The sequence below is a fragment of the Amycolatopsis sp. NPDC057786 genome, assembly GCF_042797905.1.
Classification (GTDB): Bacteria; Actinomycetota; Actinomycetes; order Mycobacteriales; family Pseudonocardiaceae; genus Amycolatopsis.
In genome coordinates this window covers 1-53405 of record NZ_JBHVKW010000041.1, presented here as the reverse complement: position 1 = coordinate 53405, position 53405 = coordinate 1, and the positions used below count along the sequence as shown (strand labels likewise).

Sequence of the window (53405 nt, the reverse complement as noted above, 5' to 3'; positions counted from 1 at the left end):
TCATCGACGGCAACCTCGAGAAGTTCCGCCAGCACGCCGAAGAGCGCGAGTTCCTGCTTTCCACGGGCGACAAGGTGATCGTCGAGGCGTCCAGGATGGACCTGGTCTGGGGCAGCGGCCTCGCCCGCGAAGACAAGAACGCCACCCGCCCCGACTACTGGCGCGGGCAGAACCTCCTGGGCTTCGCGCTCATGGAGGTCCGCGAACAGCTGCGCGGCTAGAACTCGTGAGTTACGCCTCTGATCACGCGAGTTACGCCTTCGATCACGCGAGTTACGAGTCGACGCCCAGGGTTTTCTGCAGTGCCTTGTTCGCCTTGCGCGCCATGTCGGCGACGGCTTCGCGGCGGGCGGCGTCGGCGGCGTAGTCGTCCTGCCGGTTCCGCACCACGCGCGCCGGCGAACCGACGGCGATCGAGTAGTCCGGGATCTCGCCCCGCACCACGGCGTGCGCGCCGAGGACGCAGCCGCGGCCGACCCTGGTGCCCTTGAGCACGGAGACCTTGGTGCCGATCCAGGTGTCCGGCCCGATCCGCACCGGCGATTTCACGATGCCCTGGTCCTTGATCGGGACGGTGATGTCGGTGGTGACGTGGTCGAAGTCGCAGATGTACACCCAGTCCGCGACGAGCGTGGCCGCGCCGAGTTCGATGTCGAGGTAGCCGTTGAGGACGTTCTGCCGCCCGAACACCGCCTTGTCGCCGATGCGCAGCGAACCCTCGTGGCAACGGATCGCGTTGCCGTCGCCGATATGCACCCAGCGGCCGATCTCCAGCCGACCGTAGCCGGGGCGGCAGTGGATCTCGACGTCCTTGCCGAGGAACACCATCCCCCGCAGGATGATGTGCGGGTTCGCGATCCGGAACTTCAGCAGCCGCCAGTAGCGGACCAGGTACCAAGGCGTGTACGCGCGGTTTCGCAGCACCCACCGCAGCGAATCCTTGGTCAGGAACTTCGCCTGACGCGGATCACGACGGGCCTGGCCCCAAGCGCGGAGCCGCGACAGCGCGGGCGCACCCCACATGGACGTCATACCGGTGACCGTAACCTGTGTTCAGGCCGTCGACCGCAAAGGGGAGCACGCGCATGGGCACCAAGCTGATCATCGACACCGACCCGGGGGTCGACGACGCCTTCGCGCTGGCACTGGCCACGCAATCGGAGGACGTCGAACTCCTCGGCGTGACCACGGTGTTCGGCAATGTCCCGCTGAGCCACACCACCGCCAACGCCCGCCGTCTGCTGCGGCTTTTCGGCCGCGACGACGTGCCGGTCGCCGCCGGCGCCGCGCGGCCGCTGGTGTACGACAACGCCAAGCCCGCCGGGTACGTCCACGGCCAGGACGGCCTGTCCGGCCACGCCGGGACGCTGCCGGAAGCGAAGCGCCCGCTCGACGAACGCGGCGCCGTCCGGCTGCTGGTGGATCTGCTGGAAGCCGCCGACGAGCCGGTGACCATCGCCCCGATCGGCCCGCTGACGAATATCGCGCTGCTGCTGGCGGCCCATCCGGACATCCGCGAAAAGATCGGGCGGATCGTCGTCATGGGCGGCGGGGTGACCAAGGGGAACTCCACCACCGCGGCCGAGTTCAACATCTGGAGCGACCCCGAGGCCGCTCGCCGGGTGCTGGTCGACGAGGACATCCCGACGGTGCTGGTCCCGCTGGACATCACGCACCAGTGTTCGGTCGACACGGATTGGCTCGGCAAACTCGCCGCGTCCGGCCCGCTCGGCGCGGCGCTCGAAGCGCTGACCCCGACGTACGTGAAGCACTACACCCCGATCCTCGGTATGCCGGGGATGGTCATGCACGACGCGGTCGCGGTGGCCGAAGCGATCCAGCCGGGCATCCTCGACCTCGAGTCGTACCCCGTGGACGTCGAGTGCGGCTTCGGCCCCGCGCGCGGCGCGACACTGGTAGACCGGCGAAGGCTGCGAAGCACCGATCCGCAGGCCGTCCCGGGCCGCACCATCGACGTCGCGCTGACCACCGACGTCGACGCCTTCCGCGAGTTCGTCCTCGGCCGGATCATCGGTGGCCGGTGATGGAACAGGAAACCTCGCGCCGCCGCAGACTTCCGGTGATCATCGCCGCCGTCGTCGTCGCGGGCGCCGCCCTGGTCGCCGCCATCACCTTCGCGCCGAAGGAACAGCCGAAGACCGAGGCCGCCGCCGTTCAGTCCTCGGCCCCGCCCGCGCCGCCGTCGTCGTCCGCCCCGGCGGAAATGCCGAAGGAACAGCCGAAGGTCCCGCAGCGGATGGGGCAGGAGTTCGACGCCTGGGTGTCGAAGACCAGCGGCTGGCTCGACATCCCGCTGCGCGCGATGACCGGCTACGCGAAGACCACCGTCGCGCTGAGCAAGGAAACGCCGGGGTGCCGTCTTTCCTGGGTGACGCTGGCCGCGCTCGGGAAGATCGCCTCCGATCACGGCCGCGCCGCCGGTTCCGGCCTGAACGCCGACGGCGTGATGACCAAGCCGCTCGGCGCGGTCGAGGTCCGCGACTTCTACAACAAGGTCGTCTCGTCCGCGAACGCCAGCGGCCCGCTGCAGCTGACGCCGTCGGTATGGGACCGGTTCCAGGCCTCGGCCACCGGCGGGAAACCCGACCCGCAGAACATCGACGACGCCACGCTCACCGCCGGACGGGCGCTGTGCGCGGGCGGCCGCGACCTCGGCCAGGGCCAGACGTGGTGGAACGCGGTGAGCACGTTGCAGCCCGCGCCGTTGCTGATGCACCGCACGCTCGCGACGGTGAACGTCTACGGCACGGTCGGCCAGAGCCCGCAGCCGCCGAACGCGGCGGCCTTGAGCGCGGTCAACTTCGCCATCGACAAGATCGGGCTGCCCTACGTCTGGGGCGGCAACGGCACCGGTGGCAGCGACCCTGGTTTCGACTGCTCCGGCCTCACGACGGCCGCGTACGCGAGTGCCGGCGTCAAGCTCATGCGCACCGCCCACACGCAGTACCACAGCGTGAACAAGGTGACCGATCCCCAGCTTGGCGACTTGATCTTCTACGGCGAGCCGAACACGAAGATCCACCACGTCGGGCTGTACATCGGGAACCAGCAGATGATCGACGCCCCGCAGACCGGACAGGCGGTGCAGGTGCACACCTACCGGAAACAGGGCGACGACTACGCCGGAGCGGGCCGTCCGACGGCTTAGGCCCTAACGCCAGGGCATGTGCTGGAGGCACCAGGTATTGCCGTCGGGGTCGGCGAAGTACGCGTAGAACACTCCGCCGAGGTCCTCGACCTCGCTGACCTCGACGCCGCGTTCGACGAGTTCGGCGCGGGACGCCTCGATGTCGGCGACCACCAGGTGCAGACCGCGCAGGGTTCCCGGAGGCATGTCGAGGGTGGGGAGACCTTCGGCGAGGGTGATCGAACATGCCGAACCGGGTGGGGTGAGCTGGACGATGCGGACACCGGGCTTCGGGTTGACGTCGACGTCGAGGCGGAACCCGAGCTGGTCCCGGTAGAAGGTTTTGGCCCGTTCGATGTCGGTGACCGGCACCGGCACCAGTTCCAGCAACAGCTTGCCGGGCGGCACGGGTGGGTTGCCGGAATTCTCGGTCATGGATGGCGCCTTTCGTGGATGAGAGTGGCGAGAAGGGCGGCAAGACGGTCGTATCCTTCGCCGGCGCCGCGTTCCATCGGGCTGCGCACGACCGCGTCGCGGATCTCGGACGAGGCATATCGCGCGGTGACGGTCATGGTGGTGCGTCCGTCCGTCTCGTCCAGAACGGTGCTGACCAGTGCCTCACCGTCGGCCCAGTCACGGTGTAGCTCGGTCTGCACCAGGCGCACCGGCGGCACGACTTCGCGGAACAGCCCGTGGAGTTCCATCTCGGCGCCCGCCGGGCCGGTGGAGACGAACCGCCAGGCACCGCCGGGGCGCGGGTCGACCTCACAGACGGTGAGCCGCCAGCCGCGGGCGCCGTGCCAGCGCCGGAGCAGTTCCGGTTGGGTGAGCGCGGCGAAGACCAGCCGCGCGGGAGCGGCGAAGGTGCGGGTGAGGACGAGATCGGTGGTCCCGGAAGCGACGACCCGCAGCCCGAGGCCGGGGTGTGGGGAGGTCACGTTTCGCCGTCCTGCAGGTCGTCCAGCAGGGCGTCCAGTCGCTGGTAGCTCGTTTCCCAGTAGTCGCGGTAGTCGGCCAGCCAGTCCGTGGCCGTCTTGAGCGGTTCGGCCACCAGCCGGCACGGACGGCGTTGCGCGTCGCGACCGCGGCTGACCAAGCCGGCCCGTTCAAGGACCCGCAGGTGTTTGGAGACGGCCGGCTGGCTCATCGCGAAGGGCGCGGCCAGCTCGGTGACCGTGGCATCACCGGTCGCGAGCCGGGCAAGGATCGCGCGCCGGGTGGGGTCGGCCAAGGCCGCGAACGTCGCGTCCAGCGTGTCGCTTGCAACCATTTAGATAACCTCTCGGTTCGATAACCTAGAGGTTTTATAAGGCCGGAGTCCGGGTTCTGTCAAGATCGCGAACGCTGGGACCCGGCCGTGTGGTCATTGCTCGCCCCAAAGCATGAACGGCACCTCGCGAGCCTGTCGTGCGTATCCGCTCTCTTCCGACGTCTCCGCGATCCGCTCCAGAACCAGCCGGAACTCCGCCCGGTCGGCCTGGCTCAAGGCGTCCAGCTCATGACTGATCACCTCGAGACCGCGCACGGCCGTGTCCGGGTCGATCTCGTCGTCCTCGGCGTGTTCGAGGAACATCAGGGCCTCGACGATCGCCCGAACGAGCGGCGTGTTGTCCATACCGGGATTAAACCTCCGCCATCCTCGCGCGGAACCACTGACATAGGGTGACCGCGTGTATTCACCGATCCCGGTCCTGAACGAACTCAAGGACCTCTACGACTCGGCCGGCGACTACCTCGCCGACGGTTTCGAGCTGTCCGGCTACGACGACAAAGGCCGGTTCCCCCACGAACTGGACGACCCCGCGTTCCTCTCGCGGCTGATTCCCTTCGCCCAGGCGAACGGGAGCGGCTCGACGTACGCGATCTGGCGAGCCGATGACGAGACGGACCTCGCCCAGTCGCCCGTCGTGGTCTTCGGCGACGAGGGCGGCGAGCACGTCGTCGCGCGAGACTTCACGGATTTCCTGCGGCTGCTGGGTTTCGACGCCGAGATCACGGTCGACCACGACTCGGCGTACTTCTACCGCGAGGAAGACGACGACCACAGCGGCGCGCACGAACGGTTCGTCGAGTGGCTCCGTGAGCGCGACCTGACGCCGGCCGATGATCCGGACGGCGTCGTGGCCGCTGCTCAGGAGGCTCACGGACAGCGGTTCAAGGCGTGGATCAAACCGTTCTACGAAAAGATCGGCTGGGCCTGAAAAGCCGCCGCGTTGTCGCGCGCCCAATCGGCGAACGTGAGCGCCGGACGGCCGAGGAGTTCTTCCACCGTGGTGGTCGTCGGGCCAGGGCGCTCGCTGTAGTCGGCCAGTGAGCCGAGCAGGCGCGCGGGGACTTCCTCGGGGAGTCCCTGCGCGAGCATCCCCTGCCGTACCCGCTCGGGCGGAAGCTCCTGAAAGGACAGTGGCCGGTCGATGGCCGCGCCGATGAGCCGCACCTTTTCGTACTGGTCCACCGATCCCGGACCGGTCAGCGTGCACACCGACTCCGCCGGGACTCCGCCGAGAAGGGCGCGCACGGCGACCCCGGCGATGTCGGTTTCGTGGATCGGAGACGTGGCGGCCCGGCCGTACGCGCCGCGCACCACGTCACCCGCCTTGATCTGCGGCGCCCATGCCAGCGCGTTGGCGGCGAAATCCGCCGGGCGCAGCACCGTCCACTCCAGACCCGAGCGCGCGACAAGGTCTTCGGCGTGCTGGAACTGTGCGGCGAAACGGGCTTCCCCGGCCGGGTACCCCACGGTGATGGCCGACAGGAGCACCACTCGCCGTACACCTCGATCGGCCGCGAGCTTCAGCAGTTCTTCGAGGCCAGGGCCGGTGGCACGCGGGCTGATCTGGATCGCTTCGACACCTTCCAGTGCCGTCTCGATCCAGCCGGGGCGGAACAGGTCCCCCGCGACGACTTCCGCGCCACCGGGCAGCCCGGCACCGTCGCCCCGAGTGACCGCGCCGACGGAGGCGCCCTGGTCCAGTAGCAGTTTCGTCACCTGGCGTCCCACGACGCCGTTCGCTCCGGTGATCAGGATCATGATCGTTCCCTTGCTCGTCGGGATGTTCGCTCCCTGAACCGGACAGTGGCGCGAAACCTGACAGCGGCGGGCTGTGATCCGGGTCACCAGCCGGTGACGAGTTGCTCCCCGTGCCCGGACTCGGCCCACCGGCGCGTCGCGCGCTCGAGTTTGGCGGGGTTCGCCTGGGTGTGGACGCCCGCGATGCCGTCGGCGGTCACGTCGAAGGAGACGACCCCGACGACCCGGTCCTCGCCCATCAGCACCAGCGCGGGAGCGCCGTTGGCGACGGTCGCGAACAGCTCTGGTTTGCCGCCGATCAACGACCATTTCTCCGCGCTCGGCTTGAAAAGCCCGCTCACGAACCTCGCCACCCGCAGCGCCCCGGTGACCGGCCGCGGCAGCGCGAAGAGCGCGCCACCACTTTCGCCGTCACTGATCACGTCGTCGGCCAGCATCCGCACCAGCTTGTCGGTCCGGCCGCTGAGCGCCGCGGCGAGGAACTCCTCGACGATCTTGCGGGCCGCGGCCGCGTCGACCTCCACCCGGCGGCGGTCGGCGGCGAGATGTCCCTTGGCACGCCGGTAGATCTGCTGACAGTTCGACTCGCTGACGTCGAGCACCTCGGCGATCTCGGCATGCGGGTACCCGAACGCCTCGCGCAGCACGTACACGACGCGCTCCTTGGCCGAGAGCCGCTCCATCAGCGTGAGCATCGCGATGGAGACCGATTCCCGTTGCTCGACGGTGTCGGACGGCCCGAGCATCCGGTCCCCCGCGAAGACCGGCTCGGGAAGCCATTGGCCCACAAAGGTTTCCCGCCGGGCCCGCGCCGAGGTGAGCCGGTTGAGACAGAGGTTGGTGAGTACCTTCGTCAACCACGCCTCGGGCGTCTCGACGGACCCGTGCTCGGCGGACCGCCAGCGCAGGAACGTGTCCTGCACCGCGTCCTCGGCATCGCTCGCCGACCCCAGCAAGCGATACGCGATCGCCTCCAACCGGCCACGGGCCGCCTCGAACACCTCGACCTCGCGCCCACCGGTCAGCATCGCCCCAGATTAGCCATCGCGATGCCTCAGGCGGCGGGGATCCAGCTGCCGTGCAGTCCCAGCGGGACACGGGCGGGCAGGTGGATCTTCGCCAGTGGATCGCCGGTGAAGTCCTGTGCCGCGAGGATCACCAGGTCCGCCGCGCCCCGATCGCGGTCGTGGACGTAGACCAGGTTGTAGCCGTCGTCCTCCGCCGCGGCACCGGCCGACGGGACGAACACGGTCTCCCCCGCGCTCGCGTCACGGCCGAACTCGTGGGCCTCGGTGATCCCGGTCAGGAGATCGTGTTTGAGGAGAGCACTGCTGAAGCCCTCGTCCGGCCGGTCCGGTTCGGTGACGCTCGGGGTGGCGTACAGCTCGGCCGCCGCCGAATAGCCGTAGCGGTAAGGTTTTCCGCCGAACCGGCCGTTCAGGCGCGGGAAGTCCTGCGGGCGGTCGTGCAGCACCGCGCGCGTGATCCGGCCGGCCGTGAGCTCCACGGTCCAGCGTTCGAGCACGGGCTTCGAGGCGCCGACGTCGCCGAAGTCCACCGGACGGGGATGCACGACCACGTCGACCACCAGGTTTCCGTTGTCTTCGAAGGCGTTCAGGGTGTGGCCGACCATGACCGGCGCGGTCTCGAACCACCGCACCGTCCCGCCCGCTCTCGGCAGCAGGCCCAGCCGTGACGGCAGGTCCCGGTTCCAGTGGAACGGCACCCCGGTCGCGAGGCGCTCGGGCGCGAAGACCATCGGGGACTCGTAGAGCACCACATAACGCTCGGTGAGCGCGAAGTCGTGCATGTACGGCAGGGTCGGCGCCTTGATGTCGGTGACGCTCCGGTTGCGCCCGTCGGGACCGATCACGATGTGCTGCACGAAGTCCGCGCCGTAGCGGAAGGCCAGCGAGTGCAGCTCGCCGGTGGCGTGGTCGTACTTGCTGTGCGCGTTGGCGGAGAAGCCCTGTTCCGTGACACCGAGGGAAGCCGGTCCGACGGTGTCGAGCTCGTCGGTCAGCTCGTACGGGGCGAGCCCTCCTTCGATGAGCGCGTACAGGCGACCTCCGTGGCCCGCGACCTGGACGTTCGGCGCGAAGTCCATGCGCTCGTCGGCGACCTGCCCGCGTCGCGGTTCCCCGAGCCGATCGGCAACGGAGGCCGAACGGACCCAGCGGTTGCGGTACCACTCGGCGCGGCCGTCGCGCAGGCGCACGCCGTGGACCATGCCCTCCCCGAGGGTCCAGATCCGCGCCGACGCGTCTTCCAGACCCAGTGGGTTCGGGCCGATGCGCAGGTAGCGGCCGTCGAGGTCGTCGGGGATCTTGCCGCTGACGGGCAGGTCGAAGGCGGTGATCTCTTCGGTGACCGGGGCGAAGTTGCCGAGGACGTAGCGATTCATCGTCGTTACCTTTGCGCTGCGAGGTCTTGAACATTTGTATAATACATTTGTATAAGACACTTGTCACAGCACGCCGCTAGGATCGCGGTATGGGACAACGAGAGGACCTCCTCGACGGGGCCAAGCGCTGCCTGGTCGAACGCGGCTACGCGCACACCACCGCGCGGGACATCACCGCCGCGTCCGGCGCGAACCTCGGCTCCATCGGGTACCACTTCGGGTCCAAAGAGGCCCTCATGAACGAGGCCATGATCGAGCTGTCCACCGAAGCGGTGGAGCGACTGCGGGAACCGGAGGGTGTTTCGCCCCTCGCCACCTGGCAGAACCTTGTCGGCTCCTTCGCCGAGCAGCGCGACCTGTGGACCGCGGTCCTGGAAAGCGCGACGCAGGCCATCCGCTTCCCGGACCTCCGTGAACGGCTCGCCGATGCCCAGGACGAAGCCCGCAAGGTCCTCGGGGAACGGCTGTCCCCCACCGACGCCGACGCGGCGGGAGCCGTCCAGCTCGCCCTCATCGTCGGCGTGATGATGCAGCACCTCGTCGCGCCGGATCGGGCCCCCGGCGCGGAAAAGATCGTCCGCGGACTGGAGGCCCTCGCCGGCGGCAAGGACTGACTCAGGCCTTCCGTTCCTCGATCCCGAACAGGTTCAGCAGCCGTTCGGGGATGTCGTCGCCGAAGAGGCTTTCGAGCAGGAAGTCCTCCTCCATGGGCGTTTCACAGCGGACGAACATGGCCTGCTCGTACTCGGCGATGGCGGTCTCGACGTCGCCGGGACGCGCCGCGAGGGCTTTGGCGAGTTCGGCGCCGTCGAGCATCGCCAGGTTGGCGCCTTCCCCGTTCGCCAGCGCGAGATGCGCGGCGTCGCCGAGCAACGTCACGCCGGGAACGCGTTCCCAGCGCAGCCCGGACGGCAAGGCGAAGGCGGGGCGATGGATCGGCGCGACGTCGCTTTCGGTGATCAGCGCGGTGAGGTCCGGCGACCAGCCGTCGAACTCCGCCGCGATCCGCGCCTTGGCGGCCTCGGCGTCGGTGAGGTCGATGGCGTCGAACCACTCCAGCGGTTTGGTGAGCTCCACGTAGGCGTGCAGCGTGTCGCCGCTTTCCCGGTGGGCGTTGATCCCCATGCCCGCCGTGGGCCCGGTCCCGAACATCGATCCGCCGCCGACCGTCTTGGCCGCGGCGACGTGCCGGGTTTCGGAGTCGTACAGATAGGTCTCGACGAACGACATGCCGGAGTACTCGGGAGCGGCGTCGGTGAGCAGCGGCCGGATCCGCGACCACGCGCCGTCCGCGCCGACCAGGAGCCCCGCGACGACGGTGGTGCCATCGTCGAAGGTCACCTCGTGACGGCCGTCGCCGAGCGTCCGGGCGCCGACGGCCTTGCGCCCCCACCGGACGGTGCCCGCGGGGAGTGAGTCGAGCAGCATCCGCCGCAGATCCCCGCGTTGCGCCTCGGGGCGCCCGCCCGTGCCGTCGTCGCCCCGCTGGAACAGGACGGTCCCGTCCGACTCCAGGACCCGCAGTGCCTGACGGCCTTCCAGGACGATGCCGCGGAACTCGTCCATCAGCCCGGCCGCCTCGATGGCGAGCTGGCCGTTGTAGTCGTGGATGTCGAGCATCCCGCCCTGCAGACGCGAAGTCGGAGAAGCTTCCGCTTCGTAGACCTCGGACGGGATGCCGTGGACGTGCAGGACCCTCGCCAGGGTGAGCCCGCCGAGCCCGGCGCCGATGATCGTGACAGGTGTGTTCATGGTGACCCCTCGAATCGCTTCTGGAATGACATTCCAGAGCGTGCTCCGAGCCGCTGGCAGGCGGCGCACACGACACTGGCACCGGGCTGGCAGGCGCTGTCAGCCGAAAAATTCGACGGTGTCCGCGGACCAGCCGGGGTCACCGCTCCTCGCGAAGGCGACCCACGCGCCGTGCATCCTGGCCGCGAGACCTTCCGGAGCCGGATCGGGCCCGAGCAGACCCGCTTCCCCGTGCAGCCACGGCTCGCCGGCGACGTCGAAGACGAACGGCAACTCGACGGTGTGGGCGGCGCCGAGCCGTCCGCCCAACGCCGTCGAGCGATGACCGAACGAGTACCGGTGGGTGCGGCCGCCCGAGATCCGCGAATGTGCCGTTGCCAGCCGCTCGGTACCGGCGCCGAACAGGGTGCGCCCGAGATCCGGTCGGCCGTAAAGGTTTCCTTCCTCGGTGTTGGTGCCGATGAGGAGCGCGACGTCGCCGTCGAGAGGACCGTCGGCGGGCTGGACCGGCGACACGAGGCTGAACGGGCTCAGCCCGGCCAACGGGTCCTCGGCGATTTCGGTCCGCAGATCGAGACCGGCCAGTGCGGGCAGGATCTCCACGAACCGCTCGTCCGGGATCTCGCCGAACGCTCGCGCGGTGGGCTCGGCTCCGAGCGCCGAAGCGGCCGCCGCGGTGACCCTGGCGGCCTGCTCCGGCGTGAAGGCGCCGGTTCCGCTGCCGCTCTGGACGATCGCCCGGCGGAACGTTCCCTTGGCCTCCGGCGTCGCGAGCAGCGCGCCGGTGAGCGTCGCCCCCGCGGATTGCCCGAAGACGGTGACGTTGTCCGGATCGCCGCCGAACACCGCGACCGTGTCCCGCACCCAGGCGAGCGCCGCGAGCACGTCGAGCAGCCCCCGGTTGGGCGGAGCGCCCTCCAGAGCGAGGAAACCGGGGACGCCGAGGCGGTAGTTCACCGTCACCAGTACGACGCCGTCACGCGCGAACGGTCTTCCGTCGTACAGCGCGGCGCGCGCCGAACCGGTGACGAAACCACCGCCGTGCACGAACACCATGACCGGACGACGGCCACCGTCCGCCGCGGGCGTCCGGACGTCGACGGTGAGGTACTCGTCGCCGCGCACCCAGCCGGGTCCGAAATACGGGGTCATGTCGAGCCCGCCGAAGTCGCGCACCGGCTGCGGAGCCGTCGGCCCTGGCCGCGTGCCGTCGCGGACGCCGGACCAGCCCGGATGTGGCGTCGGCGGGAGGAAGCGGCCAGGTCCGATCGGCGCCGCCGCGTACGGGATGGCGCGGTAGATCTCTCCGGAGGAGTCGCGTCGGCCGCGCACGACACCGGACGGGGTTTCTGTTTGCACGTACACGAAAGACTCCTCAGGAGAGGGCGGAGAACCCGGCCCACCGCGCGATCGCGAACTTCGATCCTCGGCGCTCGACCCGCAGAGCGCCCTGAGCACCGAAATGCGCGGGGAAGACGAGAGCGTTGTCGTCGGCGGCCTGGCCGAGCAGTTTGTGCCGGGTGGCACGGGATCCGGCCGGGTCTTCGCAATAGGGCGAATTGGTGTCCGGCTCCACGATCTGCAGCGCGGTGTGCACGAGGTCGCCCACGAACAACGCCCGCTCCCCACCCGATTCCAGGGTGAGCACGGACGAGCCGGGGGTGTGGCCGGGCGCGAGGTCCAGCCGCAGATTCCGGTCGATGCGATGCGTGCCGTCCCACAGCCGGGTCAGCCCCGCCTCGTGCACCGGCGCGACACTGTCCTCGAAGACGTTCTGATTTCCGCGTCCCAGCACGGAATCGTGCGCTTCGGCCGGATTCCAGAAGTCGAAGTCGGGCCGCGGCATCAGATACTCGGCGTTCGGGAAGGTCGGCACCCAGGTGCGGCCGTCGAGCCGTGTGTTCCAGCCGACGTGGTCGATGTGCAGATGCGTGTTGATCACGACGTCGACGTCCTCCGGCCGCACCCCGGCGGCCGCGAGGTTGTCGAGGTAGGCGGTGTCGAGGCGGTTCCACACCGCCGCGTAGGGCCGGTCCTTGTGGTTGCCGACCCCGGTGTCGACGAGGATCGTGCGTCCTTCGCTGCGGATCAGCCAGGACTGCAGCGCCGTGCGGCACTCGTTCGTCTCGGGGTTCCAGAAGTCGGGCGCCAGCCAGTCGCGGTGTTCGTCCCACGCGCCGCCGGGGCTGTCCGGCATGAACTCGGCAGGCGTCATGCCGAGCGAACCGTAGAATTCCTTGACCCGGGTGACCGTGACATCTCCGATGGTGATCTCGTCCATGTCACCGAGCCTGGAGGCCGGTGGGCGCCCGGGCCACGCCCCGCTTTTCCTCCCACCGGGAGGGTGTGGCTGACGGTGGCCACGCCACGGATACTCGGGTTCATGGACGGACCTGGCCCGCTCGGCGACTTCCTGCAGGCGAGACGGGCTCAGCTGCGCCCGGAAGACGTCGGCCTGCGCGACTTCGGGGCGCGCCGCCGGGTGGCGGGGCTGCGGCGTGAGGAACTGGCCCAGCTCGCGGGAGTCAGCGTCTCCTACTACGCGCGGCTGGAGCAGGGCATGTCACGCGGCGCCTCGGCCGAGGTGCTCGACGCCATCGCCCGCGCGCTCCGGCTCGACGGCCACGAACGCGAACACCTCGAGAGGCTCGCCACCGCCGCCCGCCGGACCCCGCGGGCACGCCGTCCCCGGCCCGAGAAACTCCACGACGAGACACGGGATCTCCTGGGCACCGTCGACGCTCCCGCCTTGGTGCTCGGCCGCCGCTCGGACGTCCTGGCGTGGAACGCCCTCGGCCACGCCCTGCTGGGCGGGCATCTGGACTTCCACGCGCCGGACGACCCGGCGCGACGGCCGAACATGAGCCGGATGGTGTTCCTGGACCCGCACTGCCGGGACCTGTACGCCGACTGGAAGCGGAAGATCCGCGCGGTGGTCGGCAACCTGCGGATCGCCGTCGGCAAGCATCCCGAAGACCCGCTGCTCGCGGAACTGATCGGCGAGCTGACGATGAAGAGCCCCGAGTTCGTCGCGCTCTGGGGCGACCATCGCGTGCGGCCCTGTGACGCCGAGAGCTACGAACTGCGGCATCCGATCGTCGGTTCGGTCACGGTGACCCAGCAGACCCTGTCGATCGCCCGTTCACCGGATCAGCTGCTGATCGTGTGCACGACCCCCGCCGGCTCGTCCGACGCGCAGGCCCTCGCGCTGCTGCGGCAGGCGGCTCAGGCCTTGTCGTGCACGGTGATCGCGTAGCCGTCCGGGTCCGCGAAGGCGAAGGTGCGGCCGAAGGGCCCGTCGAACGGCTCCGTGAGGATGGTGACGCCGGCGTCGGCCAGCCGGTCGTGCAGTCCCTGCGCGTCGTCGGCGTGCAGCCATATCGCCACCCCTGATCCCGGCCGCGGGGAGATGGCGTCGAGATCCGTGCCCGGCACGGGTTCCCGCACCGCGAACGGGATCGTCTTCGTGCCGAACACCACCGCGTGCGGCGGTGCGACGGGCAGCCTGCTCAGCCCGAGATGGGTTTCGTAGAACGCGGCGGCACGGTCGAGGTCGCGCACCTGCAGTGAGAAGAAATCGGGTCCGGTCACGGTCATGTCGTCCTCCATGTCAGGGTGTTGACATAAGGAACGTATGTCATGATGCTGACATGAGTCAAGGCGAGCAGGTCGGGCCACTGGACCAAGCGGTGGGGTACATGCTGAAACGAGCGGCGACGGCGCTCCGGACGGCGATGGACACCGCGTTGCGCCCTCTCGACCTGACCGTGCCGCAGTACTCCTGTCTCGAAGTGCTGTCACAGCGGCCGGGGCTGTCCAACGCGGAACTGGCCAGGGCCGTGTTCGTCACGCGGCAGTCGATGAACCTGGTCCTGCGCGGATTGCAGGACCGCGACCTCATCACCCGCCCGGCGACGGCACCTCAGGGCCGGGCCCTGCCCAGCACGCTCACCCCCGCCGGGCGCGAACGGCTCCGCGCCGCCAGTGGTGTCGTGCGCGCGGTCCAGGACCGGATGCTCACGCCGTTTTCGGCGGACGAGCGGGACCGGCTGCTGCGCGACCTCGCCGCCTGCGCCGACGCGCTCGCGTCCGGCGAATGACTCAGGACCTCTTGCTCACCAGCGTTTCCGGCTTGAACGCGTACACGTCGGCGCCCTGGACCAGCACATGCCATTCACCGCAGACCTTGTCGGTCCGGCTCTCCTGCCCCTGCGGCCACCACTGGGCGGAGAGCGTGGCCGGCCGTGTCGCGGCGGCCCCCGGCACGCAGACGGCGGGCAGCGTCCCGCCGGTGAATTTCAGGAGCCGCTCCGAACCCGTGGTCCGGATGACCTCCGTGATCGACATCGCCCCGTCCGGCACCCACTCCGGCAGACGGGCGTCCGCGTCCCGCTTGCCCTCCGCGCCGGTCGCGTAGCCGACCGTCTTGACGTGCCCGTTCGCCTTTTCGGTCAGCCCTTCCTTGAGACCGCAACCGGACAGGGTGACCATGGCCGTCGCGGCGGCGAGGACCGCCGCGGTGATCTTCGTGTTCATACGATCGAGTCAACCTCGCGGAACCGTCCACGGGATCGGACTTTCGGCCCGCCCGCGCCGCCATCCGGCCGATCTCCACGGCGGAAAACCGCCAGCGATCGGCGACGCCGCGCGCCACAGTGATCGTCGTGACAACGACAACAGACACCCTTTCCGTCCTCAAGGGCATGTACGCGGCGGAAGCCGAGTACCTCGCCGCGGGCGGCGCCACCTTCGCGCCGCTCGCCCCGTTCTTCTCCTCCGCCGTGGTGCTGCACCAGGCGGATTCCCTGCCCTACGGCGGAATCTGGCGCGGTCACGAGGGCATGGAGCGGTTCTTCGCCGCGATGAGCGACACCTGGGACGTCTTCGACATGGTGGAGCAGAGCTTCCTGAGCGAGAGCAGCCCGCTGGTCGTCCTGACCCACGTGCACGCCCGAGCCAAGGCCACCGGCCGGGAGCTGGATTTCCCGATCCTGCAGACGATCACCGTCGAGGACGGGCGCATCACCGAGGTGCGGCCGTTCTACTGGGACACCGCGGCGATCGCGGCGGCCTGCACGAACTACCATTCCGCTGATGACCGCCTACCAAGATCTTGAGCTGTTCGAGGAAGCCGCTTCCCTGCCGGAACGGCAACAGAAGATCCTGCTGACCATCCGCGAATGGGTGATGGAGTACGGATACTCGCCGAGCACGCGGGAGATCGGTGAAGCGGTCGGGCTCCGCTCGACGTCCTCGGTGTCGAAGCACCTCGCGGCCTTGGAGGAAAAGGGCTTCCTCCGCCGCAGCAGCTCGATCTCCCGCCCCATCGACGTCCGCGCGTTCCTGCACGGCGCCACGTCGAAAGCGTCCACAGAGGACTCCGTGCCGGTGCCCGTCGTCGGTGACATCGCCGCGGGAACGCCGATCTCGGCCGTCGAGCACGTCGACGACGTGATGACCCTTCCGCGTGAACTCACCGGCCGCGGCAACGTCTTCGGGCTGCGGGTGCGCGGTGACTCGATGATCGACGCGGCGATCTGCGACGGCGACATCGTCGTGGTGAAGCAGCAGCAGGAGGCGCACTCCGGCCAGATCGTCGCCGCGATGATCGACGAGGAGGCGACGGTCAAGGTCTACCGCCGCCGCGACGGCCACGTGTACCTCGAACCGCGCAACCCCGCCTACGACGTCATCGACGGGGACCGCGCGAGCGTGCTCGGCGTCGTCGTCTCGGTCCTGCGCAGCGTCTGACACTTTTCTGTCGGTGGTCCAGAGTAGCTTCCGGCCCATGTACGAAATCGACTTCGTCGAGTTCCCGTCGAGTTCGGCGGCGGACTCGGGCGAGTTCTTCGAAACGGCCTTCGGGTGGACGTCGGCGTCGTACGGCCCGACGTACACCGACGTCCAGGGCGGCGGCGTGGTCTCGTTCGGCTTCCAGCAGGACACCGCGCGGCGGACGGCCGCGCCGCTGGTGACGATCCGCACCGACGACCTCGAACGGGCGAGGGTTTCCGTCGAGGCCGCGGGCGGGGTCGTCACGGCCGAGCCGTTCTCGTTCCCCGGCGGGCGCCGGTTCCACTTCCGCGAGCCCGGCGGCGCCGAACTCGCGGTGTGGACCCCGGATTCCTGACCTCAAGCGGCGAAGCCGAGCACCAAGGAGGCGGCGACGGGCGCCATGTACATCAGCGGGAACGCGACGTGCGACGGCCAGTGCGCGCGGAGCACGGTGATCACGGCGCCGGTGAAGTAGAGCACCAGGCCGATCCCGGCCGCGACGCCGACCGCGGGCACCCACAGGCCGGCGATCAGGCCGAGCGCGCCCGCCGCCTTGGCGACGCCGAGCGGCGTCCACCAACCATGGGGGACGGCGTAGTCGGCCAGCGGCTGCACGACCCACTTGGCACGAAAGAAGATCGAGGCGGCCGAGAACGCGGCCATGAACGCTCCGACGACGGTGACGATGACATAGGCGGTGGTCATTTCGGTTTCTCCTCGGGTTCTCGGTGGTTCGCCGGGTTGACCCCCGCCACGCGCCCGATGTGACAACCTGGCGGCGGAGGTAGCCATGACCCACGTCACATCCCGCGACGGCACGCCGATCGCCTACGAACAGGACGGCTCCGGGCCCGCCGTAATCCTGGTCGGTGGCGGTCTCGACGACGGCTCCGAGAACGCTCCGCTCGTCCCGGAACTGGCCGGGCGGTTCACCGTGCTCAACTACGCGAGGCGAGGACGAGGCGAAAGCGGCGACACCCCGCCGTACTCGGTGCACCGTGAGATCGAAGACCTCGACGCCCTCATCACGGCCGCCGGCGGCTCCGCGTCGGTGTTCGGGGCGTCGTCCGGCGGCGCGCTCGTCCTAGAGGCGGCCGCGGCGGGGCTGCCGATCGACAAGGTCGCCGTCTACGAAGTGCCGTACATGAGCGACGAGACCGCCGTCGTCCACTGGTCGGAGTACGTCGGCGGGTTGACCGCCGCGCTCGCCGAGAACCGTCGCGCCGACGCGCTCGCCCTGTTCATGCGGCTGGCGGGTTCCTCCGAGGACGACATCGCCGGCGCGCGGGATTCCGGTTTCTGGCCCGCACTCCTGCGTCTCGCGCCCACCCTCGCTTACGACGCGGCCTGTCTCGGTGACGGGAGGCCGCCGGTCGTCCGGCTCGGCGCGATCACGCGACCGGTGCTGGTGACCACCGGAGGCGTTCCGGATCCGCAGATGGGCGGCCTGCGGCCAGGCTTCTTCGACGAGGCCGCGGACGCCATCTCCGCCGCGCTCCCGGACGCGACCCGGCAGATCGTGGCGGGGCAGAGCCACGTCGCCGATCCGAAGGTGTTCGCGAAGGTGCTGGCGGACTTCTTCGCCTGACCCATTTTGGAGCAATCGCTCTCTTATTGTTTTAGAGCAAGTGCTCTGTTACTGTCGCCCCATGCCCCGTCCCCGCGTGCACGACCTGGACCGGCTGCTCGACGCCGCCGAACGCCTCGTCGTCGAGACAGGCGCTCACGGCGTCACCGTCCGGTCCCTCGCGGCCGCCGCGGGCGTGTCCAACGGCACGATCTACCACGCCTTCGGCTCACTCGGCGCTTTACTGGCCCGCGTCTGGCTTCGCGCGGCGGGCGAGTTCCTCGACCTCCAGACCGAGCTGGCGGATCAGGCGGATGACCCGGTCGAGGCGGTCACGGCCGCGGCGGGCACACCGGCCGCGTTCGCCGACCGGAGGCCGGAGGCGGCCCGCCTGCTCATCACCGTCAAGAAGGAAGACGTACTCGGCCCGCAGGTGCCCGAAGCCCTCGCCGCCGAACTCCTGGCACTCGACAAACGCCTGATCGCGTTCCTGATCCGGCTCGCTCTCCGGCTCTGGGACCGGCGGGACGCGCAGGCCGTCGAGGTGCTGACCACCTGCGTGGTCGACTTGCCGACAGCCCTGTTCCGCCGCGCGTTCGCCGCGGGTGAGCCGATCTCCGAAGACTCCCGCACCCGGCTCGCCACCGCGGTCCGCGCCATACTCCTGCTCCCACCCCCACGAAAGGACTGACATGCCCACGCTGCGCCAAGACGCCCCGGTGTTCCTGCTGGACCTCGGAGACGACGAGAACCGCTTCTCGCCATCCTGGCTGGAAACCGTCCATTCCCAGCTGGACACCGTCGTCGCCTATCCGGACCCGGCCGTGCTGGTCACCGTCGGCTCCGGGAAGTTCTACTCGAACGGCCTCGACCTCGAATGGCTCACCAGCAACCCCGCCAAGGCCGCGCAATACGTCGCGGACGTTCACGAACTGCTGGCCCGTGTGCTCACCCTCGGCGTGCACACGGTCGCCGCGATCAACGGGCACGCGTTCGGCGCCGGGGCGATGCTGGCGATGGCGCACGACTTCCGGGTGATGCGCGCCGACCGCGGGTACTTCTGCTTCCCCGAAGCGGATATCAACATCCCGTTCACGCCGGGGATGGCGGCGCTGATCCAGGGCAAGCTCACCCCCGCCGCCGCGATCGCGTCGATGACCACGGGACGCCGGTTCGGTGGGACGGACGCGCGCGACCTGGGGCTCGTCGACGCCGTCGCCGAGAAGCCCGCGCTGCTGGAGTACGCGACCGACCTCGTCCGCCCGCTGGCGGGCAAGGATCGCGGCACGCTGTCCGCGATCAAGACGACGATGTTCACCCCGGCCGTCACCGCGCTTCGCGCCAAGTAGCCGTCGTGCGCACCGACGACGCGACGTTCGATCGCCTGGTCGAGCCGCTGCGCCGCGAGCTTCACGCCCACTGCTACCGCCTGCTCGGCTCGGCCCACGACGCCGACGACGCCCTGCAGGACGCGCTCCTGCGGGCCTGGCGGGGGATGGACCGGTTCGAGGGCCGCAGCTCGATGCGCACCTGGCTCTACACCATCGTCACCCGCACCTGCCTGGACATCGCGGCCGCTCGCGGCAAGCGGGCGTTGCCGATGGACCTGGGCCCGTCGAGCGAACGAGGCGTGCTCGAAGACGCCCCCGCGACCGAAGTGGCGTGGCTCGGCCCGTACCCCGATGCCCCGGACGCCCGATACGAGCGGCGCGAGGCCATCGAGCTGGCCTTCGTCGCCGCGATGCAGCATCTGCCGGGCAACCAGCGGGCAGCACTGGTGCTCTTCGACGTCCTCGGTTTCTCCGCCGCCGAAATCGCGTCCACAATGGACACTTCGGTCGCGGCGGTGAACAGCGCGCTGCAACGCGCGCGGGCGATCGTGGCGGAGAAAGTTCCGGCGGCAGAGAAGCTCGAAGACGGCCGGACACGCGAGATCGCCGCGGACTTCGCCTCCGCGCTGGAACGTGGCGACGCCGACGCGCTCGTGGCGTTGCTGACCAAGGACGTCACCTGGTCCATGCCCCCGCTCAGGCGCTGGTACAGCGGCATCGAGGCCGTGACCGGCTTCGCCGTCGCGGTCCCGCTGGGCCGGTGCCCGAGCTGGCGCACCGAGGTCCTCACCGCCAACGGGCAGCCCGCCGTCGCCTGCTACCTGGGCGAATCGACGGACGCCGTCCATCGCGCCTGGTCCCTCAACGTGCTTTCCCTGCGCGAAGATCGCATCCGCGAGATCACCTCGTTCCTCGACGTGGATCTGTTCGCGCGATTCGGGCTTCCAACGGAGAAGGCCTGAGCATGCGCAAGAAGGTGTTGATCGCGCTGGCGGTGGCCGTCACCCTCGTCGGTGTGGTCTTCGGTGGCGCGTTCGCCTTCCAGCGCAAGCTGATCTACCTCCCGGAGGCAGGTCCGCTCGCCGGTGCCGCCGACGTCCTGCCCGGCGGCCGGGACGTCACGCTCACCACCGCGGACGGGCTGCGCCTGGCGAGCTGGTACTTCCCGGTCTCCGGTGCGAAGGCGGCCGTGCTGGTCGCGCCGGGCAATGCCGGGAACCGGTCATACCGCGTGCCGATGGCCCGCGCGCTGACCGCGCGCGGGCTCTCGGTGCTGCTTCTGGATTATCGCGGGTACGGCGGCAATCCGGGGGAGCCGTCCGAGGACAGCCTCGCGCTGGACGTCCGCGCCGCGCAGGAATTCCTGGTCCGCGAGGCCGGAACTCCGCTGATCTACTTCGGCGAGAGCCTCGGCTCCGCGGTCGTCACCGAACTGGCCGTCGAGCGGCCGCCGTCCGCACTCGTGTTGCGTTCGCCGTTCGTCGACCTCGCGTCGGTCGGGCAGCGGCACTATCCGTTCCTGCCGGTCCGGTGGCTTCTGCGGGACGAGTTCCCGACGAGGGACAACGTCGCGCGGGTGAAGGCACCGGTGACCGTCGTGTACGGCGCCGCGGACTCGATCGTCCCGGCCGAGCAGAGCCGCGCCGTGGCGCGGGCGGCCGGTGCCGAGACGATCGAGGTGCCCGGCGCCGATCACAACGATCCGGCGTTGTCCGACGGACCGGAACTGATCGGCGCCATCGCGGGCGCGGTTCGCTGACGGGCTCAGCCCCGGCTCGCGCTCCGGCCCAGTGACAGGGAGTGGCCGGGGTTGAGCTTGCGGCCGAGACGATCGGCCGTGGGCCAGCGGACGTCCGTCGCCCAGCCCGCCTTCTCGAACAGCCAGATCAGCCGCGCCGAGATGTCGAGCTGGCCACGGCGGACGCCGTGGCGGGCGCCGGTGGGGTCGGCGTGGTGGGAGTTGTGCCAGGACTCGCCCATCGAGGCGATCGCGAGCGGCCAGAAGTTCGCGGATTTGTCGCGGGCGGCGAACGGGCGGTCGCCGATCATGTGACAGAGCGAGTTCACCGACCAGGTGACGTGGTGCAGCAGCGCCACGCGGACCAGGCTCGCCCAGAAGAACGCGGTGACCGCGCCCCACCACGACATCGTGATCACGCCGCCGAGGACGGCGGGCGCGAGCAGCGTCACGACGGTGAGCAGCGGGAACAGCCGATCGATCCGGGCGATGTCACGGTCGGCGAGCAGATCCGGGGCGAACCGCTGCGCGTTGGTCTTCTCGCGGTCGAACAGCCAGCCCATATGGGCATGCCAGAAGCCGCGGGCGAGCGCCGCCGGGGTGGTGCCGAACCGCCACGGGGAGTGGGGGTCGCCCTCGCGGTCGGCGAAGGCGTGGTGGCGCCGGTGGTCGGCGACCCAGCCGATGACCGGGCCCTGCATGGCCATACTGCCGGCGACCGCGAGGGCGATCCGCAGGCCGCGGTTGGCCTTGAAGGCGCCGTGGGTGAAGTAGCGGTGGAAACCGATGGTCACGCCGAGGCCGGTGAGGAAGTAGAACCCTGCGGCGAGGCCGAGGTCCACCCAGCCGAGGCCCCAGCCCCACGCGAAGGGGACGGAGGCGGCGAGCGCCAGCAGCGGCACCACCGCGAACAGCTTGACGAGAAAGTTTTCGGTGTTGGTCTGCTCCCCGGACAACAGGGGCTGTGGCGCCTGCCGCTCTGCGCTGTCCGGGTTGTTTAGAACTGAAGTCATATCGTCGCTTCTTTGTCGATGGCCAGACTGTGCCTCTTGCCAGCCTGGTACCGGCTGTGTCGGCAGCCGATGTCACGGCGCGACGCACAGAAGGCGACGCCCGCGACGAATTCTGCGCGAGCGTGCTTGGACAACACGACACCCAAAACGTTGGTCTACCCGGTCAACGAACGGGGTCGGCCGAAGGTTCCGGTGTGGGGTAAGAGGGTTCGCGAAAAAGATCCATGTATCGCTCACCTTGAGGGGTCGCGGGATCGTGACGCTCGACCTGGGTGTCGAGCGGGTGGCTGAACAGCGCACTGTCGGTGCTGTGAGTTTTGACTGTGAAACCCTTTCAAAGGGACCGCGGGTTCGCGGTCTTCGGCGAGGCCGGGGGCGAATTCCACCCGTCTCGTGCCGGATCGGCGTCGCACTGTGAAGGCGCCGCCATCCCCCACGATACACGCCCCGGGGCCGGAACCCCAGGGCGTCCGCATCGATCAGCCGGGTGCCGTCACGTTGAGCGCCGCCACGACCGTTCGCTCTTCGTGAGCGAAATGCGCTTCGAGCGTCCCTGCGAGCGCGTCGAACTCGTCGCGCAGGCGAACGGGATCACTCTCGCCGTGGACGTACCCCTCGACGAGCTCCCGGATACGTTTCTGCAGGCCCGCGACGACGACATGGTCCTCCCCGAGCTTGGTCAACACCGGCGCGAGCGCCGGGAACCGTTGTGCCAGCAGGGGAAACGCTCCCATGTCCTCGCCGGCATGATGTTTGGTCAACGCATCACAGAACGAAACACAGTGCGCCCGCAGGGATTTCTCCATGAGAAGCGTGTCCGCACGCCCGGCCACGATGTCGTCCATCCCGGCACGCAGCGTTTTGAGCTCCTCCCGCAGCCAGTCGTGGACCTCCGCCAGGAAGTCCCCCAACCCCCGCACCCGGTCGTCGACGCGGTACAGGAGCACGACCGGCAGCACGCGCGTCGTTTTCGCCTGGTACTCGGCGAAACCCGGCTCCACGGCGACGATCTTCGCGAACAACGCGTCCCGTTCCGCCGCGGGCGGCAAGGCCGCGATCGCTTCGTAGGTCTCGGTCCCCGTCTCGATCGTGACCCGGTGGTCACGCCGGATGTTGTGGTACCAGTCCGGATGCGCCGGCGCCCCCATGTTCGAAGCGACGACGACGGTCTTGCCGTCGATTTCGAGATACCCCAGTGGATTCGTCCGCCGCTCACCGGTCTTGGCGCCGGTGGTGGTGAGCAGGATCAGCTTCCCCCCTTCGAACATACCGCCGAGCTTTCCCTTGCTCCGCCTGAATTCCTCGATCACCTGGTCGTTGAAGCCGGTCAATGCGGTCCTTTCCCGTCGATGTGTCGACAGGAGGCGCGGAACCGCCACCGGAAGAGCGCACACGAGCCTGAACGCGCCCGCTTTCGGGCGCACCACATGGAGGCGTCGTCCCACGACGTGGGGATGACTGATTACGAGAGACGGTGTGTGCCGATCTCTGGTGGCCGAGTAGCCGCTACCTCCATGCGTAGGCCCATACGGGGCTCGCGAACGACGTTAGCACGGGACCGGGCCGATGCGCACCTGCCTTGCCTCATGCGGCTACTTTCGCTCTATCGAAAGACGCTTCGCTACCTAAGCCCCTTCGCGCCCTTAATGCGCTTCGCGCGCTTAAATCTCCTTCGCGGATGCCGTTTTCCGGCAATTTTCTGCGTTGGGCCGTTTGGGCTAGCGCAAGCGTTCGATTCCGAGTAGCTTGGGGTGGTGGCCAGCGACGATGCAGCTCCGGGGACGTCCACCGAGTGGTGGCGCGTCGATACCGCGACGTTGCATGCCCGCAAACAGGAACTCGAAGTTCTTAAGCGTCGGGCGGATGCGGAGCAGAACGCGATCCTGGCGGAAATCAATTCCCGCGGGGTCCGTGGATGTTCGGGTCATTCGACGTTGGCAGCGTTGATATTCGAGGACTTCCTCGTGACCGATAAGGAAGCCAGTGACCGGGCCGACCGGGTCCTGGCACTGCATCCCGGCCCGTCCATCGGCGGGGACCCCGAACCACCGCTGGCGCCGTTGACCGCCGACGCCGCCGCCGAAGGCGCGATCGGCGGCTCCCAGATCGACGCCATCATCCGGACCCTGGCGCGTATCCCGTCCAGCGTGCCGGAGGAGAAGGTACGGGCCGGGGAGAAAATCCTGGTCGACCTCGCCCGTCACGCCGGGCCGCGGCAGATCGCCCGCGCCGGACGCCGTCTGCTGGACAAGCTCGACCCGGACGGGAAAGAGCCCCGCAACGACGCCCCGAAAGACACCCGGCCGGAGTTGCGATTCGTCAAACACCGCGACGGCACGCTGGGCCTGAAGGGCAGACTCGACCTGGAGACCTATGCCCGCCTGAAGTCCGATCTCGACTCCATGGCCAAACCCCACAAGGCCGTCGACGGGGTCCGGGACTCCCGTACCCAGGACGAACGCTACGGAGACGCCTTCACCGACTATGTGCGGTTGAAGACCACCAGCCGCAACCTTCCCGGTCAGGCGGGTGAGGCGACGCACATCCTGGTCACCATGTCCTACGAAGATCTGATGCGGGACCTCGGTGAGGCGCACCTGGACCTCGTGGGGCCGATCAGCGCCACCGATGCCCGGATCCTGGCCTGTGATGCCCGCGTCCGACCGGGCGTTCTCGGCACCGCAGGCGAACCCTTGGACATCGGCCGGTCGAAACGGACCGTCTCCCTGGCTCAGAAGTACGCGCTCACCCTGCGCGATGGCGGCTGCGCGTTCCCCGGCTGTGACATGCCGGTCCCGCGCTGTACCGCCCACCACATCGTTTTCTGGCGACACCACGGAGAAACGAAAATCGACAACCTCGTGCTCCTGTGCACCAAGCACCACCGGTTGATCCACCACAGCGAATGGACAGTCCAGATCGCCCAAGACGGACTCCCCGAATTCACCCCACCCGCCTACCTCGACCCTGCCGGCACACCAAGACGGAACACCATGCACCTCAGGACATAGGCCGAACCCTGTGCGACACCTTTCCAGGCAAGGTACTCAATTTCGGCACCTCGCAAGGGGTCGCGAGTGACAGAGATCGTTCTAACGCTCTTTGCCGCTCACGACCTCGGGCAGAAGCCGTGCCTAACGACACCAACCGGGAATCCGACGGCCAAAGTGTCCAGTGTGGACATGAGAGCATGGCGGTCTATAAGCACGCCGCGCGCCGGATAGCACTGAGGCCAGCTCAAAAGACTTCCGAGGCACGGGCTCATTCGCACCTTGCCCACCCTCGACAGCCCCAGTCGCCGCTCGGATCGAACCCCCTCGCCACCACCACGTTGCGAAAGCCACTTTCGCAACGTTGAAGGTTGCGAAAGTGGCTTTCGCAACATGACCCGCTCGCTCACCGACCAGAATCCCGGCGTGAAGGGCCCCTTCCCCACATCCGATGCGAGGAAAGTCCCCTTCACCCCAGCCCGAACGAGCCACGAAGTCCGGAGGAACCCCTAGCCCAACGCCAACTCCCCGACCACCTGGTCCCCACTTATCTCCCCGGTCAAGCGGAACCCGAGCTTCAGGTAGAACCGCTCGGGACCATCGTCGCCTGGGTGCCAGGAAGCGGTGAGACGGTCGCCGCCCCGGCGGCGGATCTCGGCGGCCACGGCGTCGACCGCGAACCGGCCGTAGCCCCGGCCCTGCTCGCCTGCCGCGATGTTGAGCCGCCAGAGGCCCGAGCGGATGTCCGTACCCGTGCCGTCGCCGGCGAAGTCGATGTCCAGGAAGGCCATGAGGAAACCGACCAGCCGGTCACCGTCGAGAATGAGGCGAGGCCAAGCGACGTCGGGACGCACGTAGGCCTCGGCGAGAGACTTCACCACCGGCGCGACCAAATGGCTTTGCTCCGGATGGACCTTCAGGTCGATCGCGGCGTCGAAGTTGGCGGCGGTGACCTCGGCCAGCCGGAGCGTGCTCGTCATGGACGAACCGTAAACCGGTGGATCAAGCGATTTACCGCACTTCGTCCAGCACCGCCCGGATCACGTGCCGCCGGACGGCCACCGCTCCACCGCCGGCCCGGCCCATCGAGGGAACTGTGTCGCAATCAGCTTCCGCACCAGGATCTCGTCGACCACGCCGGACATCCAACCACCGCGCGGGCATCATCGAGCCATGCCGATCCTCACCGGCCCCGAGCCGCTCACTCCGGAGTTCACCGTCCGTCCGGCCCGCCCGGGCGAGGAGGACGCCGTACTCGACCTCCTCGCCGAGGCCGCCGCCTGGCTCGCCGGGCGCGGAATCCACCAGTGGCCGCGACGCTTTCCCCGGGAGTCGGTGCGCCGACAGATCCAGGCGGGCGAGGCGTTGCTGGTCATCGGCCGCGGCAGGCCGATGGCGACCTGTGTGGTGACCGAGGCGGATCCCGAACTCTGGGGCGAAACGCGAGAACCTGCCTACTATCTGGGCCGCCTCGCGGTGGCGCGGGAAGCGGCCGGAGCCGGGCTCGGGAACCGGATCATCGATTGGGTCGGTGAGAAGGCCGCGGTCCACCGCAAGGCCTTCGTCCGCGTGGCGACCACACGGGACAACCCGGCCTTGCGCGGGCTCTACGAGCGCAGGGGTTTCGAGCACGTGGCCGACCCGCCCGAGGCGAGATGGCCCACCAGCCTCTACGAAAAGGCGGCCGGATCACGGCAAGCCGAGGACTTCCGGCCGTGAGGCGTATTTCCGCCAATGCCGCCCCGGATCCGGTACGAGACGGCGGCTTTCGAGATCCAGCAGGCCGGAAAGGCTCTCCACCTCGGCCACGACGGCGCCGTCCGGTGTCACGAACTCCTGGACGACCCTGGACACCTTGCCCGGCTCCCAGGTGAACCTGGTCAGGACGTAGACCCGCGCGCGGGCACGCAGTTCGCGGCGGAAGCGGATCGTCGTTTCGAGGTTGACCGGTCCGAGGTTCCCGGCCTTGAGCACCAACGGGTCCACGCCCGCCGCCCACACGCATTCCCAGCGCGCGTGATCGGCGTACGCGAGATAGGCCGGGCCACGGACGTGACCGTTGATGTCCAGATCGTCGGTACGGACGTCGATGGTGACTCGGAAAGGTTCGGGCACCTCCCGATCTTCGCCCCGGCGGCCCGCCTCAGTCTGGAACGTTTCGGCCAGTCCAGGACCGCACGAGCGCGCCGGGCGAAGTGCCCGACAGCCGTCGGCACTCGCGCCCGAGGTGGGACTGATCCGCGTAGCCCACATCGGCGGCGACGTCGGCGAGCGACGCCTGGTCCCGGGCCACGACCTCGACACGCTCGAGGAACCGGTGGAACCGCAGTACCCGCTGCAATTCCTTGGGGCCGACGCCGACGTCATGCCGCATATGCCGCCGAAGGCCGCGCTCACTCACACCCAGCTCCGCCGCCACCCGGTCGGTACGAGCACCGGGCACACGCAGCGCGCGGGCGGCCGCGAGGGACAGCCCGGCCACCTCGACGTCCCGGAGCCTTTCAGCGACCAGCGTTTCCAGCACCTTTCGCGCCTCACCAGGCTCTCCGCATTCGGCCAGCCGGGCTTCCGTGCGGCGAGCCCCAACGCCCCACAGGTCGCGCAACGGAGTGGCACCCGCTCCCAGCTCCGTCATCGGCAGGCCCAGCACCGCGCCGCCGACACCGCACCGCAGGCGCAGCCCGGCGGTCCACTCCGCCGGCGGCAGCTCGTGCCGCAGCACCCCGCGCGCCGTGGTGACCACGGCGAGCACCGTCCCGTCCCAGACGAGATCCACACAGCCGTCCGGGAACACCCGCAGCGGACGGCGGTGGCCCACCACACCCGTCCAGGCGCTCTCGACCACGCCGGCCACGGCCGCGACCGGCGTGCTTTCGCGGTACACCGAACGGCCGGAGCGGCGACGCAGCGGAACACCCACGTCCGGCAGTATGCCCCCGCCCACCGACAAGATGCGCTCCACCTGATCTTGCTGAAGACTTGCCGCCGTGTTGCGACCGGTGCTCGACCCGACCCCCGCCGAGTGGATCTCCCCCAGGCTCGGCGGGACGTTCGGCGCGGCGGGCCGAACCGTTCCGCGTGGCTACGCCGCTTACGCGCGCCTCTGCCACCCCGCCGAGCGCGACCGCGGCGGCTGGGCGAGCTGGAGCGAGGCCGCCGCCGAAACGGGGCGGTGTGCCCATGGCGCCATGCAATGGCACGCGCTGGTCGGCTCCCCGGATCCGGTGAATCTCACCGGCTCACTCTGGCGCGGCTCACCACCGGGTCGCGGCACGCTGCCGTCGCACAGTCTCACCGCATTGCTGGCCGTGCTCGGCGACCACACGTCCGCGACGGAGGCCTGGTTCGGCCTCTGGGACGGCTACGGCTGGGCCGACGAGGCGACGTTGTCCCGCGAGCACCTGGACGCGCCGCGCCTGCGTCACCCCGGCCGGGACTACCTGCTCTTCCGCGGACCGCTGACGTCCGCGACGGAACTCGGCTGGCGGCCCCGGCCGAGCTGGTTCGAGGCGCAGTCGCCCAACCTGTTCTGGCCGGACGACCGCGCGTGGTGCGTCGCCACCGAAGTCGACTTCGATTCGACCCTCGTCGCGGGTGAGGAGGCCCTCGTCGACGCCCTGGTCAAGGCGCCGGGGCTGGAGGTCTGGCGGATCGAGTCCGACACCTCGCTCGCGGCCGACGGGGACCGGATCAACCGGCTCCCGTGACGGTCAGCGCTCTTCGATCGCGTCGACCTTCGTCGGGTAGAACGCCACGTGGTCCTTGATCTCGGCGACCGCGTCGTGCGGTGCCTCGTAGGTCCAGACGGCGTTCTCGGCGACGCCGTCAGCGGTGCGGATGCTGTAGTACGACGCGTCGCCCTTGAACGGGCAGTACGTCGAGTGGTCCGTTCGCTCCAGCAGGCCGAAGTCGACGTCGGCGCGAGGGATGTACTGGGCGGGCGGGTAGTTCGCTTCCCGGAGCGTGAGCGCGCTCGCGCTGTCCGCCACGACCTTGCCGCCGACCGTGACGACCACGCGCGCCTTGTTCGCCTCCACCGTGATCGGGTGAGCCGCGCTGGGCTTCAACACCTTCTTGTCAGACATACCGGGCACAGCGACGGCGCCCGCGCGGATATTCCCGTCAGGGCAGGTAGTACATCGGATTCGGCAGTTTGACCGGGAACTCGGCGTAACCGCCTTCGAGATCGCTGAATTGGTCGCCGAAGTTGGCGAGGATGGTCGCGCCGGTCGAGGCGATATGCTTCCGGGTGCCCGATTTGTACTGGCCGGTGGTGCAGGTCAGCCCGCACGGCAGGTAGTCCGGCGCGGTGGTCTTCGGTTTGAAGAACGCCCCCGCCGGCGCCGGATACCCCTCGCTCGCGAGGTTCTTCAGCGACCGCGGGCCCTGGAATTCGTTGCGCCCGGTCAGGAAGTAGATCTTCACGCCGCGCTGCGCCGCCCAGTTCGCCAGCTCCAGCACCGGCTTGTTCGCGACGAACGTGCCCTTGTCGATCGCTTCCTGCTGTTTCACCGGGTCGAAGCCGAAGTCGTTGTCCGCTTCCCAGCCGTAGGTGACCTCGGCGGTGTCGTCGACGTCGAAGACGACGGGGGGGTTCTTCACGCCGCGATCCAGCCGCCGCGCGAGATAACGCTTGGCGTCCTCGACCTGGCGCTTGGTGTCGGATACGAACCGGCTGGTGTCGGAGTACCGGTGTTTGCCGTCGCCGCCGACGACATCACCGTAGTAGGCCTTCACGTCGAGCTTGACCTGGCCGATGTTGGCGGGCTCGTGACCGTGCCGCCCGGTGGCGTCGCCGGTGTTCGCGACGGCGGTGGCGCCGCCCGCGAGGACGGCTCCGGCGGCCGCGGCGGCGGCCAGTTTCAGCAGACCGGTGAACCGGCTCATGGAATGCTCCTCACGTCAGCTGTGCGCGGCAAAGGAACGCTACTCCAGAACGACCGATTCTGGTCAGTACCAAAGTAGCTTCTTCGCCACCGCGCGGTTTCAGCTTGCGCCGCAAGGCATCCGGGTCTATGTCGAGACCTCGGACAAGGATCTCCAAACGACCGATATCGTGTTTTTTCAGCAGTACACGAAGATTCTTCTCACTGTACGGTCCGTGCTCGAACACCCGGAACGCCCGGATTCCCGGCGGCGGAGTGTCCCCGGTCAGGTACGCGATACGTTCATCGAGCTGCCACAAACCGTGCCGCGCCGCGTAATGCCGCACGAGCCCGGCCCGGACGACGGCGCCGTCGGGGTCGACGATCCATTCGCCCGGCTCACGCGCGGGGACCTCGTCGGGATCGGCGTCGGTGACAGTCCACTGTGTACCGTCCGAACGCAACACCGTCGCCCGGCGCGACACCGTGGAGCCCACACCGCGCCACAGGCACGCCTCGCGGACCTGACCGTCCAAAGAGACCAGTTCGACCTCGTCCGCCCAGGGCGCGATGGAGAAATCGAGGCCTGGCGCGCATTTGACCGAAAGCTCGCGTCCCGGATAGGCGTCGACCAGTCCGTCCAACGGCGGCAGGAAATCGGCGGGCTTCCACGCCCTGCGCCCGGCGGAGTCGCGGCGGGCGGGGTCGGCGACGACGACGGAAGACCGGCTGACCGGCCGCAAGGCGTCGGCCCTGAGCAACGCCGGCGAAACCCCGGCTTCGGAAGCGTTGTGGCGCGCCATCTCCAGGCGAACCTCGTCCAGGTCCGAGCCCAGCGCCTTCGAAGCGACGCGGGCGATCTCGACCAGGTCCGCGCCGACGGAACACGTCACGTCGTGGACGTCACGACCGGCGAGCCGAGCGGCCCGATGCCGGGCGACCAGCGTGGCGCTGGCCTGCTGGAGGGCGTCGCCGGTGAACAGCCACGAATCCGCGGAGTCCAGTTTGGACGAGGACTTCCGCCGCAGCACCACCGTTTCCAGTACCGCGGCCGCGTGGTCCGGGGCGATCCGGCGCACGGCGGCGACGTCGGCGATACGGGTCTTGTCGGTCAGCGGGAGGGACGAGCATTCGGCGAGCGCCGCGCTTCCCGCGCCGGAGCGCAGGAAGGCGACGTCGTCGAGCGTGAACCGATACGACACCTACGGACGCTTGGTACCGGTGATCATCACGTTGTAGAACAGCTCGCGCGGCAGCACCTTGGCGAGCAGCTTCTTGTCCAAAGCGGACAGCCGCAGCCACAGCCGGTACGCGAACAGACGCCAGCGCAGGGTCAGCTTCTCCTGCGGCACGGCGGCTTCGAAGGTCCGGATCGGCCAGCCCGCGAGCGCCGCGGCGAACTCCTCGGTGACCGCGCGGACGTCCTGCGCGCCCGCGCCGCGGGCCATCGACTCCAGTTCGGACGGGTCGAAGGTGTGGATGTCGACCACGGCCTCCAGCGCGGCCGCGCGGGAGGACTCGTCGAGTTCCTCCTGCGGACGGCGCCAGCCGTTCAGCACCGGGAGCTTGGTCAGATTGGTGGTGAGGTACCACGTGATCTGGCCGAGCTTGCGCGCGTAGAAGTCGCCGACCTTCGTCGGCTCGCCCGCGAAGACGAACCGCCCGCCCGGCTTCAGCACGCGCAGCACCTCGGCGAACGCCGCGCGGACGTCCGGGATGTGGTGCAGTACGGCGTGCCCGACGACGAGGTCGAAACTGTTGTCCTCGTAAGGAATCCGCTCCGCGTCGGCGACCCGGCCGTCGACGTCGAGGCCGAGGTTCTCGGCGTTGCGGAGCGCGACCTGGACCATGCCCGGCGAGAGGTCGGTGACCGAACCCTTCTTGATCACCCCGCCCTGCATCAGGTTCAGCAGGAAGAAACCGGTGCCACTGCCCAGTTCCATCGCGGTCGGATACGGCTGGCCGTCTTCACCGGCGACGGCGTTGAACACGTCCGTCGCGTAGGAGATGCAGCGCTCGTCGTAGGAAATGGACCACTTCTCGTCGTAGGTCCCGGCTTCCCAGTCGTGGTAGAGCACGTTGGCGAGCTTGGGATCGTCGAAGGCGGCCTTGACCTCTTCGGCGGTGGCGTGCGGATTCGGCGCCGGATCGTTCACCTGCGTCATCGCGCTTACTTCCCCTCGAAGGTGGCCTTGCCAGGGCCGTTTTCGATGAACGACTTCATGCCGTTGCGCTGGTCCTCGGTCGCCCAGAGCGCGGCGAAGAGGTGGGATTCGAGCTTGAGACCGCTCGCCAGGTCGGTGTCGAGACCGCCGTCGATGGCGGCCTTCGCGGCGCGCAGTGCCACGGCCGGGCCGTTCGCGAACTGCGAGGCCCACTTGTGCGCGGCGGCGTAGACGTCGTCCGGCGCCACGACCTCGTCGAGGATGCCGAGCGCGAGGGCCTCCTCGGCCTTCACGAAGCGGCCGGTGAACACGAGGTCCTTGGTCTTGCTCGGGCCGATGAGCCGCGCCAGGCGCTGCGTGCCGCCGGCGCCGGGGATGACGCCGAGCTGGATCTCCGGCTGGCCGACCTTGACGTTGTCGCCGGCGATCCGGCGGTCGGCGGTCAGCGCGAGTTCGAGCCCGCCGCCCAGCGCGTAGCCGGTGATGGCCGCGACGACCGGCTTCGGGATGTTCGCGATGGTGGCCAGCGACGCCGTCAGCGCCGCGCCGAACTTCGCGATCTCCGGGTAGGTGCGCTCGGCCATCTCCTTGATGTCCGCGCCACCCGCGAAGGTCTTCTCGCCGCCGTAGAGGATCACGGCGCGTACGTCGTCGCGCTCGGAGGCCTCACGGGCCGCTTCGGCCAGCTCGGCCTGCACCTGGTCGTTCAGCGCGTTGACCGGCGGGCGGTCCAGCCGGATCGTGCCGACCCCGCCTTCGACCTCGAGACTTACGAACTCTCCCACGCCGTCCTCCTTAACCGTCCAAGACAGAATCACACGCTACCGGTCAGTACGACCTCGTCGGGGGGCTGGGGGTCGCTCCCCAGAGGCCTCAGCGGCGACGGGCGAAGAAGCGATCACCGGACCGTTCGAGCAGGAGGTCCTGGTCGAACGTCTTGGACAGGTTGTCGCTGGTCACGACGTCGTCCACGAGACCGGAGGCGACCGCGCGGCCGTCGCGCAGCAACAGCGCGTGGGTGAACCCCGGCGGGATTTCTTCCACGTGATGGGTGACGAGCACCATGGCCGGGGCCTCGGGGTCGAGGGCCAGCTCCGAAAGGCGGGCGACGAGGTCCTCGCGGCCGCCGAGGTCGAGCCCGGCGGCGGGCTCGTCGAGCAGCAGCATCTCCGGGTCGGTCATCAGCGAACGCGCGATCAGGGTCCGCTTGCGCTCGCCCTCCGACAGCGTGCCGAAGGTGCGGTCGGCCAGGTGCGCGATGCCCATGGCGCCCAGGAGCTCCATGGCGCGGTCGGTGTCGAGGCTGTCGTACTCCTCACGCCAACGGCCGACGACGGCGTAACCGGCGCTCACCACGACGTCGACGACACGCTCCTCGCCCGGCACACGCTGGGCGATCGCGGCCGAGGTGAACCCGATCCGCGGGCGCAGCTCGAAGATGTTGACCTTGCCGATCCGGTCGCCGAGCAGGTCGACCGTTCCGGTGGTCGGGTGGAGCTCGGCCGCGGCCAGCCGGAGCAGGGTGGTCTTGCCCGCGCCGTTCGGGCCGAGCACCACCCAGCGCTCGTCCAGTTCCACGGTCCAATCGAGGTCGGCGAGGAGGTCGTTGCCTGTTCGGCGGACCCCGACACCGGTCATCCTCACCACGAGGTCGTCAAGTTCGCTGGGCTGGATCGGCTCGCTCACGCGCCCATTGTGTCCGCACTCGCGCGCGTGTGTGCACCGGGCCGCCGGTCGGGGGGAAAGCGGCTGGTCCAGGAAGTGGGACGAAGCGGCCCTCGCCAGGACACTGTGGCACCATCGGCGGCGTGATCAGGTCCGTGTCCGCCGCCTTCCCCGTCATCGGGGGCTCATTCTGGCGCCGCCGGGCCATCGACCTGCTCCTCGTCGCCTCGTGCGGGTGTACCACCACGCGACACGGCTGAGTTCCCCTCTTCCGACGGCACCTCCGTGTCGCGCCGCGCTCCGCCCTGCTTCCGCGCCCGCGAACCTCACGAGGAGCCTCTCCGTGACCACGTCCCTCACGCCCCGCCAGGATTTCGAGATCCACCCGCGGCTGACCGACCCGCTGCTCCCCGAACTGCTGCACCCCGACCGCCTGCTCTGGACGCCCCGCGAACTGGCCGAGCTGACCTCCACGGTCACCACCGAGCTGACCTCGGGCCTGCGCGGCCTGCTGCGCTTCGACGCCGATCACCGCTGGTGGGCGCGGCTCGCGCTGACCGACGGCGTCGAACTGTGGCTGCTGTCGTGGCTGCCCGGCCAGCAGACCAAACCGCACGACCACGGCGGAGCGTCCGGCTCGTTCACCGTGCTGCAGGGCGAGATCGGCGAGGAGTACCGCTACCCCGGCGGCCCGGTCCGGCGCCGCACCCACGTCACGGGCGAGAGCATCGGTTTCGGCGCGGGCCGCGCGCACCAGGTGACCGGCATCGGCACCGAGCCCGCCGCCAGCGTCCACGCCTACTCGCCGCCGCTGGTCGCGACCCGCGAGTACGCCACGCTCGCCGACGTTCCCGCCGAGATCCCCTCGCTCACCCCGATACTGGGCCGATGAGCGCTGTCGACGCACTGCTGGCGTCCGCCCGTGCCGGACTGGACCGGGCGGAGCCCGAGCGGGCCCTGCGGCTGCAACGGGACGGCGCCCTGATCGTGGACATCCGCCCGCACGTCAACCGGGCCGAAGAGGGGGAGATCCCCGGCTCGGTGGTCGTCGAGCGGATCCATCTCGAGTGGCGGCTCGCGCCGGACAGCGAATGGCGGCTGCCGCAGGTGAAACCGGACTCGACGGTGATCGTCGTGTGCAACGAGGGGTACTCGTCGAGCCTCGCCGCCGCCGACCTGCGGCGGCTGGGCCTGCCGGGTGCCACCGATCTCGAAGGCGGGTTCCGGGCCTGGCGTTCGGCGGGCCTCCCGGTCCGTGAAGGCGGCACACCGGCCGTTCCCTAGCGGCGGACCGCGAGCCTGGCGACCGACTCCGGGGAGAGCGGGAGCGCGGCATGGATCCCGGTGCCTCGCGTCGGCCTGGGGTTGACCAGCACGCCCGTCGCCGCGGTCCGGCCGGCGGCCGCGAGCACGACCTCGCGGCCGGTCCGGTGCCGGATCCGGCCCCAGCCCGCTCCGGTGACGGCGCGGTACTCGGCCAGCAACCGCTCGTCGGTGAAGACGCAAAGCCAGTCGCCGTGCGCGCCGAGCCTGGCCGGGACCGGGGCGCCCGCCTCGTCCGCCGGGCCGCATACCGTGCCGTCGAGGAACATCCGCATGACCGAGGGGACCGGGTCACGCGGACTCTGCTCCCGCTCCGGACGGGCGTTCTCGGCGATCCACCGCGACGCGAGCCTGAAGTCCTCTCCGGTGAGGTCCTCCTGGAAACCGTCGAGGCTGTTCTTGACGCTGCCAAGGAAGTCGTAGAACCGGCGGGTGCAGGTGCGCTCGGAGACCGGCACCCGGCCGCGGCCGACCATGGTCCTGATCCGGCCGACCATGCCCGCCCCGCCGTGCACCGGATCCACGCCGAGGTTGTAGGCGGTCCAGACGATCTCGGGCATGAGCGGGTCGGCGAACCGTTCGAGAACCCGGTTCAGCCGCAGAAGAACGATTTCGCGCACCCGGCCGGGCCCGCTGTCGTCGGCGATCCCCCAGATACCTCGCAGTTCCGGCCCCAGCGCGTTGCGCAGCCCCTCCTGCCGGATCCCGGCCCTGGCGTGGACATGGTGCAGCCGGTCCTTGGCTCTGCGCGAGGTTTTCGTTTCCTTTGCCGAAGCCACCATTCCTCCGCCATTCGGGAAGGGCCCGGCAAAGTGTATTTCACCCGGCCGCTCCACAGTGTCCGGCGGAAATCGAAGATCAGAGGTTTCCTCTGTTCGCCACCGGCTTGACAAACGAGGACATCGACCAGAATCGCCACATGGCGTCACTCAGTCCCTGCGCCCGCCGGTCGAATTCGACCGGGTCGGCCAGCAGGAGCGCAGGCACCAGTTCAGTCTGCTCCGGGACGGCGTCGGGCGGCGGTGAAATCGGCCTCGCGGTACGCGCGGGCCGGGATTCCCGGACCACGCGCCGGTCGACCTCACCGAGCACCGTCTTCAACGCGGCGAGGTCCCTGCCCACTTCGGTCAGCGTGGCGGCGGCCCGTGCCGCCGCCTCGGTCCGCTGGGCGATCAGTCTTCGGATGAGCGACGGATCCGCGGTGTCGCGCGCGTTCCTGGTCAGCTGCTCCAGGACGGCGACGAAATCGTCCAGCGCCCGCGCGGCGCGGGCGTGCTCCTCCGCGACCATCCGGCACCGGGCGGCCAGCTCGGTCCGGCGACCCGAATAGGCGTCGTGTCCAGGGCCGGACCAGCCATGAGGGTCGATCTGGCGCACCTCGACGGCTTGGTCCTCCAACGTCCGGGAAACCGCCCGCAAGCGCTCCGCCTCGCTTCGGAGCACACTGACGGTCCCAGCCGTCCAGGGCGCGCTCGCCCCGTCCGGGTCTTCCGGCTTCATCGTCCGTCCTGTTCGCTTCAGCCGAGAACGGCCTGGATGGTGTTGGCGTTCCCGGGGTCGGCGGCGGCGATCGCGGGCGGGACGAACCTTTCGGCGCTTTCGATCGTGTTGACCTTCTCGATCGCTTCTTCTTCGCCGTTCCGGTAGTGCCGCGCGGCCCTGCCCAGCCGGTCGCCGAGCCGCCGCACGTCCTCGGCGAGCACGCTGACACTGTGCGCGGAAGCCTCCTGGAAGCTCTCCAGCGCCGCCACGAGCACGGGATCCCCCGCTTCGCTCGCCGTGGCCTTGAACTTCAGCGCCGGTTGCCTGGTGATCATCTCGGTGATGTCGTGGAGCCGGTCGCCCGCCCGGCTCAGCTCGTCGGGAACGGCCTCGAAATCGATCATGTCCGGTGTCCTCGTCTCGGCTCAGCACTCGCGGGCGAGCCGGGCGATCTCCTCCGGCGGAAGGGGCAGCGTGGCGTCGGCCCCCGCTCCCAGCGCGGGGCTCGGATCGATCAGGATCCCGGTCGGGAAGATCCGGCCCGCCGCCATCCGCACGACGTCACGGCCCGTCCACCGGCCGATCCGGGGCCAGCCCGCACCGGTCGACTCGCGATAGCCGGCCAGCAACCCCTCTCCGGTGAAGACGCACAGCCACTCGCCACGGGCCCCGAGTTTCGCCGTGAGCGGGACACCGTCGCGGTCCGCAGGCCCGTGGACAGGGCCGTCGAGGAACATCTTCAGCACCGGTTCCATCGGTGCCCGCAGCCCTCGGATGGCGGAGGAGAGTCCACCCGCGGCCGGTTGCGGCGCATCGGGCCGGACGTTCGCGGCCAGCCAGCGCGAAGCCATGGCGAGGTCCTCGTCGGTGATCGCGCTCTGTTCCGCACTCAAGCTCCTCACGACGGCCGGCAAGAAGGTGTCGTTGAACCGGCGGGCGCAGGTCCGGAAACTGCATTCGACACCGCCCTCGTCGACCAATCTTTCGAGCCGCCGGACGACGCCGCTTTCCTCCTCGGGCGAAGCCGCGCCGAGGTTGTACGCGGTCCAGACGATCAGATGCAGTTCGGTTATCGGGAACTGCTTCAGGACACGGCTCAACCGCAGGAGCACGATCTCCCGCACGCGTGACGCCTCGGCGTCTTCCGCGATACCCCAGCGTTCCAGCAACTCCGGGCCCATCACCCTGGCGAGCCCGTCCTGCCAGATGCCCTTGCGCTTGTGGATACCGAGCACGCTGTCCTCGGGTTTTTTTCTTTTCCTCGCCGAAGTCACTTTTCCTCCCCTGCGCGACCTCAAGGACGAAGAGCCTAGGCGATCACACTATGCCGCACGAATCACCCCCAATCGCCTGATAAAGCGGCTTTCACCTGCTCTTTTGCCAATTATTGGACACCATCGGGGCCCGAGTCCGCCCTTTGTTCGCCACCGACTTGACAACCGGCGTGGATGACCAATTCGTGGCAAAGGAAAACCGTACGTACGTCTCATGACCACTTCCTGGCCAAGGTCCGCCAAGGGATGCGCGAAGACGATCAGTCCGCTTAGCGTCGAAGCGACAGCCGCTGAACCGAGCGGCCAGGAATCAGGAGTACGGAATGGAACTCGTCGTGATCGCCGGGCTGGCGATGCTGCTCGGCGCCGGTGCGGGCTGGCTCGTTTCGGCACGGTGGCATCAGCGTCGCCAGGCGGAACTCGTCCACTTCGCCCAGGCATGGGAATACGCGCGGTACGCCGGATACGTTTCGGCGCACCGGTACCCGCAAGGGACCGGTGCGCCGTTCCTGAGGTGATTCAGGCGTGGACGACCCGCGCCAGTTCCGCCGGTGTGGCCAGCAGACGGTGTTTCGGCAGCACGCGGACGGTGTAACCGATGGAGCCGGGATGCGGCAGTTTCAGCCGCGCCGCGAACGCGCCGATCCCGTCGCCCGACATCGGGACGGTGACGGGGTCGCTCAGTTCGTCCCCGTCACCCACCTTCCCGACGACGGCCTGAACGTCCACTTCGGACGGTTCGAGACCGGCGAGGTCGATCCGCGCCCGGATGGTCACCTCGGTCCCGGTGACCATCGGCGCGGAGTCCTCGACGAGCAGTTCGGTGTCGAAGATCCGCACCCGCGGCCAGGAGACGTCCAATTTGGTCCGGTAGTCGGCCAGCGAAAGCGCGCCGCGATATCCGTCGCCCGTGGCTTCGGCGACCATGCGCGAGGCGGGCAGGTAACCCGATTCGACGTACTCCCGCACCATCCGCGCGGCCTGGACTCGCGGCCCGAGGGTCTCCAGCGTGTGCCACACCATCGACATCCAGCCGCCGGGCACACCGTCGGCGCCACGGTCGTAGAACAACGGGGCGATCTGGTGACCCAGGAGGTCGTAGAGCGCCGCGGCCTCCAGTTCGTCACGGCGCAGCGGGTCGGTGACGCCGTCCGCCGTCGGGATCGCCCAGCCGTTGCTGCCGTCGTAGCACTCGTCCCACCAGCCGTCGCGGATGGACAGGTTGAGACCGCCGTTGAGCGCGGACTTCATCCCCGAGGTGCCGCACGCCTCCAGCTGCCGCACCGGCGTGTTCAGCCAGACGTCGCAGCCGCGGTAGAGATAGCGCGCCATGGACATGTCGTAATCCGGCAGGAAGACGATGCGGCGCCGGACCTCGGGATCGTCGACGAACCGGACGATCTGCTGGATCAGCTGCTTGCCGCCCTCGTCGGCCGGATGCGATTTGCCCGCGACGACGAGCTGGATCGGGCGCCGCTCGTCCAGCAGCAGCGCGCGCAGCCGATCCGGATCGCGCAGCATCAGCGTGAGCCGCTTGTACGTCGGCACGCGGCGCGCGAAACCGACGGTCAGCACGTCCGGATCGAAGACCGTGTCGGTCCACCCGAGTTCGAGCGCGGACGCGCCGCGCTGCATCCACGCGGCCCGCACCCGGCGCCGCACCTCGGCGACCAGCTTCTCCCGCAGCTCCCGCCGCAGCGCCCACAGCTGCTCGTCGCTGACGCCGTCCCGCAGCGGCTTGCCCTGCGCGCCGTCGAGCCCCAGCTCCTCGTGGTTGCGCCCGAGCAGCGCGCTCAGCTCGCGGGCCACCCAGGTCGGCCCGTGGACGCCGTTGGTGACCGACGAGACGGGCACCTCGTCGAAGTCGAACCCGGGCCACAGCCGCGAGAACATCCGCCGCGACACGCGGCCGTGCAGCGCGGAGACGCCGTTCGCGCGCTGGGCGAGCCGCAGGCCCATATGCGCCATGTTGAACAGGCCGGGGTTGTCCTCCGCGCCGAGCGCGAGCACGCGGCGCGGGTCGACGTCCGGGACCAGCCTGCCGTCGGTGAAGTACCGCTGGACGAGGTCGACGGGGAACCGGTCGATCCCGGCGCTGACCGGGGTGTGCGTGGTGAACACGGTGCCGGCGCGGACGGCGGGCAGCGCCTCGTCGAACGCCAGCCCGTCGGCCTGGATGATCTCGCGGGCGCGTTCCAGCCCGAGGAATCCGGCGTGGCCTTCGTTGGTGTGGAACACCTTCGGCTGCGGATGCCCGGTCAGCTCGCAGTAACGCCGCACCGCGCGGAAACCGCCGATCCCGGCCAGGATCTCCTGGCGGATGCGATGGTCGGCGTCGCCGCCGTACAGCCGGTCGGTGACCGCGCGCAGGTCTTCGTCGTTGGCCTCGGTGTCGGTGTCCAGGAGCAGCAGCGGGATCCGGCCGACGCGGGCCTTCCAGATCTGCGCGTGCAGCGTGCGCCCGGCGGGCATCGCGACGTCGACCAGCACCGGCTTGCCGCCGTCGGTCACCAGTTCCAGCGGGAAGGCGTTCGGATCGATCACCGGGTAGTGCTCGACCTGCCAGCCGTCGAGCGACAGCGCCTGCCGGAAGTACCCGGCGCGGTAGAGCAGCCCGACACCGACCATCGGCACGCCGAGGTCCGACGCCGCCTTGAGGTGGTCCCCGGCGAGCACGCCGAGGCCGCCGGAGTAGTTCGGCAGCGCCTCGGTGACCCCGAACTCCATCGAGAAGTACGCGACGGCGGGCGGGAGGTCGGCGTCGTCCTGCTTCTGGTACCAGCGCGGCTCGGCGAGGTAGCGCTCCAGATCGGCGACCGCCTCCCGCGCGTGGGCGAGGAAGGCGTCGTCGACCGCGAGTTCGTCGAGCCGGGCCGGTGGCAGGGCGGTGAGCATCCGCAGCGGGTCGCGGACGCGGTTGAACAGCTCCGCGTCCATCGACGCGAACAGGTCGCGCGTGGGCGGGTGCCAGGTCCAGCGCAGATTCGTGGCGAGGTCACCGAGGCCGGAGAGCGACTCCGGCAGGCTCGCGCGGACGGTGAACCGGCGGACTGCTCTCATGAGGAGCGACCATATCGGCAGCGACCCCGCCCCGCTCAAGACCCACTTCGGGGATTACCTGCACGCGGCCCATAAGCGCTGGGTAGGGTCCCTGCTTGCCGGAGTACGCGGCCCGGTCGGGGCCCTGACGACAAGCGAGTGAACATGATCCAAGGGGGAGCGCGGGGCCGTCGACGCCCGGCTCTGATCGCGGTCGTGACGGTGCTGGCCCTCGGGCTGAGCGCTTGCAGCGACAAGGGAAGCTCGACCGGCCAGCAGGGCAGCCAGCCGGGCGCCGGTGACATCGCCGGGCTGCCGGTCACGCATTTCGAGAGCGGGCTGAAGCCGAACGCGCCGAAGCCGGACCTGCAGGTCCGCAACGAGGACGGCTCCGAAGACGACCGGCTCGCCATCGCCGCGATCGCCGACGCACAGGCCTACTGGACCGAGGTCATGCCGCGCGACTTCGGGCAGCCGTACGAGCCGCTGAAGGCGCTGCTGTCCTACAGCGCGAAGACCGACAACGAAGAGACCGAATGCGGGAGCGTCAAGAAGCTCGTCAACGCGTTCTACTGCCCGCCGGGTGATCTGGTGGCGTGGGACCGCGGCGTGCTGCTGCCCATGCTGCGCGAACGGTTCGGGAAGATGGCGGGCGCCGTCGTGCTCGCGCACGAACTCGGGCACGCCGTGCAGTACCGGCTCGGCGAGAAGGCCAGCATCAAGAAGAACACCCCGTCGATCGTCAAGGAGCAGCAGGCCGACTGCTTCGCCGGCGGCTACTTCCGCTGGGTCGCCGAGGACAAGAGCAAGTTCTACCGCGTCTCCACGTCCGAGGGCCTCAACCAGGTCATGGCGTCGCTGTTCCTGATCCGCGACCAGGCGGGCACCAGCGCGACCAAACAGGGCGCGCACGGCACGGCGTTCGACCGCACTTACGCGTTCCAGGTCGGGTTCGAGAAGGGCCCGAAGGAATGCGCGGCGATGAACGAGGACAACATCAAGGCGCGGATCACCGAGCGCCCGTTCGACAAGGGTGACAAGGGCAAGGGCGACGCGAAGCTCGACATGAAGATCATCGGGATCCTGAAGGAGAGCCTGGACAAGGCCTTCGTGGGCGCCGGCGTCCCTGGCCCGGAGATCACCGAGGACGGCAACGGCAGCTGCCCCGGCGGCCCGAGCACCCCGCCCGCGTCGTACTGCCCGTCGAACAACACCGTCAGCATCGACTTGGCCAAGCTGCGCGAACTCGCCCAGCCGGTCGACCAGCAGGAGGAATGGGAAAGCGGGCACAGCGAGGGCAAGGGCGACTTCGCCGCGTTCTCGGAAATCGCGTCCCGGTACGCGATGGGCATCCAGAAGGGTGTCGGCGCGTCGATCGACAACGCGAACGCGGGTCTGCGCACCGCCTGCCTGGTCGGCGCTTGGGCGAAGGCCAGCACCGTGCCCGGCGCGACGTTGCGGCTCTCTTCCGGTGACCTCGACGAGGCCATCTCGGACCTGCTGAGCCCGGAGAGCCTCGTCTCGGCCGACGTCAACGGCAAGCGCGTGGACAACGGTTTCGAGCGGATCGAGGCGCTGCGGAAGGGCTACCTGGAGAGCTCGGCGGTCTGCTCGACCCAGTACGGCTGATCGGTCCGGTCATCGCTCTCTGAAGTGCCATGAAAGGTCCTTTCCTTGCGAAATTTGCAAGGAAAGGACCTTTCATGGCATTCGGGAGTTGCCAGGCCAGGCCCGGCTCTGGAGCGCGCAGCTCGCGCTTAGAGCTCCCGAGCCCGCGAGGCGAACTGGCCGTTTCGCGTGACTGGATGGACGACACGTGTGATCCGATGGACGACACGCGTGACTGAGTGGACGACACGCGCGCGACCACGGTTCGCCGCGAGTCGTGCGCGCAATCACGCGTGTCGTCCACCAGACACGCGTGTTGTCCATCCAGACACGCGTGTTGTCCATCCGCGCTCCGGCGCCGCTCGCCCTGAGTACATGAAAGCCCCCGTCCCTGCGCCTAGCGCAAGGAAGGGGGCCTTCGTGTGCAAAACCTCAGTAGAGCGCGCTCGCCAGATCCCGCCGCGCCTTCATGACGCGCTCGTCCGCCGAGTCGAACAGGTCGAACAGCGCCACCAGGTGCTCCCGCACCTTGTTGCGCTCGTCGCCCGCGGTACGCCGCACGACCGCGATCAGCCGCGCGAAGCCCGCCTCGGGCTGCTGCCCCGCGACTTCGAGGTCGGCGGCGGCGAGCTGGGCGTCGAGGTCGGTCGGGTCGGCGTCGGCCTTCGCGATCGCGTCCGGGCCGGCGGCCTCGGCGCGCGCGGTGAACTTGACCTGCGCGAGCGCGGTCTTGGCCTCCTCGTTCGCGGGCTCGACGTCGAGGATGCGTTCGTAAGCCGCCTGCGCCGCCGCGAAATCGCCGCGTTCGAAGGCCTCTTCGGCCTCGGTGAACCGCGGATCCTCCGGCACCTCGACACCGCCGCCGTTCTGCTCGGCGGCCTTGATGCCCGGCAGCCGGTCACGCAGCGCGTCGAGCAGCGAGCCGAGCCACTTGCGGATCTCGGGTTCGGGCAGCGCGCCCGAGAACGCGTCGACCGGCTGGCCGCCGCCGATGGCGATGACCGTCGGGATGGACTGCGCGCCGAAGAGCTGCGCGATGCGCGGGTTGGCGTCGACGTCCACCTTCGCGAGCACCCAGGCACCACCGGACTCGGCGGCGAGGCGTTCCAGCACCGGGCTGAGCTGTTTGCAGGGGCCGCACCATTCGGCCCACAGGTCGACGACCACCAGCTGCTGCAGGGAGCGCTCGACGACCTCGGCCTGGAAGGTCGCCTCGGTGACGTCGATCACGGCACCCGCCGTGGCGGGAGCGGCTGGTGCGGCGCCGTCCGCGGGCAGCGGAGGGGCAGGAGTCTGTTTCCGGGGCGCCTCGGCACGCGCCTTGAGCGCGGAAAGGTCGACCGCGCCGGAAAGCGCGGCGGAGAGGGCCGCCGTCTTCGATGCTGATCCGCGTGGGTGTGTCACGGTTCCATCCTGGCACGCATCCCCGAGGGTTTCACCGCATGCCCCCGGCTGCCCGCTTGGCAGGACGGTCACGTTCCGGCAGGCTCGCCACGAGGGGGTGATCGACATTCCGACACGCAGGACGGCCACGGTCGCCGTCGCGATCGCCATCGCCATCACGTGGGTGAGCGTCATCACGGTCTTGATCGCCCATCAACCCGATCCCGGTGTCGCCAGTCCCGGGCAGCTCCGGGAGGGCCTCACCGCCGCACTCAACGAACACGACGTCGAGGCCCTCGCCGGACTCATCGACTATCCGCCCGCGTCGGCGGGCGACTTCGCGAAGTCCTATCTCGACGCGCTGGCAGGCCGCGGCGCCCACGACGTCACGGTGAAGTTCGCCCCGGACGATCTCGCGCCGACTTCGGCGACCGTCAGCGGAAAACTGGGCGACGGCAGTACCTTCGGCTATCCGGTGGCCATCGCGGTCAAGGACGATCTGTGGCTGGTCTCGTTCACCCCGCCACTCCCCTGATCATTCGCTCAGGTGCTTCTCGACGCGCTCCACCTTCGCGGTCAGCTGCCCTTCGTAACCCGGCCGGATGTCGGCCTTGAGCACCAGCCCGACCCGCGATGAACCCTCGCCCGCCGCCTCGACGGCCCGCTTCACGACGTCCATCACTTCGTCCCACGAACCCTCGATGTTCGTGAACATGGCGTTGGTCGAATTCGGCAGACCGGACTCCCGCACCACTTTCACCGCGCGGGCGACGGCCTCGCTGACTCCGCCGTCTTCCTCGGCCGCGGACGGGCTGACGCTGAAGGCCACGATCATGTTCTGCTCCTCGTTCAGACAGTTTTTCCACGCATAACACCCGGTGGTGCGGCGTGGCACGGGTACCCGCTGGTAACTTCGAACGCCATGAGCCGTCCGTTGCCGTTCGACCCGATCGCCCGCGCGGCGCAGCTGTGGGAGGCCCGTATCGGGCCGTCCGAGACCATGGCCGCGGTGACCGGGATCATGCGCGTGCAACAGATCATCCAGTCCGCGGTGGACGGTGCGCTCAAACCGCACGGGCTGACCTTCGCCCGGTACGAGGCACTGGTCCTGCTGACCTTCGCCCGCGCGTCCCATCTGCCGATGCGCGTGATGGGTGAGCGGCTGCAACTGCATCCGACGAGCGTCACCAACATCGTCGACAGGCTGGAGAAGGACGGCCTGGTCAAACGCGTGCCGCATCCGACCGACCGCCGGACCACGCTGGTCGAGATCACCGACGAAGGCCGCGTACGCCGCGAAGAGGCCACGAAGGCGGTCACCGAAATCGACTTCGGGCTGACCGGGCTCACCGGCAAGCAGACCGAGCAGCTGACCGACCTGCTCACCAAGGTCCGCAAGGCCACCGGCGACTTCACCGAATAGCCGAAAGCACGCGAAAGGCCCCCATCCGGCAGGACGGGGGCCTTCACGTAGGCGTCGAAGATCAGGCGGCGGCGGTTTCCGGGGTCTTGGCGAACAGGCCCACACCACCGTGCGACAGCCGCTGCGGGCCGTCCAGCTTGCCGTTGCGCAGCGCCCAGGACTCGAACAGCCAGGTGAACAGCGGCGGGACGCTGGAGAGCAGCGCGAGGATCAGGGTCTTCGGGCGCCAGCCGAGCGGCTTCGCCACGGACAGGGAGACCAGCACGTAGAGGACGAACACGACGCCGTGCACCATGCCGAGGACGGGAACGCCGCCCTCGCCGAGCTTGACGGCGTACTTGAGGAACATCCCGACCAGCAGCCCGGCCCACGAGAGGGCTTCGGCTACCGCGGCCACGCGGAATACTAGAGCGGCCTTGCTGGACACTTTCTCCTCCTGTGGGGTCTCACCACTATGCGTACACACATGACTACGTCCGACGAGCACTGTCCAAGGCGGACTCGCCAAGAACGTCAACAGCGCTGTCGGACGTGGTAATACCAGTGTGAGGCGTGACGGCCCTCACCGGAACACCGGGGGCCGTGATGCTCCTCACGACCCCCGGTACGAACCGGTCTAAACCACTCGGATCAGCCCGCGCAGGGCGATTTCGGCGCCCCTTCGGGACCGGTCGCCCACGTCGCCTCGGCGGCGTCGTCCGTGAGCTTGAAGTCCAAAGTGGTCCCTCGCGTCAACTGTTCCAACCCGACATACGCCCGCTGCGAACCGGTTCCCAGTCCTTGGACGTATTGGAGCTTCGAGCCGTCGGCGCCGTCGGCCTTGATCGTGATGTCGCGACCGTTCTCCAGACGCACCACCGACTTCTCGAACCGCGGCGCGTTGAGCACGAACTGCCCGGTGCCCGGCACCGCCGGGTACAGGCCCAGCGCGCTGAAGACGTACCACGCGGACATGGTCCCGAGGTCGTCGTTGCCGGTGACCCCGTTCGGCGCGTTGGTGAACAACGTGTGCGCCGCGCGCACCACGGCCGAGGTCTTCCACGGCTGCCCGGTCAGCGTGTACATCCACGGCGAGTGCAGATCCGGCTCGTTGTTCGGGTTGTAGCGGAACTGGTTGTAGTAGTTGTACGGGCCGACGACCCATTCCTCGCGCACCGTCTTCGCCGGGTCCTTGACCAGATCCCCGTAGGCGAAGAAGTCGTCGAGCCGCTTGCCGACGTTCTCCTCGCCGCCCATCCGCTCGACGAGACCGGGGACGTCCTGCTGGGTCAGCCACTGGTACTGCCACGACGTGCCCTCGTGGAACCCGTCCTGGCTCTGCGGGTCGAAGGGCTTGCCCGCCGGGCTGAACCATGCGCCGCCTTCGACCTTGGGCCGGTAGAACCCGGTGAAGCCGCGGTCGGTCACCGACGAGTCCCACAGCGTGCGGTAGTTGCGACCCTTCTCCGCCAAGACCTTCGCGTCGTCCTTCTTGCCGAGACCGGCGGCCATGATCGACAGCGAGCAGTCCGCGAGCGCGTATTCCAGCGTGGCCGAAGCGCCGTGGTTCGGGTCGGTGTCCTGCCCCTTCTTCGGAAAGTCCTTGTCGTACTGGACGAACCCGTCCTTCTGATAGCTCACGTTCCCCGAGCGGCCCTGGAACGGCGACGACGCGGGCGGGATCTCCCGGGAGTTCCGCAGAAGTGCCTCGTACGCCTTGAACTCCTGCCCCGACAGGGCGCCGAACCGCCACAGGTCGACCAGGAACGGGGTGACCGGATCGCCGGTCATCGTGTTCGTCTCCTGGTTCGCGTACGCCCAGCGCGGCAACCAGCCGCCTTGGTCGTTGATGGCGAGCACGGACTTCGCGACGTCCTTCGCCCGCGCCGGCCTCAACAGGGCGAGCAACTGGTTCTGCGTGCGATAGGTGTCCCACAACGAGAAGAACTCGTAGTACGTCCAGCCCAGCGCGCGATGGATCTTGTCGTCGAACCCGCGATACCGGCCGTCGGCGTCGTTGCCGGTCAGCGGCTGCAGCAGCGCGTGGTAGAGCGAGGTGTAGAAGACCGTGCGGTCGTCCTTCGTCCCGCCCTTGATGTCCACTGAGGACAGTTCCTTGCGCCAGGCGCGCTGGGCGCCGTCGCGGACCGCGTCGAACGAGCGGCCCTTCTCGGCCGCCAGGTTCAGCCGGGCGCCGGAAGCGTCCACATGGGAGATCGCCGTCGTCGCGGTGACCCGGCCTTCGCCGAAGGTCAGCCAGGCGCCGCGCAGGCCCTCACCGCCCGCGGATTCCTTCGAGCCCGGCGTGCCACCCGTCGGCGACCAGGTGCCGAAGGATTTGAACGGCTTGTCGAACGTCGTGGTGAACCACGTCTTGTACGGTTTGCCGCCGCAGAACGCCTGCGACTCCACCATTCCTTCGACAGTCCGGTCCCCTACGACGCGGATCTGGCTCGCCGTGACGGGTTCCTTGTCGTTGGCCTGCCCGACGTTGACGAAAACGTTTGCGTCGCCCGGTTTCGCGAACGTGTACCGCTCGACACCGGTCCGCGTGGTCGCGGTGGTCTCCGCGTCGACGCCGCCGTAACCGGTGAGCCGCACCTTGTAGTAGCCGGGTTTGCCGACCTCGCCCTCGTGCGTGTACGGCGAGGCGTACTTCTTGTGGTCGAACGTCTCGGGTTTCGTGGTGTCGAACGCCGCGCCGGGCCCGACCGCGCCGGTGGTGGGCAGGGACGACACGAGGCCGCCCTGCTCCCAGCAGCCCGCGCCGGACAGGAAGAAATGCCCGAAGCCGCGGATCGCGGTGTCGTCGTAGCGATAGCCGGCGTAATGCGAGGAAATCGGGCTGACCTGCGTCATCCCGAACGGCGCCGAAGCGCCGGGGAACGTGTTGCCGTCGTCCTTGGTGCCGATGAAGGTGTTGACCGCGTCCACGGGGTCGCCACCGGGCGCCGCCGCCGCGACGGGCGTGACCAGCCCGGCGGGAACGACGAGCGCGGTGAGCAATCCGGCGACGCGGATCGAAGTACGTGCGGGCATGGGAAAGGCCGCCTCCTGACAACGTTGTCGCTGCCTGCCCACCTTCGACAAGAACGGACCACCTGGTCAAGAGGTCCGCCAAACCCTGTCCGATTCAGGACAGCGACCCGGAGGGCCGTAACGGTTCGAACTCGGAAAACGGGCCGAGGACGAATCGGGCATTGACATCGCCGCTTCGCTGGCGTTCAATTCCGGCCACTATGACAACGTTGTCTTCCAGCGGACCGGACAACGGCCACCGCACTACCGGCCGACGGGCCACGATGAGTGACGTGGCCCGGCTCGCGGGCGTGAGCATCAAAACCGTCTCGCGAGTGGTGAACGACGAGCCCGCCGTCCATCCGGACACCGCGGAGCGCGTCATGGCGGCGATCGAGCAGCTCGGGTTCCGGCGCAATCTCGGCGCGCGGAACCTGCGGCGCGGCTCGACGACCGGGACGATCGGCCTGATCGTCGAGGACGTCGGAAACCCCTTCTACTCCGAGCTCAACCGGGCCGTCGAACGGATCGCGACCTCGTTCGGCCGCCAGGTGCTGACCGGTTCGTCGGAGGAGAACTCCGACCGCGAACGCGAACTGGTCCTGGAGTTCTGCTCCCGCCGCGTCGACGGGATCCTCGTCGTCCCGGCCGGGATGCAGCACGGCTACCTGGTTCCCGAGATGCGCGCGGGCACACCCGTGGTGTTCCTCGACCGGCCCGCCGGCGACATCGTGGCCGACACGGTGCTGGTCGACAACATCGGCGGCACCGTCGAAGCGGTCGCCCACCTCGCGAAACACGGCCACCGCCGGATCGCGTTCCTCGCCGACAGCCCGGACATCTTCACCGCGGGCGAACGGCTGCGCGGCTTCCGCGAAGGCTGTGTCCGCAACGGGATCCCCTACGACGAGCACCTCGTCGTGATGCGGACGCCGACCGCCGAGAGCGTCGGCGACGCGGTGAAGCGGCTGCTCACCGGGCCGAATCCGGCCACCGCGGTGATCGCGGGCAACAACCGGGTCGCCGTCCACCTGCTGCGCGCGCTGGCGTACGCGGAGCGGCGTCCCGCGATGATCAGCTTCGACGACTTCGAACTGGCGGATCTGCTGGATCCGCCGGTCTCCGTGATCGCGCACGACGTGAGCGCGCTGGGCCGGGCGGCCGCGGAACTGCTGTTCGCCAGGGTCCAGGGAGATCAATCCGCACCGAGAAAGGTAGTTCTGCCCGTGCATCTCGTAGCCCGCGGTTCCGGGGAGGTCGCCCCTTCATGAGCGGCCACCTCGAACCGATCCGCCTGCCGGCGAACCAGCCGCCGCAGTTCTACCGCGGCGGCGACGCCATCGCCGCGTTGCGGGGCGCCCCGTCGGAGTCCAAATTCGGACCCGAAGACTGGGTCGGCTCGGCCACCACGATGTTCGGCCAGGAGACCAACGGCCTGACCAAGCTGCCCAGCGGGGTCTGGCTGCGCGACGCCGTCCGCGAGAACCCGTCCGCGTGGCTCGGCGCGAAACACGTCGAGGCGCTCGGCGATTCGACCGGCCTGCTGGTGAAGCTGCTCGACGCGGGCCAGCGCCTGCCGGTGCACTTCCACCCGTCGGACTCGTTCGCGAAGCGGCACTTCGACTCGCACTTCGGCAAGACCGAGGCGTGGATCGTGGTCGGCACCTACGGCGACGACCCCCGCGTCTACCCGGGCTTCAAGGAGACCGTGGACAAGGCGACGGTCAACGAATGGGCCCGCACCCAGGACGCGCCCGCGATGCTCGGAGCGCTGAACAGTGTCGCGGTCACCCCCGGCGACACGGTCTACATCCCGGCCGGCCTGCCGCACGCGATCGGCGAAGGCGTCTTCGTCGTCGAGCTCCAGCAGCCGACCGACTTCTCGCTGACCCTGGAATGGCGGGACTTCCTGGCCGACCCGGCGAAGGCGCACCTCGGCATCGGCTTCGAGACCGCCATCGAAACCCTGGACACCACCGGCTGGGACGAAGAACGGCTCGGCTCGATCGTCAAGCGCACCGCGGGCGACGAAGCGTCCACTGTGGACCTTCTCGCCGACGGCAGCGACGCGTTCTTCCGTGCCGACCAGCTGCGCCCCGGCCTTTCCGGTAGGTCGACAACGTTGTCACTCGATCCGTCGTTCGCGGTGCTGGTCGTCATGGACGGTTCGGGAACACTCCGCACCGAACACGGCGGCGAGTACGCGCTGCGCAAGGGCGAGACGTACGTGGTCCCGCACGACGCCGGTCAGTCCACTTTGGATGGCGACGTCACGGTCATCCGCTGCCGGCCGCCCGCACCCGAGAAGAGGGAGCGATCGTGAGCGAACTCCTGCTCGACGCACAGAACCTGGTCAAGCGCTACGGCTCGGTGGAGGCACTGCGCGGCGCGTCCTTCCAGGCGCGGGCCGGTGAGGTCACCGCGCTGATCGGTGACAACGGCGCCGGGAAGTCCACTTTGGTCAAATGCCTCTCCGGCGCGGAGCAGCCGACGTCGGGCAGCATCCTGCTCGACGGCTCCGAGGTGGTGCTGGACTCCCCCACCACCGCACGGCGGATGGGGATCGAGACGGTGTACCAGGATCTCGCGGTCGCACCGGAACTCGACCCGGCCGCGAACCTGTTCCTCGGCAGGGAGATCCACCGCAAGGGGATCCTCGGCAAGCTCGGGATGCTGGACAAGAAGGAGATGAAGCGTCAGGCCGTGGAGGAGTTCCAGCGGCTCGGCGTGACCCTGCAGAGCACCGATGTCCCGATCGGCTCGCTTTCGGGCGGGCAGCGGCAAAGCGTCGCCGTCGCGCGGTCGGTCGTCTGGGCTTCGAAGGTCGTGTTCATGGACGAGCCGACGGCCGCGCTCGGCGTCGTGCAGCGCGAACGCGTGCTCGACGTGATCAAGAAGGTGCGGGACAAGGGCATCGCCGTCGTGCTGATCAGCCACAACATGCCCGAGGTGCTGTCGGTGGCCGACCGCGTCGAGGTGCTGCGGCTCGGCAAACGCGTCGCCCGGTTCACCGGCGCGGACACGAAACTGGAAGACCTGGTCGCCGCGATGACGGGCGCCCTCGTACAAGAGGAGGCGGCGTGACCGTGTCCACTCCGACGAAGAACGGCCCCGAGATCCAGACCACAGTGGACGGTGGCTTCGGCAAGCGGTCGATCGGGCAGCGGATGATCGGGGCGAACACGTTCTGGATCGCGCTGGTGCTGCTGGCGCTGATCATCGTGTTCACCGCGATCGCGCCCGCCGAGTTCGCGACGCTGTTCACCTTCCAGACCCTGCTCATCGAGACGTCGGTGCTGCTGGTGCTCTCGGTCGGCATGACGTTCGTGATCATCACCTCCGGTATCGACCTCTCGGTCGGTTCCGTGCTGATCTTCGCGGGCATGGTGGCCGGCAAGACGATGGAGGCGCTGAGCCCGGACGGCGACGCCACCAAGGCAGGCTGGGGCGTCATCACCGCCGGGCTCGTGGCGGCGGTTGTCGCGGGCACGATCTGGGGCCTCATCAACGGTTTCCTGATCGCGGTGGCGAACATCCCGCCGCTGATCGTCACGCTCGGCACGATGGGTGCCGCCCTCGGCGCCGCGTACCTGCTGAACAACGGGTCCGACGTGCGCAGCGTCCCGACGGAGCTCAACAAGACGCTCGGCTACGGGACGTCGTTCGGCGGCGTGCCGAACCTGGTGCTGGTGGCCGTGGTCATCACGCTGATCGGCGCCTGGCTGTTGCACACCACCAAATTCGGCCGCTACACCTACGCCGTCGGCTCCAACGCCGAAGGTGCGCGCCGAGCGGGCATCGGGGTGACCGCGCATCTGCTGAAGGTGTACACGCTCACCGGTTTCCTCGCCGGTGTCGCCGGCTTCCTCTCGCTGGCGTACTACGCGTCGACCACCATTTCGGCGCACACCACCGACAACCTCAACGCCATCGCCGCCACGGTGATGGGCGGCACGAGCCTCTTCGGCGGGGTCGGTTCGGTGCTGGGCACGGTGATCGGCGTGTTCATCCCGGCCGTGCTGAAGAAGGGCTTCAACATCACACAGGTCCAGGACTTCTGGCAGATGATCGCGGTCGGCGCGGTGCTGATCGCCGCGGTCTGGTTCGACCAGCGGCGCCGTCGTCGCCGCAACTCTCGCTGATCCCTACGCACAAAGAGGTGCTATCCCCATGAAGAAGACCCTGCTCGCCGCCGGTGCCGCCGTCTCCGCGGCCCTCCTGCTCACCGCGTGCGGCGGTGGCACCGTCGGCGAATCGCCGTCGGGCGACTCCGGCGCCAAGACCAACAACAAGAAGCTGTCGCTGATCCCGGGCGTGCAGGCCGAGCCGTTCTACATCTCGATGCAGTGCGGCGCCGAGGCCGAGGCCAAGAAGGCGGGTTACGAGCTCACCACGCAGGCCCCGCAGAAGTTCGACGCCGCCATGCAGACCCAGCTCGTCAACGCGTTGGGCTCCAACCCGCCCGCCGCGCTGCTCATCGCGCCGACCGACGCGCAGGCGATGCTCGCGCCGATCCAGCAGGTCAAGAACCGCGGCTCGAAGATCATCGAGGTCGACACCGCGCTGAAGGACACCAGTGTCGCGGAGTCGTCCATTTCGTCGGACAACGCCGAGGGCGGCAAGCTCGCCGCCAAGACCATGGCGGAGCTGGCCGCGGGCAAGACTGGCTCGGTGCTGGTGCTCGACACCATCGCGGGCACCTCGACCACGAACACCCGCGCGAAGGGCTTCGAGGACGAGCTGAAGAACTACCCGAACCTGAAGTCGGCGGGCGTGCAGTTCACCCAGAACGAGCCCGACCAGGCCGCGTCCAAGGTGACCGCCGCGCTGGCGTCGACCCCGGACCTGATCGGCATCTTCGCGACCAACCTCAACACCGGTGAGGGCGCCGCGACCGGCCTGCGGAACGCGGGCAAGATCGGCGCGGTCAACCTGATCGGCTTCGACGCTTCGCCGTCGGAGATCGAGGGCCTGAAGAAGGGCGAGTACCAGGGCCTCATCGCGCAGGACCCGGCCGCCATCGGGCAGCAGGGCGTGCAGCAGGCCATCGCGGCGCTGGAGGGCAAGCCGGTGACCCGGAACCTGACCGCTTCGCTGCACTCCATCACCAAGGCGAACATGGACGCCAACGCCCAGTACTTCTACAAGCAGAGCTGCTGACGCGCTTCGGTGCTGCTATGAAAGGTCCTTTCCTGGCAAATTTTGCAAGGAAAGGACCTTTCATGGCGTTCGGGAGCGGCTCACTCCCGCGGCTCGACCAGCTTCCCTCGCGTGAGGTCGCGGCTCGACCAGCTTCCCTCGCGTGAGATGAAGGGGCCTTTCACAGCGAAACTTGCGATGAAAGGCCCCTTCATCTCACGTGGCCGAGCGCCCGCAGCCGTGAAGCCCCCGGATGTCATGAAAGGGCCGTTCAGGACAAAAACGTCCTGAAC

The 53405-nt window shown here is 69.0% G+C and carries 64 protein-coding genes (1 of these 64 running past the window's edge); 29 read left to right on the top strand and 35 right to left on the bottom strand.

The window, feature by feature from the left end:
• Positions 1-221: the 3' portion of an NADAR family protein gene (locus tag ACFVM3_RS21715; RefSeq protein WP_192743038.1), read on the top strand. 346 nt of this gene lie to the left of the window's left edge; 221 of the gene's 567 nt are visible here — the last part of the coding sequence; its start codon lies beyond the left edge, outside the window; the stop codon is at positions 219-221.
• Between the two features lie 52 nt (positions 222-273).
• Here the strand turns inward: ACFVM3_RS21715 and ACFVM3_RS21710 are convergent, their stop codons facing one another.
• Positions 274-1032 carry an acyltransferase gene (locus ACFVM3_RS21710; RefSeq protein WP_007031648.1) on the bottom strand — a complete coding sequence of 253 codons (759 nt, stop codon included), beginning with the start codon at positions 1030-1032 and terminating at the stop codon, positions 274-276.
• 53 nt (positions 1033-1085) lie between these two features.
• Here ACFVM3_RS21710 and ACFVM3_RS21705 point away from each other — a divergent pair, with 53 nt between their 5' ends.
• Positions 1086-2045: a nucleoside hydrolase gene (locus ACFVM3_RS21705; protein ID WP_378441175.1), complete on the top strand. Its 960-nt coding sequence runs from the start codon at positions 1086-1088 to the stop codon at positions 2043-2045.
• Complete coding sequence (locus ACFVM3_RS21700; RefSeq protein WP_378441173.1) at positions 2045-3169, top strand: NlpC/P60 family protein; 1125 nt, start codon at positions 2045-2047, stop codon at positions 3167-3169. Before ACFVM3_RS21705 ends, ACFVM3_RS21700 begins: the two co-directional genes overlap by 1 nt.
• Positions 3170-3172: 3 nt before the next feature.
• Here the strand turns inward: ACFVM3_RS21700 and ACFVM3_RS21695 are convergent, their stop codons facing one another.
• The 4 genes from ACFVM3_RS21695 to ACFVM3_RS21680 all read right to left on the bottom strand — a co-directional run bounded on the left by ACFVM3_RS21695 (position 3173) and on the right by ACFVM3_RS21680 (position 4763).
• Positions 3173-3583, bottom strand: coding sequence for a VOC family protein (locus ACFVM3_RS21695; protein ID WP_378441171.1), 411 nt, complete (start codon positions 3581-3583; stop codon positions 3173-3175).
• Positions 3580-4086, bottom strand: a complete 507-nt coding sequence (locus tag ACFVM3_RS21690; protein WP_378441169.1) for an SRPBCC family protein — start codon at positions 4084-4086, stop codon at positions 3580-3582. The genes ACFVM3_RS21695 and ACFVM3_RS21690 overlap by 4 nt, the downstream gene beginning before the upstream one ends.
• Positions 4083-4418 (bottom strand): ArsR/SmtB family transcription factor, encoded by a 336-nt coding sequence (locus ACFVM3_RS21685; RefSeq protein ID WP_378441167.1) that lies wholly within the window; start codon positions 4416-4418, stop codon positions 4083-4085. Before ACFVM3_RS21685 ends, ACFVM3_RS21690 begins: the two co-directional genes overlap by 4 nt.
• Before the next feature lie 93 nt (positions 4419-4511).
• Complete coding sequence (locus tag ACFVM3_RS21680) at positions 4512-4763, bottom strand: hypothetical protein (protein ID WP_378441165.1); 252 nt, start codon at positions 4761-4763, stop codon at positions 4512-4514.
• A 55-nt stretch (positions 4764-4818) separates the two neighbouring features.
• Here ACFVM3_RS21680 and ACFVM3_RS21675 point away from each other — a divergent pair, with 55 nt between their 5' ends.
• The gene (locus ACFVM3_RS21675) at positions 4819-5349 is read left to right on the top strand and encodes a hypothetical protein (RefSeq protein WP_378441163.1); all 531 of its coding nucleotides are present in this window, start codon (positions 4819-4821) and stop codon (positions 5347-5349) included.
• On the opposite strand, the gene ACFVM3_RS21670 is transcribed toward ACFVM3_RS21675, so the two are convergent.
• The 3 genes from ACFVM3_RS21670 to ACFVM3_RS21660 all read right to left on the bottom strand — a co-directional run bounded on the left by ACFVM3_RS21670 (position 5325) and on the right by ACFVM3_RS21660 (position 8583).
• A complete protein-coding gene (locus ACFVM3_RS21670; protein ID WP_378441161.1) occupies positions 5325-6179 on the bottom strand; it encodes an NAD(P)H-binding protein in 855 nt (284 codons plus the stop codon). The genes ACFVM3_RS21675 and ACFVM3_RS21670 overlap by 25 nt on opposite strands.
• 83 nt (positions 6180-6262) lie before the next feature.
• A complete protein-coding gene (gene sigJ, locus ACFVM3_RS21665) occupies positions 6263-7207 on the bottom strand; it encodes an RNA polymerase sigma factor SigJ (RefSeq protein WP_378441159.1) in 945 nt (314 codons plus the stop codon).
• A gap of 26 nt (positions 7208-7233) precedes the next feature.
• Positions 7234-8583 carry a carotenoid oxygenase family protein gene (locus ACFVM3_RS21660; protein ID WP_378441157.1) on the bottom strand — a complete coding sequence of 450 codons (1350 nt, stop codon included), beginning with the start codon at positions 8581-8583 and terminating at the stop codon, positions 7234-7236.
• 89 nt (positions 8584-8672) lie between these two features.
• On the opposite strand from ACFVM3_RS21660, the gene ACFVM3_RS21655 reads away from it, so the two are divergent.
• Positions 8673-9197, top strand: coding sequence for a TetR/AcrR family transcriptional regulator (locus ACFVM3_RS21655; RefSeq protein ID WP_125673518.1), 525 nt, complete (start codon positions 8673-8675; stop codon positions 9195-9197).
• A 1-nt stretch (position 9198) separates the two neighbouring features.
• Here ACFVM3_RS21655 and ACFVM3_RS21650 read toward each other — a convergent pair whose 3' ends face one another.
• The 3 genes from ACFVM3_RS21650 to ACFVM3_RS21640 form a co-directional block, all read right to left on the bottom strand.
• A complete protein-coding gene (locus tag ACFVM3_RS21650) occupies positions 9199-10335 on the bottom strand; it encodes an FAD-dependent oxidoreductase (RefSeq protein ID WP_378441155.1) in 1137 nt (378 codons plus the stop codon).
• 99 nt (positions 10336-10434) lie between these two features.
• Entirely contained in the window at positions 10435-11700 is a 1266-nt protein-coding gene (locus ACFVM3_RS21645; protein ID WP_378441153.1) for a carboxylesterase/lipase family protein, read from the bottom strand.
• Positions 11701-11710: 10 nt separating this feature from the next.
• Positions 11711-12616: an MBL fold metallo-hydrolase gene (locus ACFVM3_RS21640; RefSeq protein ID WP_378441152.1), complete on the bottom strand. Its 906-nt coding sequence runs from the start codon at positions 12614-12616 to the stop codon at positions 11711-11713.
• Positions 12617-12718: 102 nt separating this feature from the next.
• Between ACFVM3_RS21640 and ACFVM3_RS21635 the strand changes: the two genes are divergently transcribed.
• Positions 12719-13591 (top strand): helix-turn-helix domain-containing protein, encoded by an 873-nt coding sequence (locus ACFVM3_RS21635; protein WP_378441150.1) that lies wholly within the window; start codon positions 12719-12721, stop codon positions 13589-13591.
• Here ACFVM3_RS21635 and ACFVM3_RS21630 read toward each other — a convergent pair.
• Positions 13561-13932, bottom strand: coding sequence for a VOC family protein (locus ACFVM3_RS21630; protein ID WP_378441148.1), 372 nt, complete (start codon positions 13930-13932; stop codon positions 13561-13563). The genes ACFVM3_RS21635 and ACFVM3_RS21630 overlap by 31 nt on opposite strands.
• A 53-nt stretch (positions 13933-13985) precedes the next feature.
• On the opposite strand from ACFVM3_RS21630, the gene ACFVM3_RS21625 reads away from it, so the two are divergent.
• Complete coding sequence (locus ACFVM3_RS21625; RefSeq protein ID WP_378441146.1) at positions 13986-14435, top strand: MarR family winged helix-turn-helix transcriptional regulator; 450 nt, start codon at positions 13986-13988, stop codon at positions 14433-14435.
• Between the two features lies 1 nt (position 14436).
• Here ACFVM3_RS21625 and ACFVM3_RS21620 read toward each other — a convergent pair whose 3' ends face one another.
• On the bottom strand, positions 14437-14871 hold the full coding sequence (locus ACFVM3_RS21620; protein WP_378441144.1) for a hypothetical protein: 435 nt from the start codon (positions 14869-14871) through the stop codon (positions 14437-14439).
• 128 nt (positions 14872-14999) lie between these two features.
• Between ACFVM3_RS21620 and ACFVM3_RS21615 the strand changes: the two genes are divergently transcribed.
• Genes ACFVM3_RS21615 through ACFVM3_RS21605 form a run of 3 tightly spaced genes read left to right on the top strand, consistent with a single transcriptional unit; the run spans position 15000 to position 16465 of the window.
• Entirely contained in the window at positions 15000-15452 is a 453-nt protein-coding gene (locus ACFVM3_RS21615; RefSeq protein ID WP_378441142.1) for a nuclear transport factor 2 family protein, read from the top strand.
• Positions 15430-16086, top strand: coding sequence for a transcriptional repressor LexA (gene lexA, locus ACFVM3_RS21610; RefSeq protein ID WP_378441140.1), 657 nt, complete (start codon positions 15430-15432; stop codon positions 16084-16086). The genes ACFVM3_RS21615 and lexA overlap by 23 nt, the downstream gene beginning before the upstream one ends.
• Positions 16087-16123: 37 nt before the next feature.
• On the top strand, positions 16124-16465 hold the full coding sequence (locus ACFVM3_RS21605; RefSeq protein WP_378441138.1) for a VOC family protein: 342 nt from the start codon (positions 16124-16126) through the stop codon (positions 16463-16465).
• A 2-nt stretch (positions 16466-16467) separates the two neighbouring features.
• Here the strand turns inward: ACFVM3_RS21605 and ACFVM3_RS21600 are convergent, their stop codons facing one another.
• On the bottom strand, positions 16468-16815 hold the full coding sequence (locus tag ACFVM3_RS21600) for a DoxX family protein (RefSeq protein WP_378441136.1): 348 nt from the start codon (positions 16813-16815) through the stop codon (positions 16468-16470).
• Between the two features lie 85 nt (positions 16816-16900).
• On the opposite strand from ACFVM3_RS21600, the gene ACFVM3_RS21595 reads away from it, so the two are divergent.
• The 5 genes from ACFVM3_RS21595 to ACFVM3_RS21575 all read left to right on the top strand — a co-directional run bounded on the left by ACFVM3_RS21595 (position 16901) and on the right by ACFVM3_RS21575 (position 20767).
• Positions 16901-17698 carry an alpha/beta fold hydrolase gene (locus ACFVM3_RS21595; RefSeq protein WP_378441134.1) on the top strand — a complete coding sequence of 266 codons (798 nt, stop codon included), beginning with the start codon at positions 16901-16903 and terminating at the stop codon, positions 17696-17698.
• A gap of 61 nt (positions 17699-17759) precedes the next feature.
• A complete protein-coding gene (locus ACFVM3_RS21590) occupies positions 17760-18368 on the top strand; it encodes a TetR/AcrR family transcriptional regulator (protein ID WP_378441132.1) in 609 nt (202 codons plus the stop codon).
• 1 nt (position 18369) lies between these two features.
• Positions 18370-19026 (top strand): enoyl-CoA hydratase-related protein, encoded by a 657-nt coding sequence (locus ACFVM3_RS21585; protein ID WP_378441130.1) that lies wholly within the window; start codon positions 18370-18372, stop codon positions 19024-19026.
• A gap of 5 nt (positions 19027-19031) precedes the next feature.
• On the top strand, positions 19032-19970 hold the full coding sequence (locus ACFVM3_RS21580; RefSeq protein WP_378441129.1) for a sigma-70 family RNA polymerase sigma factor: 939 nt from the start codon (positions 19032-19034) through the stop codon (positions 19968-19970).
• Positions 19971-19972: 2 nt separating this feature from the next.
• A complete protein-coding gene (locus ACFVM3_RS21575; RefSeq protein ID WP_378441127.1) occupies positions 19973-20767 on the top strand; it encodes an alpha/beta hydrolase in 795 nt (264 codons plus the stop codon).
• Between the two features lie 5 nt (positions 20768-20772).
• Here the strand turns inward: ACFVM3_RS21575 and ACFVM3_RS21570 are convergent, their stop codons facing one another.
• Both ACFVM3_RS21570 and ACFVM3_RS21565 read right to left on the bottom strand, forming a co-directional pair.
• Entirely contained in the window at positions 20773-21759 is a 987-nt protein-coding gene (locus ACFVM3_RS21570) for an acyl-CoA desaturase (protein ID WP_378441125.1), read from the bottom strand.
• 479 nt (positions 21760-22238) lie between these two features.
• Positions 22239-23090 carry a nitroreductase/quinone reductase family protein gene (locus tag ACFVM3_RS21565; protein ID WP_378441123.1) on the bottom strand — a complete coding sequence of 284 codons (852 nt, stop codon included), beginning with the start codon at positions 23088-23090 and terminating at the stop codon, positions 22239-22241.
• A 423-nt stretch (positions 23091-23513) separates the two neighbouring features.
• On the opposite strand from ACFVM3_RS21565, the gene ACFVM3_RS21560 reads away from it, so the two are divergent.
• Entirely contained in the window at positions 23514-24770 is a 1257-nt protein-coding gene (locus ACFVM3_RS21560; RefSeq protein ID WP_378441121.1) for a DUF222 domain-containing protein, read from the top strand.
• Between the two features lie 488 nt (positions 24771-25258).
• Here ACFVM3_RS21560 and ACFVM3_RS21555 read toward each other — a convergent pair whose 3' ends face one another.
• A complete protein-coding gene (locus tag ACFVM3_RS21555; RefSeq protein ID WP_378441119.1) occupies positions 25259-25729 on the bottom strand; it encodes a GNAT family N-acetyltransferase in 471 nt (156 codons plus the stop codon).
• 193 nt (positions 25730-25922) lie between these two features.
• Between ACFVM3_RS21555 and ACFVM3_RS21550 the strand changes: the two genes are divergently transcribed.
• Positions 25923-26468, top strand: coding sequence for a GNAT family N-acetyltransferase (locus ACFVM3_RS21550; protein WP_378441117.1), 546 nt, complete (start codon positions 25923-25925; stop codon positions 26466-26468).
• Here ACFVM3_RS21550 and ACFVM3_RS21545 read toward each other — a convergent pair.
• The gene (locus ACFVM3_RS21545; RefSeq protein WP_378441115.1) at positions 26439-26864 is read right to left on the bottom strand and encodes an acyl-CoA thioesterase; all 426 of its coding nucleotides are present in this window, start codon (positions 26862-26864) and stop codon (positions 26439-26441) included. The two genes, ACFVM3_RS21550 and ACFVM3_RS21545, sit on opposite strands and share 30 nt — an antisense overlap.
• A 28-nt stretch (positions 26865-26892) precedes the next feature.
• Positions 26893-27669 (bottom strand): helix-turn-helix domain-containing protein, encoded by a 777-nt coding sequence (locus tag ACFVM3_RS21540; RefSeq protein WP_378441114.1) that lies wholly within the window; start codon positions 27667-27669, stop codon positions 26893-26895.
• Positions 27670-27736: 67 nt separating this feature from the next.
• Here ACFVM3_RS21540 and ACFVM3_RS21535 point away from each other — a divergent pair, with 67 nt between their 5' ends.
• The gene (locus ACFVM3_RS21535; RefSeq protein ID WP_378441112.1) at positions 27737-28456 is read left to right on the top strand and encodes a hypothetical protein; all 720 of its coding nucleotides are present in this window, start codon (positions 27737-27739) and stop codon (positions 28454-28456) included.
• 3 nt (positions 28457-28459) lie between these two features.
• Here the strand turns inward: ACFVM3_RS21535 and ACFVM3_RS21530 are convergent, their stop codons facing one another.
• From ACFVM3_RS21530 to ACFVM3_RS21505, 6 genes are all read right to left on the bottom strand, one after another.
• Positions 28460-28834, bottom strand: a complete 375-nt coding sequence (locus ACFVM3_RS21530; protein ID WP_378441110.1) for a DUF427 domain-containing protein — start codon at positions 28832-28834, stop codon at positions 28460-28462.
• A 37-nt stretch (positions 28835-28871) separates the two neighbouring features.
• On the bottom strand, positions 28872-29636 hold the full coding sequence (locus ACFVM3_RS21525) for an HAD family acid phosphatase (protein WP_378441108.1): 765 nt from the start codon (positions 29634-29636) through the stop codon (positions 28872-28874).
• Between the two features lie 10 nt (positions 29637-29646).
• A complete protein-coding gene (locus ACFVM3_RS21520; RefSeq protein WP_378441106.1) occupies positions 29647-30816 on the bottom strand; it encodes a class I SAM-dependent methyltransferase in 1170 nt (389 codons plus the stop codon).
• Positions 30817-31779 carry a class I SAM-dependent methyltransferase gene (locus ACFVM3_RS21515; protein WP_037304672.1) on the bottom strand — a complete coding sequence of 321 codons (963 nt, stop codon included), beginning with the start codon at positions 31777-31779 and terminating at the stop codon, positions 30817-30819.
• Between the two features lie 5 nt (positions 31780-31784).
• Positions 31785-32564 carry an enoyl-CoA hydratase/isomerase family protein gene (locus ACFVM3_RS21510; RefSeq protein ID WP_276363349.1) on the bottom strand — a complete coding sequence of 260 codons (780 nt, stop codon included), beginning with the start codon at positions 32562-32564 and terminating at the stop codon, positions 31785-31787.
• An 88-nt stretch (positions 32565-32652) separates the two neighbouring features.
• A complete protein-coding gene (locus tag ACFVM3_RS21505) occupies positions 32653-33465 on the bottom strand; it encodes an ABC transporter ATP-binding protein (protein WP_378441104.1) in 813 nt (270 codons plus the stop codon).
• A 322-nt stretch (positions 33466-33787) separates the two neighbouring features.
• Here ACFVM3_RS21505 and ACFVM3_RS21500 point away from each other — a divergent pair, with 322 nt between their 5' ends.
• The gene (locus ACFVM3_RS21500; RefSeq protein WP_378441102.1) at positions 33788-34336 is read left to right on the top strand and encodes a cysteine dioxygenase; all 549 of its coding nucleotides are present in this window, start codon (positions 33788-33790) and stop codon (positions 34334-34336) included.
• The gene (locus ACFVM3_RS21495) at positions 34333-34728 is read left to right on the top strand and encodes a rhodanese-like domain-containing protein (protein ID WP_378441100.1); all 396 of its coding nucleotides are present in this window, start codon (positions 34333-34335) and stop codon (positions 34726-34728) included. Before ACFVM3_RS21500 ends, ACFVM3_RS21495 begins: the two co-directional genes overlap by 4 nt.
• Here the strand turns inward: ACFVM3_RS21495 and ACFVM3_RS21490 are convergent.
• The 4 genes from ACFVM3_RS21490 to ACFVM3_RS21475 form a co-directional block, all read right to left on the bottom strand.
• Positions 34725-35549, bottom strand: a complete 825-nt coding sequence (locus ACFVM3_RS21490) for a hypothetical protein (RefSeq protein WP_378441098.1) — start codon at positions 35547-35549, stop codon at positions 34725-34727. The two genes, ACFVM3_RS21495 and ACFVM3_RS21490, sit on opposite strands and share 4 nt — an antisense overlap.
• 76 nt (positions 35550-35625) lie before the next feature.
• Positions 35626-36267, bottom strand: coding sequence for a hypothetical protein (locus tag ACFVM3_RS21485; RefSeq protein WP_378441096.1), 642 nt, complete (start codon positions 36265-36267; stop codon positions 35626-35628).
• A gap of 17 nt (positions 36268-36284) precedes the next feature.
• The gene (locus ACFVM3_RS21480) at positions 36285-36653 is read right to left on the bottom strand and encodes a hypothetical protein (RefSeq protein WP_378441094.1); all 369 of its coding nucleotides are present in this window, start codon (positions 36651-36653) and stop codon (positions 36285-36287) included.
• Between the two features lie 21 nt (positions 36654-36674).
• Complete coding sequence (locus ACFVM3_RS21475) at positions 36675-37523, bottom strand: hypothetical protein (RefSeq protein WP_378441093.1); 849 nt, start codon at positions 37521-37523, stop codon at positions 36675-36677.
• A 323-nt stretch (positions 37524-37846) separates the two neighbouring features.
• Here ACFVM3_RS21475 and ACFVM3_RS21470 point away from each other — a divergent pair, with 323 nt between their 5' ends.
• The gene (locus ACFVM3_RS21470; RefSeq protein ID WP_378441091.1) at positions 37847-38041 is read left to right on the top strand and encodes a hypothetical protein; all 195 of its coding nucleotides are present in this window, start codon (positions 37847-37849) and stop codon (positions 38039-38041) included.
• Position 38042: 1 nt separating this feature from the next.
• Here ACFVM3_RS21470 and glgP read toward each other — a convergent pair whose 3' ends face one another.
• Positions 38043-40583: an alpha-glucan family phosphorylase gene (glgP, locus tag ACFVM3_RS21465; protein ID WP_378441089.1), complete on the bottom strand. Its 2541-nt coding sequence runs from the start codon at positions 40581-40583 to the stop codon at positions 38043-38045.
• Between the two features lie 144 nt (positions 40584-40727).
• On the opposite strand from glgP, the gene ACFVM3_RS21460 reads away from it, so the two are divergent.
• Positions 40728-42191: a neutral zinc metallopeptidase gene (locus ACFVM3_RS21460; RefSeq protein WP_378441087.1), complete on the top strand. Its 1464-nt coding sequence runs from the start codon at positions 40728-40730 to the stop codon at positions 42189-42191.
• 411 nt (positions 42192-42602) lie between these two features.
• Here the strand turns inward: ACFVM3_RS21460 and ACFVM3_RS21455 are convergent, their stop codons facing one another.
• A complete protein-coding gene (locus tag ACFVM3_RS21455; RefSeq protein ID WP_378441085.1) occupies positions 42603-43574 on the bottom strand; it encodes a tetratricopeptide repeat protein in 972 nt (323 codons plus the stop codon).
• A gap of 97 nt (positions 43575-43671) precedes the next feature.
• Here ACFVM3_RS21455 and ACFVM3_RS21450 point away from each other — a divergent pair, with 97 nt between their 5' ends.
• Positions 43672-44088, top strand: a complete 417-nt coding sequence (locus ACFVM3_RS21450) for a hypothetical protein (protein WP_378441083.1) — start codon at positions 43672-43674, stop codon at positions 44086-44088.
• On the opposite strand, the gene ACFVM3_RS21445 is transcribed toward ACFVM3_RS21450, so the two are convergent.
• Entirely contained in the window at positions 44089-44388 is a 300-nt protein-coding gene (locus ACFVM3_RS21445) for a thiamine-binding protein (protein ID WP_005167823.1), read from the bottom strand.
• A gap of 87 nt (positions 44389-44475) precedes the next feature.
• On the opposite strand from ACFVM3_RS21445, the gene ACFVM3_RS21440 reads away from it, so the two are divergent.
• On the top strand, positions 44476-44976 hold the full coding sequence (locus ACFVM3_RS21440) for a MarR family winged helix-turn-helix transcriptional regulator (protein WP_034315493.1): 501 nt from the start codon (positions 44476-44478) through the stop codon (positions 44974-44976).
• Between the two features lie 61 nt (positions 44977-45037).
• On the opposite strand, the gene ACFVM3_RS21435 is transcribed toward ACFVM3_RS21440, so the two are convergent.
• Together ACFVM3_RS21435 and ACFVM3_RS21430 are read right to left on the bottom strand one after the other, a co-directional pair.
• Positions 45038-45403 (bottom strand): DUF3817 domain-containing protein, encoded by a 366-nt coding sequence (locus tag ACFVM3_RS21435; protein WP_378441081.1) that lies wholly within the window; start codon positions 45401-45403, stop codon positions 45038-45040.
• A 203-nt stretch (positions 45404-45606) separates the two neighbouring features.
• Positions 45607-47994, bottom strand: a complete 2388-nt coding sequence (locus ACFVM3_RS21430; RefSeq protein WP_378441079.1) for a GH92 family glycosyl hydrolase — start codon at positions 47992-47994, stop codon at positions 45607-45609.
• A 263-nt stretch (positions 47995-48257) separates the two neighbouring features.
• On the opposite strand from ACFVM3_RS21430, the gene ACFVM3_RS21425 reads away from it, so the two are divergent.
• Genes ACFVM3_RS21425 through ACFVM3_RS21405 form a run of 5 tightly spaced genes read left to right on the top strand, consistent with a single transcriptional unit; the run spans position 48258 to position 53133 of the window.
• A complete protein-coding gene (locus ACFVM3_RS21425; protein WP_378441077.1) occupies positions 48258-49244 on the top strand; it encodes a LacI family DNA-binding transcriptional regulator in 987 nt (328 codons plus the stop codon).
• Positions 49241-50296, top strand: a complete 1056-nt coding sequence (locus ACFVM3_RS21420) for a class I mannose-6-phosphate isomerase (protein WP_378441075.1) — start codon at positions 49241-49243, stop codon at positions 50294-50296. Before ACFVM3_RS21425 ends, ACFVM3_RS21420 begins: the two co-directional genes overlap by 4 nt.
• Complete coding sequence (locus ACFVM3_RS21415) at positions 50293-51057, top strand: ATP-binding cassette domain-containing protein (RefSeq protein ID WP_378441073.1); 765 nt, start codon at positions 50293-50295, stop codon at positions 51055-51057. Before ACFVM3_RS21420 ends, ACFVM3_RS21415 begins: the two co-directional genes overlap by 4 nt.
• Positions 51054-52115, top strand: coding sequence for an ABC transporter permease (locus ACFVM3_RS21410; protein WP_240600417.1), 1062 nt, complete (start codon positions 51054-51056; stop codon positions 52113-52115). Before ACFVM3_RS21415 ends, ACFVM3_RS21410 begins: the two co-directional genes overlap by 4 nt.
• Positions 52116-52143: 28 nt before the next feature.
• The gene (locus tag ACFVM3_RS21405; protein ID WP_378441071.1) at positions 52144-53133 is read left to right on the top strand and encodes an ABC transporter substrate-binding protein; all 990 of its coding nucleotides are present in this window, start codon (positions 52144-52146) and stop codon (positions 53131-53133) included.
• An 80-nt stretch (positions 53134-53213) separates the two neighbouring features.
• Here ACFVM3_RS21405 and ACFVM3_RS21400 read toward each other — a convergent pair.
• The coding region (locus ACFVM3_RS21400) for a hypothetical protein (RefSeq protein WP_378441070.1) at positions 53214-53405 on the bottom strand (192 nt) is incomplete at its 5' end.

Excerpts from the sequence above, each read along its gene's own strand:
- ACFVM3_RS21710 (WP_007031648.1), bottom strand. The coding sequence starts at position 1,032 with ATGACGTCCATGTGGGGTGCGCCCGCGCTGTCGCGGCTCCGCGCTTGG.
- ACFVM3_RS21705 (WP_378441175.1), top strand. The coding sequence starts at position 1,086 with ATGGGCACCAAGCTGATCATCGACACCGACCCGGGGGTCGACGACGCC.
- ACFVM3_RS21700 (WP_378441173.1), top strand. The coding sequence starts at position 2,045 with ATGGAACAGGAAACCTCGCGCCGCCGCAGACTTCCGGTGATCATCGCC.
- ACFVM3_RS21695 (WP_378441171.1), bottom strand. The coding sequence starts at position 3,583 with ATGACCGAGAATTCCGGCAACCCACCCGTGCCGCCCGGCAAGCTGTTG.
- ACFVM3_RS21685 (WP_378441167.1), bottom strand. The coding sequence starts at position 4,418 with ATGGTTGCAAGCGACACGCTGGACGCGACGTTCGCGGCCTTGGCCGAC.
- ACFVM3_RS21680 (WP_378441165.1), bottom strand. The coding sequence starts at position 4,763 with ATGGACAACACGCCGCTCGTTCGGGCGATCGTCGAGGCCCTGATGTTC.
- ACFVM3_RS21670 (WP_378441161.1), bottom strand. The coding sequence starts at position 6,179 with ATGATCCTGATCACCGGAGCGAACGGCGTCGTGGGACGCCAGGTGACG.
- sigJ (WP_378441159.1), bottom strand. The coding sequence starts at position 7,207 with ATGCTGACCGGTGGGCGCGAGGTCGAGGTGTTCGAGGCGGCCCGTGGC.
- ACFVM3_RS21660 (WP_378441157.1), bottom strand. The coding sequence starts at position 8,583 with ATGAATCGCTACGTCCTCGGCAACTTCGCCCCGGTCACCGAAGAGATC.
- ACFVM3_RS21655 (WP_125673518.1), top strand. The coding sequence starts at position 8,673 with ATGGGACAACGAGAGGACCTCCTCGACGGGGCCAAGCGCTGCCTGGTC.
- ACFVM3_RS21650 (WP_378441155.1), bottom strand. The coding sequence starts at position 10,335 with ATGAACACACCTGTCACGATCATCGGCGCCGGGCTCGGCGGGCTCACC.
- ACFVM3_RS21640 (WP_378441152.1), bottom strand. The coding sequence starts at position 12,616 with ATGGACGAGATCACCATCGGAGATGTCACGGTCACCCGGGTCAAGGAA.
- ACFVM3_RS21635 (WP_378441150.1), top strand. The coding sequence starts at position 12,719 with ATGGACGGACCTGGCCCGCTCGGCGACTTCCTGCAGGCGAGACGGGCT.
- ACFVM3_RS21630 (WP_378441148.1), bottom strand. The coding sequence starts at position 13,932 with ATGACCGTGACCGGACCCGATTTCTTCTCACTGCAGGTGCGCGACCTC.
- ACFVM3_RS21625 (WP_378441146.1), top strand. The coding sequence starts at position 13,986 with ATGAGTCAAGGCGAGCAGGTCGGGCCACTGGACCAAGCGGTGGGGTAC.
- ACFVM3_RS21620 (WP_378441144.1), bottom strand. The coding sequence starts at position 14,871 with ATGAACACGAAGATCACCGCGGCGGTCCTCGCCGCCGCGACGGCCATG.
- lexA (WP_378441140.1), top strand. The coding sequence starts at position 15,430 with ATGACCGCCTACCAAGATCTTGAGCTGTTCGAGGAAGCCGCTTCCCTG.
- ACFVM3_RS21605 (WP_378441138.1), top strand. The coding sequence starts at position 16,124 with ATGTACGAAATCGACTTCGTCGAGTTCCCGTCGAGTTCGGCGGCGGAC.
- ACFVM3_RS21600 (WP_378441136.1), bottom strand. The coding sequence starts at position 16,815 with ATGACCACCGCCTATGTCATCGTCACCGTCGTCGGAGCGTTCATGGCC.
- ACFVM3_RS21595 (WP_378441134.1), top strand. The coding sequence starts at position 16,901 with ATGACCCACGTCACATCCCGCGACGGCACGCCGATCGCCTACGAACAG.
- ACFVM3_RS21590 (WP_378441132.1), top strand. The coding sequence starts at position 17,760 with ATGCCCCGTCCCCGCGTGCACGACCTGGACCGGCTGCTCGACGCCGCC.
- ACFVM3_RS21585 (WP_378441130.1), top strand. The coding sequence starts at position 18,370 with ATGCCCACGCTGCGCCAAGACGCCCCGGTGTTCCTGCTGGACCTCGGA.
- ACFVM3_RS21575 (WP_378441127.1), top strand. The coding sequence starts at position 19,973 with ATGCGCAAGAAGGTGTTGATCGCGCTGGCGGTGGCCGTCACCCTCGTC.
- ACFVM3_RS21570 (WP_378441125.1), bottom strand. The coding sequence starts at position 21,759 with ATGACTTCAGTTCTAAACAACCCGGACAGCGCAGAGCGGCAGGCGCCA.
- ACFVM3_RS21555 (WP_378441119.1), bottom strand. The coding sequence starts at position 25,729 with ATGACGAGCACGCTCCGGCTGGCCGAGGTCACCGCCGCCAACTTCGAC.
- ACFVM3_RS21550 (WP_378441117.1), top strand. The coding sequence starts at position 25,923 with ATGCCGATCCTCACCGGCCCCGAGCCGCTCACTCCGGAGTTCACCGTC.
- ACFVM3_RS21530 (WP_378441110.1), bottom strand. The coding sequence starts at position 28,834 with ATGTCTGACAAGAAGGTGTTGAAGCCCAGCGCGGCTCACCCGATCACG.
- ACFVM3_RS21525 (WP_378441108.1), bottom strand. The coding sequence starts at position 29,636 with ATGAGCCGGTTCACCGGTCTGCTGAAACTGGCCGCCGCCGCGGCCGCC.
- ACFVM3_RS21515 (WP_037304672.1), bottom strand. The coding sequence starts at position 31,779 with ATGACGCAGGTGAACGATCCGGCGCCGAATCCGCACGCCACCGCCGAA.
- ACFVM3_RS21495 (WP_378441100.1), top strand. The coding sequence starts at position 34,333 with ATGAGCGCTGTCGACGCACTGCTGGCGTCCGCCCGTGCCGGACTGGAC.
- ACFVM3_RS21490 (WP_378441098.1), bottom strand. The coding sequence starts at position 35,549 with ATGGTGGCTTCGGCAAAGGAAACGAAAACCTCGCGCAGAGCCAAGGAC.
- ACFVM3_RS21485 (WP_378441096.1), bottom strand. The coding sequence starts at position 36,267 with ATGAAGCCGGAAGACCCGGACGGGGCGAGCGCGCCCTGGACGGCTGGG.
- ACFVM3_RS21480 (WP_378441094.1), bottom strand. The coding sequence starts at position 36,653 with ATGATCGATTTCGAGGCCGTTCCCGACGAGCTGAGCCGGGCGGGCGAC.
- ACFVM3_RS21470 (WP_378441091.1), top strand. The coding sequence starts at position 37,847 with ATGGAACTCGTCGTGATCGCCGGGCTGGCGATGCTGCTCGGCGCCGGT.
- glgP (WP_378441089.1), bottom strand. The coding sequence starts at position 40,583 with ATGAGAGCAGTCCGCCGGTTCACCGTCCGCGCGAGCCTGCCGGAGTCG.
- ACFVM3_RS21460 (WP_378441087.1), top strand. The coding sequence starts at position 40,728 with ATGATCCAAGGGGGAGCGCGGGGCCGTCGACGCCCGGCTCTGATCGCG.
- ACFVM3_RS21445 (WP_005167823.1), bottom strand. The coding sequence starts at position 44,388 with ATGATCGTGGCCTTCAGCGTCAGCCCGTCCGCGGCCGAGGAAGACGGC.
- ACFVM3_RS21440 (WP_034315493.1), top strand. The coding sequence starts at position 44,476 with ATGAGCCGTCCGTTGCCGTTCGACCCGATCGCCCGCGCGGCGCAGCTG.
- ACFVM3_RS21430 (WP_378441079.1), bottom strand. The coding sequence starts at position 47,994 with ATGCCCGCACGTACTTCGATCCGCGTCGCCGGATTGCTCACCGCGCTC.
- ACFVM3_RS21425 (WP_378441077.1), top strand. The coding sequence starts at position 48,258 with ATGAGTGACGTGGCCCGGCTCGCGGGCGTGAGCATCAAAACCGTCTCG.
- ACFVM3_RS21420 (WP_378441075.1), top strand. The coding sequence starts at position 49,241 with ATGAGCGGCCACCTCGAACCGATCCGCCTGCCGGCGAACCAGCCGCCG.
- ACFVM3_RS21405 (WP_378441071.1), top strand. The coding sequence starts at position 52,144 with ATGAAGAAGACCCTGCTCGCCGCCGGTGCCGCCGTCTCCGCGGCCCTC.